The 57,671-nt window shown below is 50.7% G+C and carries 51 protein-coding genes and 1 tRNA gene (2 of these 52 running past the window's edge); 25 read left to right on the top strand and 27 right to left on the bottom strand.

All coding sequences use genetic code 11. From position 1 onward, the window contains the following. Both EOE67_RS01965 and EOE67_RS01970 read right to left on the bottom strand, forming a co-directional pair. Positions 1-148, bottom strand: partial view of a TonB-dependent siderophore receptor gene (locus EOE67_RS01965; RefSeq protein WP_240652674.1) — the beginning only. Its footprint begins 1,988 nt before the window's first position; only the first 148 of its 2,136 coding nucleotides appear in the window; it begins with the start codon at positions 146-148; its stop codon lies off the left edge, out of view. Positions 149-287: 139 nt separating this feature from the next. After that, a complete protein-coding gene (locus EOE67_RS01970; RefSeq protein WP_127697356.1) occupies positions 288-1,478 on the bottom strand; it encodes a BaiN/RdsA family NAD(P)/FAD-dependent oxidoreductase in 1,191 nt (396 codons plus the stop codon). Positions 1,479-1,913: 435 nt separating this feature from the next. Here EOE67_RS01970 and EOE67_RS01975 point away from each other — a divergent pair, with 435 nt between their 5' ends. Continuing rightward, positions 1,914-3,695 (top strand): S8 family peptidase, encoded by a 1,782-nt coding sequence (locus tag EOE67_RS01975; RefSeq protein WP_127697357.1) that lies wholly within the window; start codon positions 1,914-1,916, stop codon positions 3,693-3,695. Positions 3,696-3,778: 83 nt separating this feature from the next. Here EOE67_RS01975 and waaA read toward each other — a convergent pair whose 3' ends face one another. Further along, positions 3,779-5,857, bottom strand: coding sequence for a lipid IV(A) 3-deoxy-D-manno-octulosonic acid transferase (gene waaA / locus EOE67_RS01980; protein ID WP_127697358.1), 2,079 nt, complete (start codon positions 5,855-5,857; stop codon positions 3,779-3,781). Positions 5,858-5,965: 108 nt separating this feature from the next. Here waaA and EOE67_RS01985 point away from each other — a divergent pair, with 108 nt between their 5' ends. The 6 genes from EOE67_RS01985 to EOE67_RS02010 are packed head-to-tail and all read left to right on the top strand — an operon-like array spanning position 5,966 to position 11,331. Continuing rightward, positions 5,966-7,012: a hypothetical protein gene (locus EOE67_RS01985; protein WP_127697359.1), complete on the top strand. Its 1,047-nt coding sequence runs from the start codon at positions 5,966-5,968 to the stop codon at positions 7,010-7,012. Positions 7,013-7,024: 12 nt separating this feature from the next. Further along, a complete protein-coding gene (locus EOE67_RS01990; protein ID WP_127697360.1) occupies positions 7,025-7,597 on the top strand; it encodes a D-sedoheptulose-7-phosphate isomerase in 573 nt (190 codons plus the stop codon). Next, positions 7,594-9,039 carry a bifunctional D-glycero-beta-D-manno-heptose-7-phosphate kinase/D-glycero-beta-D-manno-heptose 1-phosphate adenylyltransferase HldE gene (hldE, locus tag EOE67_RS01995; protein ID WP_206099396.1) on the top strand — a complete coding sequence of 482 codons (1,446 nt, stop codon included), beginning with the start codon at positions 7,594-7,596 and terminating at the stop codon, positions 9,037-9,039. The genes EOE67_RS01990 and hldE overlap by 4 nt, the downstream gene beginning before the upstream one ends. 6 nt (positions 9,040-9,045) lie before the next feature. Beyond that, positions 9,046-10,155: a glycosyltransferase family 9 protein gene (locus EOE67_RS02000; RefSeq protein WP_240652675.1), complete on the top strand. Its 1,110-nt coding sequence runs from the start codon at positions 9,046-9,048 to the stop codon at positions 10,153-10,155. A gap of 29 nt (positions 10,156-10,184) precedes the next feature. Then, positions 10,185-10,793, top strand: coding sequence for a D-glycero-beta-D-manno-heptose 1,7-bisphosphate 7-phosphatase (gene gmhB, locus EOE67_RS02005; protein ID WP_206099397.1), 609 nt, complete (start codon positions 10,185-10,187; stop codon positions 10,791-10,793). 16 nt (positions 10,794-10,809) lie between these two features. After that, positions 10,810-11,331, top strand: a complete 522-nt coding sequence (locus EOE67_RS02010; protein WP_127697361.1) for a DUF1569 domain-containing protein — start codon at positions 10,810-10,812, stop codon at positions 11,329-11,331. A gap of 191 nt (positions 11,332-11,522) precedes the next feature. Here the strand turns inward: EOE67_RS02010 and EOE67_RS02015 are convergent, their stop codons facing one another. From EOE67_RS02015 to EOE67_RS02025, 3 genes are all read right to left on the bottom strand, one after another. Further along, entirely contained in the window at positions 11,523-12,245 is a 723-nt protein-coding gene (locus EOE67_RS02015) for an outer membrane protein OmpK (protein ID WP_127697362.1), read from the bottom strand. Positions 12,246-12,345: 100 nt separating this feature from the next. Further along, positions 12,346-13,029 carry a DUF599 domain-containing protein gene (locus EOE67_RS02020; protein ID WP_127697469.1) on the bottom strand — a complete coding sequence of 228 codons (684 nt, stop codon included), beginning with the start codon at positions 13,027-13,029 and terminating at the stop codon, positions 12,346-12,348. A gap of 47 nt (positions 13,030-13,076) precedes the next feature. After that, positions 13,077-14,966 carry an ATP-binding protein gene (locus EOE67_RS02025; protein WP_127697363.1) on the bottom strand — a complete coding sequence of 630 codons (1,890 nt, stop codon included), beginning with the start codon at positions 14,964-14,966 and terminating at the stop codon, positions 13,077-13,079. Positions 14,967-15,099: 133 nt separating this feature from the next. Between EOE67_RS02025 and pyrC the strand changes: the two genes are divergently transcribed. The 5 genes from pyrC to EOE67_RS02050 all read left to right on the top strand — a co-directional run bounded on the left by pyrC (position 15,100) and on the right by EOE67_RS02050 (position 21,728). Then, positions 15,100-16,134, top strand: a complete 1,035-nt coding sequence (gene pyrC / locus EOE67_RS02030) for a dihydroorotase (RefSeq protein WP_127697364.1) — start codon at positions 15,100-15,102, stop codon at positions 16,132-16,134. 155 nt (positions 16,135-16,289) lie between these two features. Then, positions 16,290-18,317: a tetratricopeptide repeat-containing sensor histidine kinase gene (locus EOE67_RS02035; RefSeq protein ID WP_127697365.1), complete on the top strand. Its 2,028-nt coding sequence runs from the start codon at positions 16,290-16,292 to the stop codon at positions 18,315-18,317. 114 nt (positions 18,318-18,431) lie between these two features. After that, positions 18,432-18,508 (top strand) — tRNA-Arg (locus tag EOE67_RS02040). A gap of 137 nt (positions 18,509-18,645) precedes the next feature. Further along, the gene (locus EOE67_RS02045; RefSeq protein WP_127697366.1) at positions 18,646-20,796 is read left to right on the top strand and encodes a TnsA endonuclease N-terminal domain-containing protein; all 2,151 of its coding nucleotides are present in this window, start codon (positions 18,646-18,648) and stop codon (positions 20,794-20,796) included. A 185-nt stretch (positions 20,797-20,981) separates the two neighbouring features. After that, positions 20,982-21,728: a hypothetical protein gene (locus EOE67_RS02050; RefSeq protein WP_127697367.1), complete on the top strand. Its 747-nt coding sequence runs from the start codon at positions 20,982-20,984 to the stop codon at positions 21,726-21,728. Between the two features lie 32 nt (positions 21,729-21,760). On the opposite strand, the gene EOE67_RS02055 is transcribed toward EOE67_RS02050, so the two are convergent. Further along, entirely contained in the window at positions 21,761-23,362 is a 1,602-nt protein-coding gene (locus tag EOE67_RS02055) for an FAD-binding domain-containing protein (RefSeq protein WP_127697368.1), read from the bottom strand. A gap of 148 nt (positions 23,363-23,510) precedes the next feature. Beyond that, positions 23,511-25,688: a catalase/peroxidase HPI gene (katG, locus tag EOE67_RS02060; protein WP_127697369.1), complete on the bottom strand. Its 2,178-nt coding sequence runs from the start codon at positions 25,686-25,688 to the stop codon at positions 23,511-23,513. A gap of 464 nt (positions 25,689-26,152) precedes the next feature. On the opposite strand from katG, the gene EOE67_RS02065 reads away from it, so the two are divergent. Continuing rightward, positions 26,153-27,805: a hypothetical protein gene (locus EOE67_RS02065; protein ID WP_127697370.1), complete on the top strand. Its 1,653-nt coding sequence runs from the start codon at positions 26,153-26,155 to the stop codon at positions 27,803-27,805. 201 nt (positions 27,806-28,006) lie between these two features. Beyond that, a complete protein-coding gene (locus EOE67_RS02070) occupies positions 28,007-28,795 on the top strand; it encodes a type 2 periplasmic-binding domain-containing protein (protein ID WP_127697371.1) in 789 nt (262 codons plus the stop codon). A 60-nt stretch (positions 28,796-28,855) separates the two neighbouring features. On the opposite strand, the gene bfr (EOE67_RS02075) is transcribed toward EOE67_RS02070, so the two are convergent. The 6 genes from bfr (EOE67_RS02075) to EOE67_RS02100 all read right to left on the bottom strand — a co-directional run bounded on the left by bfr (EOE67_RS02075) (position 28,856) and on the right by EOE67_RS02100 (position 34,908). Beyond that, entirely contained in the window at positions 28,856-29,323 is a 468-nt protein-coding gene (gene bfr / locus EOE67_RS02075; RefSeq protein WP_127697372.1) for a bacterioferritin, read from the bottom strand. Positions 29,324-29,326: 3 nt separating this feature from the next. Further along, on the bottom strand, positions 29,327-29,797 hold the full coding sequence (bfr, locus tag EOE67_RS02080; protein ID WP_127697373.1) for a bacterioferritin: 471 nt from the start codon (positions 29,795-29,797) through the stop codon (positions 29,327-29,329). A 318-nt stretch (positions 29,798-30,115) separates the two neighbouring features. Continuing rightward, entirely contained in the window at positions 30,116-31,069 is a 954-nt protein-coding gene (locus EOE67_RS02085; protein ID WP_127697374.1) for a hypothetical protein, read from the bottom strand. Beyond that, positions 31,069-31,401, bottom strand: a complete 333-nt coding sequence (locus EOE67_RS02090; protein WP_127697375.1) for a PadR family transcriptional regulator — start codon at positions 31,399-31,401, stop codon at positions 31,069-31,071. The genes EOE67_RS02085 and EOE67_RS02090 overlap by 1 nt, the downstream gene beginning before the upstream one ends. Before the next feature lie 209 nt (positions 31,402-31,610). Beyond that, positions 31,611-32,963, bottom strand: coding sequence for a DUF1501 domain-containing protein (locus tag EOE67_RS02095; protein ID WP_127697376.1), 1,353 nt, complete (start codon positions 32,961-32,963; stop codon positions 31,611-31,613). Between the two features lie 13 nt (positions 32,964-32,976). After that, complete coding sequence (locus EOE67_RS02100) at positions 32,977-34,908, bottom strand: DUF1800 domain-containing protein (RefSeq protein WP_206099398.1); 1,932 nt, start codon at positions 34,906-34,908, stop codon at positions 32,977-32,979. 251 nt (positions 34,909-35,159) lie between these two features. Here EOE67_RS02100 and EOE67_RS02105 point away from each other — a divergent pair, with 251 nt between their 5' ends. Both EOE67_RS02105 and aqpZ read left to right on the top strand, forming a co-directional pair. Further along, positions 35,160-35,873: a VC0807 family protein gene (locus EOE67_RS02105; RefSeq protein WP_127697377.1), complete on the top strand. Its 714-nt coding sequence runs from the start codon at positions 35,160-35,162 to the stop codon at positions 35,871-35,873. Between the two features lie 136 nt (positions 35,874-36,009). Continuing rightward, positions 36,010-36,705, top strand: coding sequence for an aquaporin Z (aqpZ, locus tag EOE67_RS02110; protein ID WP_127697378.1), 696 nt, complete (start codon positions 36,010-36,012; stop codon positions 36,703-36,705). A 49-nt stretch (positions 36,706-36,754) separates the two neighbouring features. Here the strand turns inward: aqpZ and EOE67_RS02115 are convergent, their stop codons facing one another. Together EOE67_RS02115 and EOE67_RS02120 are read right to left on the bottom strand one after the other, a co-directional pair. Continuing rightward, positions 36,755-37,570 (bottom strand): substrate-binding periplasmic protein, encoded by an 816-nt coding sequence (locus tag EOE67_RS02115; protein ID WP_127697379.1) that lies wholly within the window; start codon positions 37,568-37,570, stop codon positions 36,755-36,757. Between the two features lie 65 nt (positions 37,571-37,635). Further along, entirely contained in the window at positions 37,636-38,817 is a 1,182-nt protein-coding gene (locus tag EOE67_RS02120; RefSeq protein ID WP_127697380.1) for a cystathionine beta-lyase, read from the bottom strand. A 191-nt stretch (positions 38,818-39,008) separates the two neighbouring features. Here EOE67_RS02120 and EOE67_RS02125 point away from each other — a divergent pair, with 191 nt between their 5' ends. The 4 genes from EOE67_RS02125 (at position 39,009) to EOE67_RS02140 (ending at position 42,951) form a co-directional block, all read left to right on the top strand. Continuing rightward, entirely contained in the window at positions 39,009-39,764 is a 756-nt protein-coding gene (locus EOE67_RS02125) for a class I SAM-dependent DNA methyltransferase (RefSeq protein ID WP_127697381.1), read from the top strand. A 253-nt stretch (positions 39,765-40,017) separates the two neighbouring features. Beyond that, a complete protein-coding gene (locus EOE67_RS02130; protein ID WP_164852192.1) occupies positions 40,018-40,530 on the top strand; it encodes a YgjV family protein in 513 nt (170 codons plus the stop codon). Positions 40,531-40,636: 106 nt separating this feature from the next. Continuing rightward, complete coding sequence (locus EOE67_RS02135) at positions 40,637-41,953, top strand: sphingomyelin phosphodiesterase (RefSeq protein WP_127697383.1); 1,317 nt, start codon at positions 40,637-40,639, stop codon at positions 41,951-41,953. 8 nt (positions 41,954-41,961) lie between these two features. Then, positions 41,962-42,951 carry a lipase secretion chaperone gene (locus EOE67_RS02140; RefSeq protein ID WP_127697384.1) on the top strand — a complete coding sequence of 330 codons (990 nt, stop codon included), beginning with the start codon at positions 41,962-41,964 and terminating at the stop codon, positions 42,949-42,951. A gap of 50 nt (positions 42,952-43,001) precedes the next feature. Here EOE67_RS02140 and EOE67_RS02145 read toward each other — a convergent pair whose 3' ends face one another. Further along, entirely contained in the window at positions 43,002-43,643 is a 642-nt protein-coding gene (locus EOE67_RS02145) for an outer membrane beta-barrel protein (protein WP_127697385.1), read from the bottom strand. 345 nt (positions 43,644-43,988) lie between these two features. Then, complete coding sequence (locus EOE67_RS02150) at positions 43,989-44,429, bottom strand: hypothetical protein (RefSeq protein WP_127697386.1); 441 nt, start codon at positions 44,427-44,429, stop codon at positions 43,989-43,991. Positions 44,430-44,920: 491 nt separating this feature from the next. Between EOE67_RS02150 and ubiD the strand changes: the two genes are divergently transcribed. The 4 genes from ubiD (at position 44,921) to EOE67_RS02170 (ending at position 47,953) form a co-directional block, all read left to right on the top strand. After that, positions 44,921-46,417: a 4-hydroxy-3-polyprenylbenzoate decarboxylase gene (gene ubiD, locus EOE67_RS02155; RefSeq protein ID WP_127697387.1), complete on the top strand. Its 1,497-nt coding sequence runs from the start codon at positions 44,921-44,923 to the stop codon at positions 46,415-46,417. After that, positions 46,414-46,695 (top strand): 2Fe-2S iron-sulfur cluster-binding protein, encoded by a 282-nt coding sequence (locus EOE67_RS02160; protein ID WP_127697388.1) that lies wholly within the window; start codon positions 46,414-46,416, stop codon positions 46,693-46,695. The genes ubiD and EOE67_RS02160 overlap by 4 nt, the downstream gene beginning before the upstream one ends. Before the next feature lie 25 nt (positions 46,696-46,720). Further along, positions 46,721-47,470, top strand: a complete 750-nt coding sequence (gene fre, locus EOE67_RS02165; protein ID WP_127697389.1) for an NAD(P)H-flavin reductase — start codon at positions 46,721-46,723, stop codon at positions 47,468-47,470. 75 nt (positions 47,471-47,545) lie between these two features. Then, a complete protein-coding gene (locus EOE67_RS02170; protein ID WP_127697390.1) occupies positions 47,546-47,953 on the top strand; it encodes an acyl-CoA thioesterase in 408 nt (135 codons plus the stop codon). 61 nt (positions 47,954-48,014) lie between these two features. Here the strand turns inward: EOE67_RS02170 and EOE67_RS02175 are convergent, their stop codons facing one another. Both EOE67_RS02175 and EOE67_RS02180 read right to left on the bottom strand, forming a co-directional pair. Further along, positions 48,015-48,410 carry a DUF1761 domain-containing protein gene (locus tag EOE67_RS02175; protein WP_127697391.1) on the bottom strand — a complete coding sequence of 132 codons (396 nt, stop codon included), beginning with the start codon at positions 48,408-48,410 and terminating at the stop codon, positions 48,015-48,017. A 127-nt stretch (positions 48,411-48,537) separates the two neighbouring features. Beyond that, positions 48,538-49,938 carry a pre-peptidase C-terminal domain-containing protein gene (locus EOE67_RS02180; RefSeq protein ID WP_127697392.1) on the bottom strand — a complete coding sequence of 467 codons (1,401 nt, stop codon included), beginning with the start codon at positions 49,936-49,938 and terminating at the stop codon, positions 48,538-48,540. A gap of 582 nt (positions 49,939-50,520) precedes the next feature. On the opposite strand from EOE67_RS02180, the gene EOE67_RS02185 reads away from it, so the two are divergent. Further along, positions 50,521-51,831, top strand: a complete 1,311-nt coding sequence (locus EOE67_RS02185) for an energy transducer TonB (RefSeq protein WP_164852193.1) — start codon at positions 50,521-50,523, stop codon at positions 51,829-51,831. Positions 51,832-51,917: 86 nt separating this feature from the next. Here the strand turns inward: EOE67_RS02185 and EOE67_RS02190 are convergent, their stop codons facing one another. The 7 genes from EOE67_RS02190 to EOE67_RS02220 form a co-directional block, all read right to left on the bottom strand. Next, entirely contained in the window at positions 51,918-52,469 is a 552-nt protein-coding gene (locus EOE67_RS02190) for a DNA-deoxyinosine glycosylase (RefSeq protein WP_240652676.1), read from the bottom strand. Between the two features lie 2 nt (positions 52,470-52,471). Continuing rightward, on the bottom strand, positions 52,472-53,575 hold the full coding sequence (locus EOE67_RS02195) for a heme biosynthesis HemY N-terminal domain-containing protein (RefSeq protein WP_127697394.1): 1,104 nt from the start codon (positions 53,573-53,575) through the stop codon (positions 52,472-52,474). After that, positions 53,572-54,693, bottom strand: coding sequence for a uroporphyrinogen-III C-methyltransferase (locus EOE67_RS02200; protein ID WP_127697395.1), 1,122 nt, complete (start codon positions 54,691-54,693; stop codon positions 53,572-53,574). Before EOE67_RS02200 ends, EOE67_RS02195 begins: the two co-directional genes overlap by 4 nt. Further along, complete coding sequence (locus EOE67_RS02205; RefSeq protein ID WP_127697396.1) at positions 54,665-55,450, bottom strand: uroporphyrinogen-III synthase; 786 nt, start codon at positions 55,448-55,450, stop codon at positions 54,665-54,667. The genes EOE67_RS02200 and EOE67_RS02205 overlap by 29 nt, the downstream gene beginning before the upstream one ends. 3 nt (positions 55,451-55,453) lie before the next feature. Beyond that, on the bottom strand, positions 55,454-56,386 hold the full coding sequence (gene hemC / locus EOE67_RS02210) for a hydroxymethylbilane synthase (protein ID WP_127697397.1): 933 nt from the start codon (positions 56,384-56,386) through the stop codon (positions 55,454-55,456). Between the two features lie 245 nt (positions 56,387-56,631). Then, a complete protein-coding gene (locus tag EOE67_RS02215) occupies positions 56,632-57,405 on the bottom strand; it encodes a DUF2914 domain-containing protein (protein WP_127697398.1) in 774 nt (257 codons plus the stop codon). A 122-nt stretch (positions 57,406-57,527) separates the two neighbouring features. Beyond that, positions 57,528-57,671, bottom strand: the final stretch of a protein-coding gene (locus tag EOE67_RS02220) for an alpha/beta hydrolase (RefSeq protein ID WP_127697399.1). It continues 537 nt past the right edge of the window; only the last 144 of its 681 coding nucleotides appear in the window; its start codon lies beyond the right edge, outside the window; its stop codon occupies positions 57,528-57,530.

Raw genomic sequence — 57,671 nt, forward strand, 5'->3', positions numbered from 1 at the left:
ATGAAACACTAATTTTCTCAATAGGTTCGCCCTGTCCTTCTGTTGCAACGACAGGCAAGTCGGCGGTTTGCGCAAGAGAATTGGCGTTTACCATCAGCGGATAAAATAACGAAGCGGTTAACACCGCGCATGGGAAATTCAGCTTCACAACAACAGTCTCAGGATTATTTTGTGATACTATAACATATCTTTAATCCCGCTGACGACGACAAATCTTTGAGTCTATGATGCGGTCGCTTATACTTTTTAGCTGTTTGGGTATAGTAGAAAACGGCAGACAACCTAACTTAACAATATTGCCCCGCCACCCAACCCGAACTCCAGGCCCATTGGAAGTTGTAACCACCGAGCCAGCCGGTTACATCCACCACTTCGCCGATAAAATACAAACCGGGTTGGTTTTTTGCTTCCATGGTTTTTGACGACAATTCATTGGTGTCGACACCGCCTAATGTCACCTCGGCGGTGCGGTAACCTTCGGTGCCGTTTGGCTTAAATACAAACTGGTGCAACAAATCTGCGATCCGCTCGCGACTTTTTGGGTTCAGCGCTTTCAGCGGCTGATTGGTGAACAAATTCTGCTCCAGCAATTTTTCCACTAACCGCTTGGGCAACAAGCGAGTTAACGCCGTTTTTAGTTCCTGATCCGGATGTTTTTGCTGCATTTCTGCTAGAAATTCTGCCACATTCTGCTGCGGCGACAAATTCACGGTCACCGCGTCGCCTGGCAGCCAGAATGACGAGATTTGCAAAATGGCCGGCCCGCTTAAACCACGATGGGTGAACAACATATCTTCTGGAAACAGCGTACCGTTGGCTTCAGCAGTCACCGGCAAGGCCACGCCGCTGATTTCTTCATACAAGGCTTTATCATCCGGCTGCCAGGTCAGTGGCACTAAACCGGCGCGGATTGGCAAGACGTTCAGCCCAAACTGCTCCGCCAGCTGAAAACCAAAAGCCGTTGCACCTAAATTTGGCAGACTAAGACCACCGCTGGCAATCACCAGGCTGGCGCAAGTTCGGCTAATGCCATTGGTCTGCAACTGATAATGACCATCGGCGAATGCAACGGCACTAATATCTTGCTGCAGCGCAATTTTCACCCCGGCTTTGTCACACTCTTGCTGCAACATCTCGACAATATCTTTGGCGCTGTCATCACAAAACAGCTGGCCCAGCGTTTTTTCGTGGTATGGAATTTGGTATTGCTGCACCAGCGCGATAAAATCCCATTGCGTATAACGGCTTAAAGCAGATTTACAGAAGTGTTTGTTTTGCGACAGAAAATTCGCCGGGCTGGTATAGATATTGGTGAAATTACAACGCCCACCACCAGACATCAGAATTTTCCGGCCAATCCGCTTACCGTTATCGAGTACCAGCGTTTTGCGGCCGCGCTTCGCCGCTTCAATGGCACAAAATAACCCGGCAGCACCGGCGCCAATCACAATCACATCCCAACTTTGTTCTGTACTCAAGACCCATCACTCTACTTTTTTGCAAAGCACTATTGTCGGTGACTGGTCGGACAAAGGCAATTCAACCGCAGAAAAAGCTCACAACGGCGGTTTTTTCGGGCTAAAAATGACAAAAAGAGCAGTTTCAAAATAAATTTTAATTACTTTTTGGAATAACTTATATCAATAACCATGCAATTGACACCTGTAACTATTTGTAACACAACACAGCCGCCATCGGCGTTGCCATCCAATTCACCGATCTTCGCGGCGACCGCCCCATCCGATAAAGTTTAACTGTTTGTGAAACAACGTCCCTCTTATATGAATTTTTGTTAATTTAGCATGCTTTACATCACGCATACATTGATGAAATATTGCCCAACCTGCTGCAGAGACTAAAAAAGATAGCAGGATCCAATCCAGGCAAATAACCAACATGTAGTGAGAACATTAATGTCTAAAACTCCATCTAAACTGCACAAAATCGCCCTTTGTACGCTGTCGGTATTTTGTGTTGCGGCGCAGGCGAATACGCAACAACCAGCATTAGAAATCCCAAGTTTAACGCAAGCCAGTGCCACCACTTCCAACGAAGCCAATACCCAATTTATCGTCGTTTATAAAGAGCAGGGCATGGTCGGCGTTGAGCTGATGTCTGCTGACCATACTGACGGCGCTGCCAGTGTGATGAATTTCCGAGCCCATGCCACGCAAGAACTTTCTGCTTTAGCCGGCGTTGAATTGCAATATATTCGACCAATGGCGGTCGGTGGTCGTCACGTGGTGCGTGCAGATCGTCGTTTGTCAGCCAAAGAAACCAAAGAAATGCAAGCCAACCTGGCCAAAGATCCAAAGGTTGCAGTTGTCGAAGAAGATCGACTGTTACAAATTATGGCTACACCAAATGACACGCAATACAACAGCCAATGGCACTATTATGAAAGCACCGGTGGTTTGCGCGCACCAGCCGCCTGGGACAATGCCACTGGCACCGGTGTAGTCGTTGCCGTTCTGGATACCGGTTACCGTCCACATACCGACTTAAACGCCAATATCCTGCCTGGTTATGACATGATTTCCGACACCTTCATTGGCAATGATAGCAATGGACGTGACAACAACCCACAAGATCCGGGTGACTGGGTTGCCGTTGGCGCTTGTGGTGATGGTCAACCGACCCAAGCGCAAGACTCCAGCTGGCACGGCACCCACGTTGCCGGCACTATTGCCGCCCGCACCAATAACAATTTGGGTGTCGCTGGCGTGGCTTATGACTCCAAAGTCGTTCCGGTACGGGTGTTAGGCAAATGTGGTGGTTACACTTCAGATATCGCTGACGGTATTATCTGGGCTTCCGGCGGTACCGTCTCTGGTGTTCCGGCCAACGCCAATCCGGCAAAAGTGATCAATATGAGTCTGGGTGGTTCTGGTGCCTGTGATTCAACAACTCAAGCTGCGATCAACTCAGCCCGTTCCCGCGGCACCGTTATCGTTGTTGCTTCAGGCAATGACAACGCGAATGCCAACAACTTTAACCCTGGTAACTGTAGTGGTGTGGTCAACGTTGCGGCAACGAACCGCAGTGGCGGTCGTGCTTATTACTCGAACTACGGCACTTCAATTGACGTGGCAGCGCCTGGTGGCGCGATGAATTCGGCCAATGACGTGAATGGTGTATTGTCGACTTACAATACCGGTACCACCACGCCTGGTTCAGACAGCTACGGCTATTCTCAGGGTACCTCAATGGCAGCACCGCATGTGGCGGGCGTCGCTGCGTTAATCCTGCAGAAAAAACCAACGGCAACACCGGATGAAGTGGAGTCAATCTTAAAAACCACCACCCGCACTTTCCCGGCGACCTGCACCAACTGCGGTACCGGGATTGTTGATGCAGCAGCGGCTGTGGTGAAAGCATCTGGCACCACCACCACGCCAGTCACCAGCACCACCAGCAACATCAGTGTCGCTGCCAGTCAGTGGAAATATTACACCCTGGCGGTACCGGCCGGTAAAACCACTCTGACCATCAACATCGCAGGTGGAACCGGTGACGCTGACTTATACGTCCGTCGTGGCGCAAACCCAACCACCAGTACTTACGATTGCCGTCCTTACAAAACCGGCAGCACCGAAAGCTGTAGCTTCACCAACCCGGTGGCAGCGACTTACCATATCGGTATTCGTGCTTACTCCGCAGTCAGCGGTCTGACGCTCACCACGTCATATCAATAATTGATAGCTGCATAAGTAGCAAGTCATCAGGGCGTCATTGACGCCCTGATGTTTTACTAAAAACCGATTTTTATTGATGCCGACTATTCGCTATAGCCTTGTTTTAACAGTTGCCATTCAGCCGTAGTCACAAACCAGCTTTGGCCATTGTCCGCCGCTAAACCAGCCTCTTTATTCAATGAACGCTGTAACCGGGCCAACGTCTGCTCTTTCCAGATATCACCTTCTTGCTGCGCGCATTTATCAAAATCAATCAGCCAGAACTTGCCTAGTGGATCAAGCAAAATATTGTGGCAATTTAAATCCGAATGATAAATTTGCGCATCATGAAAGCGGCGGATCATCACGCCGATTTGTTGCCATTGTGCTGGTGTTAATGCCTGCTGACGCAGTAACTTCGACAGATCCAAACTACCGTCGACCAGCTCCAGCAAAATGTCGGCGCGATAGCTGATTTTTTGGGTTGAAAACAGCGCTGCGACTGGTCTTGGCACCGGCAACCCCAACTGATGCATTTGCTGTAGCAGCTGAAACTCGGCCATAGCCCGGCTTTGTGGCACCGGTACTTTCAGGAACCGGTCTTTGTTCAGTTTGCCAATCAGGCCACCGCGATAATAATGTCGCAGTACCCAGCGTTGTTGTTTCGCCTGCACAAACCAGACGGTGTTGCGGCCGGTCGATTGACCAATCACCGCATCAAACTGCAGCCAACTGTGTGGGTCGAAAAACGATTGGCTCGGTTTGCTAAAACCGCCCGCTTCCACCAACACCGGGTCGTACCAGATTTCATTCGCATCATCGCGTTTTACCCGGCGAATATCACCTTCGCTCGGTAGTAGTTGCAGCAGTTGTTGCAGGATGCGCGTGGTCGCGCCGCCATGTTGTTGATACAGCGCGAATCCACGTTCGGCTAATAATTGGCGCTGCGCTGGCGCCTGCAACAAGTCGATGGTGCTTTGGGCTAGTGTTTCCGCAGAATCCGCAAACACCACCGCCTGACGCTGACTCAGCCACTGAAAAACCTTCGCAAAATTGAACACATGCGGGCCGGATTGAATTGGCTTGGCCAGACTCATCGGCTCCAGTGGATTATGGCCGCCCCGTTCAATCAGCGAACCACCAATAAAAACGACATCTGCCAACTGATACCACAGCATCAGCTCGCCCATGGTATCGCCAAGCAGCACTTGCGTCTGCGCTGTGACGGGCTGTTCTAAACTACGCTGCGCCTGCGACAATCCGGCATCTGCCACCAATTTACTGACCACAGCAAACCTGTCCGGGTGGCGTGGCACTAAAATCAGCAAAGTATCAGGTTGCTGGATCAGTACTTGAGCAAAAGCCTGCAACAAAATTTCATCTTCACCGGCATGGGTGCTGCCAGCGACCCACACTGGCCGCGCGCCCCACTGGCTGTTGAGCGCTGCAGCTCGTTGTGTCAAATCGACGCTTTGTGTCATCTCAAATTTCAGATTACCGGTGTGTTGAATTTTCGCTCTTGAGGTGCCTGGGATCAGCGTCTGGGAAGAAGCGCCAATTAGCGCCAAAAAACGCCGCCGGCTGGCGTCATCCTGCGTCAAAATCTGTGACAGCTGCCGCAACATCGGTTGCACTAAAGCGCCAAAACGCCGGTAACCCCGCGCTGACTTTGCCGACAACCGCGCATTCACCAACACCACCGGCACATGTTGCGCATGAGCCTGCCGGACGAGGTTGGGCCAAAGTTCGGTTTCCAGCAGTAGGATCAGCTGCGGCACGAATTTGCGCAAAAAACGCCGGTTCGCACCAGGGGTATCAAAAGGTAAATAACAGTGATGGACTCTCGCGCCAAAAGCCGCCTGAATGCGCGCCGAGCCGGTTGGCGTGGTGCAAGTCACGGTGATCGGTAAATCCGGATATTGCAGCAATAACTTTTCAATTAATGGGGTCGCCGCCACCACTTCGCCCATCGATACCGCGTGCACTACAATGCCACCGACTGCCGTTGCCGGTACTTGTTGCCAGGCAAAACGCTCGGCAAAACGCTGGCGATAAGCCGGATCGGCTTTACTGCGCCATAAAAAAAATAGCAGCATCGGCAAACGCAGCAGGTAAATCAGCAGGGTATATAGCAGCAAACTCAGTCGGGACAAGGCAAAGGTACTTTTGAGAACAGAGACCATAGAATGATCATACTGGTGAAGTGCCTTGAATACCAGCCGCAGCCAATACTGTCAGCACCGAAAACCATTTGATATACTGCCGCCACCTGCTGTTACAAGTGCGATCCTATGCCCCAATCGAATGCAAAAATTCTGATGATCCCGGTTTCCAGCCCACAAGGCATCGGCGAATATATGCGCTCGTTAATTATTGCGCAGGCGCTGCAAGCCAAATGGCCGTCGCTCGACATTCAGTTTGTGCTGAATAAACATGCGCCTTCGGCCGCCAGTTGCCCATTTCCCACGCATTTATTAAACAATTCCGCCACCAAAGAAAAAGCGGCGGTGAATGCGTTACTGCAACAGCTGAAACCTGACTTGGTGATTTTTGATTGCTCCGGCCGCGCATCTCAAGCCAGACAAGCGAAAAAACTTGGCGCCAAAGTGGTGTTTATCAGCCAGCATCAGAAAAAACGCGCCAAAGGTTTTGCGCTTGGTCGGTTACCGGCACTGGACGCGCATTGGATCACCCAGTTTAAATTTGTCGATGGCGACTTATCGCCGCTGGAACGCTTTAAACTGCGATTATTCAAAAAAGACCCGCCACTTTTTACTGGCCCGGTGTTTAGTACGCCAAATCCTGAATTGCCTGCTGAATTTGCCATGCTGACCGGTAAAAACTACAGCGTCTGGGCCGCCGGTGGTGGTGGCCATCAGGTGCAGGGCAAAAGTGCGACGGAAGAGTTTTATCTGGCGGCGCTGGACGTGGCGACGCCTGAACAGCCGGCGGTTTTGGTGTCTGGAACCAATTTCACGAAGGAACTTCAAAGCACTGAGTCCGTGCTGGTGGTGAAATCACTGCCCAATGTGCAGTTGATGACGTTATTAAAGCAAGCCGCGTTGGTGGTTTCCGGTGGCGGCGATATGATGGGTCAGGCGATTGTGCTTGGCAAAAATATCGTGGCGGTGCCGGTGGCAAAAGACCAACCGGACCGGGTGCTGGCCTGCGCCGCGCAAGGTTTGATTTACCCTGCTACTTTAGCCAAAGCCGATATAGTGGCACAATGCCAAAAAGCTCAGCGCACGCCACTGGCGATACAATATCCGGCAGAACCCGGCTTGCAACTGGTGCTCGCCGATATCGCCCGATTGCTGGACCTGCCCACAGTCTCTTAAGGAAACAAATTGATGAATCAAACTGCCAGTTTTTTTGCCGCCCTTGAGCGTCACCGCGCGGTGTTTGCCGCGGTTGAACAATATGCTGAACAATCGCAACAGTTGCTGGATGCGGTACTGAATTGCCTGCAAGCCGGTGGCAAAGTGGTGTGGATGGGCAACGGTGGCTCCGCAGCCGACAGCCAGCATTTAGCGGCAGAATTTATGGTGCGCTACAAAGCCGAACGCGGTCCGCTGGCGTCTATTGCACTGACCACTGATACCTCAATTTTAACCGCGCACGCCAATGACTATCATTTTGACACGGTATTTTCGCGCCAGGTACAAGGTTTAGTCCGCCCGCAAGACGTGGTGATTGGCCTGACGACATCGGGTAAAAGCCCAAATATCAACCTGGCACTGCAAGCTGCCAACGACATTGGCGCTTTTACCGTGGCGCTGACCGGCCGTGATGGCGGCCTGGTAAAAGATATCGCCAAGTTACCGATCATTGTGAATTTCGACGAAACCGCCCGCATTCAGGAAGTGCATATGTTTATTGGCCATTGGCTCTGTGAAGCGCTGGATCTGGAAATAACCGCATGATTGATATCACCAAACTCAATCAACTCAGTGCTGCCCGCGTGCTGGTGGTCGGCGATGTGATGCTGGATCGCTATTATCAGGGCGATACGCAGCGGATTTCGCCGGAAGCGCCAGTGCCGGTGGTGAAAATCAGCAAAATTGAAGATAAAGCCGGTGGTGCCGCCAACGTCGCCCGTAATATCGCGCACTTAGATGCCAAAGTCGGTTTGCTCGGGCTGATTGGCGATGACGCCGAAGGTGACAGCCTGACCCATATTTTGGAGCAGGACGGCATTTATTCAGCGCTATTAAAACAACCCGACTTGCCGACGATTGCCAAAATGCGGGTGATTTCGCGCCATCAACAAGTGGTGCGGCTGGATGTCGAGCAAAACTTCAGCCTGGCACACAGCGAAGCTTTAGCCGATAAAGTAGAAGCTTTGCTCCCGGATTACGATTTTGTGCTGGTCAGCGACTACAACAAAGGTTCCTTAGCCGCAGTGGGCCGGATCATTCAAAGCGCGAAAGCTGCCGGTAAATACGTGTTGGTCGACCCGAAACAAGCCGATCTAAGCGTGTATCGCGGCGCTGATATTCTGACACCGAACTTATCCGAATTCCGTCTGGCCGGTGGCGATACCAGTAGCGATGAAGCGATGTTTAGCTCTGCCCGCGCTATGCTGACACGCTGCGGTATTGCGGCCATGCTGCTGACCCGCTCTGAGCAAGGCATGACGCTCATCACGCAAAACGATCACCACCATTTCCCGGCACAAGTGCTGGAAGTTAGTGATGTGACCGGCGCTGGTGATACCGTGATTGCGACATTAGCGGTGATGTTAGGCGCTGGGATGGCGCTGCCACAAGCGGTGGAAATGGCCAATTTAGCCGCTGGTATTGTGGTTGGTAAACTGGGCGCGGCCACGGTATCCCCAACTGAACTTGCCAGCAAACTCAATAAACACTTGTTTTCACAAGGCGATGTTTATCAGACGCCTTTTGACAAAGTGCTGCAGCATATTGAATTTGCAAAGCAAAATGGCGAGCGCATTGTATTCACTAACGGCTGTTTTGATATTTTACACGCCGGTCATGTGCGCTATCTGGCACAGGCCAAGGCGCTCGGCGACCGCTTGGTGGTGGGCCTCAATAGCGACGCTTCAATTAAACGCCTCAAAGGCGAAACCCGGCCAGTCAACCCGCTGAATGAACGTGCCATTGTACTGGCAAGTCTGGCAAGTGTCGATTGGGTGCTGCCGTTTGGTGACACTGACGCCGAGCACGACACGCCGTTGCAACTGATTTTGCAAGTGAAACCGGACGTATTAGTTAAAGGTGGTGATTACAGCATCGAGACCATCGTTGGTGCGCCAGAAGTGCTGGCTGCTGGCGGTGAAGTGAAAGTGCTGCAGTTTGTTGATGGTTGTTCGACCAGCGCCATTATTAAAAAAATTCAGGGATAACGGATTTTGACCGAAGCTTTTGTAACCGCTGTTTCCCCTGCAATCACGCAGCCGCTGCAGTCGATTTGTATTTTACGGCTGTCCGCCATCGGCGATGTGTGCCATGCGGTCGCGGCGGTGCAAGCCATTCAACAACATTACCCCAAGGCGCAGCTGACCTGGATTGTCGGCAAAGTCGAAGCCATGTTACTGAAAGACCTGCCCGGTGTGGAGTTGGTGGTATTTGATAAAAAACTCGGTTTTAAAGCTTATGCCGATTTAAAGCAAAAGTTACAAGGCAGGCAGTTTGATGTGCTGCTGCATATGCAGGTCGCGCTGCGGGCCAATCTGGCGTCTTTGGTGATCAATGCCAAACGTAAAATTGGCTTTGACTGGTCACGCGCCAAAGAGCTGCATGCGCTCTTTATGCGGGAACGCATTGCACCGCAAGCGACACCGCATGTGCTGGACGGTTTTGCTGGTTTTGCTAGGCATCTGGGCGTGCCGTTTCTGCAAAACCCGACAGATAAACCGCAGTGGCAAATGCCGCTCAGCCAAGCCGATGTCGATTTCGCCACCGCGCAATTACAGCCATTTCGCGACCAGGGCACCAGTCGGTTTTTAGTGATTTGCCCGGCCGCTTCCAAAGCCGAACGTAACTGGTTGCCGATGCGTTATGCCGCGATCGCCGATTATGCCGCCAATTTAGGCTTTGTGGTGTTACTCTGTGGTGGCCCAACGGCCATGGAATATCAGCTGCGGGATGATATTTTGCAGCAAACGCAAAGCAATGTTGTTGATTTGGTTGGTAAAACCACGCTGAAACAATTGCTGGCACTGTTACAACAAGCCTCGGTGGTGATAGCCCCCGATACCGGTCCTGCGCATATGGCGGTGACAGTAGGCACGCCGGTGATTGGGCTGTACGCGCATAGCAATCCGGATCGCACCGGACCTTATTTGTACCGCCATTATGTGGTCGAGGTTTATCACGACGAGTTATTGCGTCAGACCGGCAAAACCGCGGCGCAGCAGAAATTCGGTAAGCGGGTCAAAGGAAGTCAGCTAATGGCACAAATTGAAGTGGAACAGGTAAAAACCATGCTGAATACCCTGATAACGCAGGAAAAATTGTAATGACAATGGACAGCAATGAGGTGCGCAATATGGATATTACGCAAACTGATACTGCAAGTACGCCGGAAGCTTCGGCAGCAAAAGAGCCGCTGCGTAAAGCGGCCTTTCTCGACCGTGACGGCGTGATCAATATCGACCACGGTTATTTACATCAGCCAGAACAATTCGATTTTATCGACGGCGTGTTTGATGCCTGTCGTCATCTGCAAAACCTCGGTTATTTACTGATCGTGGTCACCAATCAATCCGGTATCGCCCGTGGTTATTACACTGAACATCAGTTCGCACTGCTGACCAGCTGGATGAAACAACAATTCGCCGCCCATGGGGTGAAAATTGATGGCGTGTATTATTGCCCGCATCATCTGGAAAAAGGCCACAACCCTTACAATATCGACTGTGATTGTCGTAAACCTCGCCCGGGAATGCTGACGCAGGCGATCCGCGAATACGGCATCGATCCTGCGCAAAGCCTGATGCTGGGCGATAAAGCCGCCGATATGCAAGCCGCCGCTGCCGCCGGGGTGGCGCGTAAGGTGTTGGTATTGTCCGGACAAGCGCTCAGTGAAGAAGACAAGCAGCAGGCTGATGAAGTTTGGCCTTCGATTTATACCGCGCTGACGGCGGTGCAAGCCTGACAAAACGGAGGCAGTGATGCAGCGCAGAACATTTTTACTGGGTAGTACCGCGCTTATCGCAGTGTCCGGGTTGGGACTTGCCGCTGGCAAAGCGCTGCATACCTATGATTTAGCGACGTTATTACAGCAACTGCAAGCTTTTCGCGGCAAAGAAATCAAGCACAGCGGCGCCTGGTCTGCCTCTGAAGTCTTCCAACATTGTGCACAAAGTATTGCCGGTTCGCTGGATGGTTACCCAGAGCAAAAGTCGCCGTTGTTTCAACTCAGCATCGGCAAGTTGGCACTGAGTACCTTTCAGGCCGCCGGTGCCATGCGACATCCGCTGGCTGAACCAATTCCGGGTATGGCGGTATTAAATTCACAACTGCCGACCGCTCAGGCACTGGAACTGCTGATCAGCCAGTTAGAACGGTTTTTGCAAAACACAGATGAAATGCTGCAACCCCATTTTGCGTATGGCACCCTCAGTAAATCAAATTACCAAGCCGCCCACTGGCTGCACATCAGCCAACATTTGTCAGAGTTAACAGTCACTTAAAACCCAATTTATTGACGACTTGCCGAAGGCGATTTGATGTGACTCTGCACGGCGGCGTACTGCCTTCGGCGAGTACGCCCTACGCTCAAGACACCTAAAAGTAGGGCGTACTCACCGCGTCAGCGGTAGTACGCCGAAGGTGTCATTCACCGTGAAAAATCAACCGCGTGCGACTTCAACAAACAGCGAGGCTAAAACAACCATTTCAGCAGAAAATTCACATTCACTTCGTTGCTTTTAACCGCGGCGCTATTTGGGATATGGTATTTATTGCGCCACAAATTGATTTCGGTGCCTAAGTAAACCTGATCCTGCACGCCCAGCCAATGCTGGATTGGGAATTTCAGCTGCGAGGTGAAATTCACGCTGGTGGCTTTTTCACCATGCGCGCTGCTGTAATCAATAAAACCGTCGTATAACGCCGCTTGCGCGCCGAATTGCAGCGGCAAAGCCCAGGCTAAAGTCGCCTGATAATTGTTGGCGCCAATATCATTCTGCCGCCGGTACACATTCAGCTGGGTGAATTTCATCCCCGGAATAGCTAAATCCAGCCCAACACCATACAAAAAATTGGTAAAACGCTCGCCTTGTTCGATGGTGCCCGCTAACAACACATCTTTAAACAAACCACCAGCAAGCTGCCACGAGGTATTTTTACCCAGACTCAACCGCGGCGACCATTCGCCATAAGACAAATGATCTTTTCGGCTGCTGACGCTGTGATCGATAAACAAAAAACTATCGCCCCAACTGGTATTGGCGGCGTGTTCCAGCGTTAGCACATGGCGTTTGGGGTCGCCAATCCGATATTCAGTACCGTATAAATAAGTCAGGCTGGCTTGTTGCCAATTGACGGCGGCATGACTGTTGAAACAACAGCCTGCCAATAAAGACCACAGCATCGTCGTTTTCATCGCGGACACCTACCAGTGAGCAGAAACTCAGTGTGGCTGATGCACGCCAATAGCGCGAATCTGAATGATGAAAATACCCGCTTTGAAAACGAAGCTGAACTCAGACTTCCTGCAATGCTTTCAACGCTTTGGAGTGAAACTCACGGTGTTTCATCACCAGCAGCACAATAACGGTGGCTAACATAAACAGCCAAACATTGATAAACCACGCCAGCGCCGCCAGTGAAAAATAGATAGCGCGCAGGCCATAGTTAAAAGAATGCGCGGCTTGATCAATCACTTTCGCAGCGCGGTTGGCGTACAGTTGCAACTCGTCTTCCGACAAATTATGACCTTCAGGCGCAGCGCCAATCAGCACCCCTCCAAAGCCATACTGACGCAACGACCAGGTAAACTGGAAAAAGGTGAAGACGTAAATCAAGCCTAAAAACAGCAACTTAAACTGCATCAAGCCATCCACATGATCAAGCCACGGCATCACTTGCATCAATACCTGGGCAATTTTGTCGCTGGAGGCGATGGCGGTTAATAAACCGGCGAGGATCAACATTGAACTGGAGGCGAAAAAACTGACGTTGCGCTCCAGCGTCGAAATCAGCGCTACATCGGCCATTTTGTTATCGCGGGTCAACATTTGGCGCATCCAATCGGTACGTTTACGGCGCAGCTCAAATGACAAACAACTGACAGTGCGCGCTTTGCGTTTGGCGAACAAGGTATAGCCCACCCAAAGTGCAATAAACCACAGCACCGCCACCACATCTATCCACGGAAAATCTTGCATCACTCGGGTTGACTCCACGCTACGAAGAAAAAAATCAGTTCAGGCCGTTATTGCACCGGTAAATCAATATAAAAACAAGCACCTGTTGGTGAATTTGGCTGATAGCCAATTTCGCCGTTCATCCGCTCCATCAGCTCTTTGCTGATCGCCAGACCCAGCCCAGTGCCGCTCAGCCGTCGGGTGGTAGAACTGTCGGCTTGTGAGAATTTTTGAAACAAGCGTGGCACAAAATCAGCGGGTACACCGGGGCCGCGATCGGTCACCGACACCCGCACTTTCAGACCAATCAACCGCACTTCAAGCAGCACCAGGCCTTGCTCCGGCGAAAAACGAATGGCATTTGCCAGTAGATTGGCAAACACCTGCTGCAGACGGTGTTCATCCACCAGCACCTGGATGTTGTCGGTCAGATCGGACTGAATTTTAAGCTGCACGCCAGACTGCTGCGCCAGCGGTAAGTTACGGTTTTTCGCCTGTAATACCAACGGCATGATGTCGAGCAGTTGCATATAGAGCTGCATTTTACCGGCGGCCAGTTTTTCAATATCCAGAATATCGTTAATTAACAATGACAATTGCTGCCCATTTTGCTGGGCGATATCCAAAAGTTGCTGCTGCGCTGGCGCCACTTCACCCACGACACCGGCGGCAAGTAACCCCAAAGCGCCGTTAATTGCCGTTAACGGCGTGCGCAATTCGTGGCTGACGGTGGACACAAACTCATCTTTTAACTGCTCAATCCGTTTGCGCTCGGTAATATCGCGGATCAGAAACACCGTCAGGCCTTGCTGCTGGTGATCGATATAGGTTTGATTCAGTTCGATTAAAATGGCTTGGCCGCCCTGATGCAGCGCCGTCAGTTCCAGCATGGCATCCTGCGGTATTAGTTGCGGCGCCTCCACAAACAGCTGCTGATAATTTTTACCGCGCAACTGCTCCTGTTGGTAACCAAACAAGATCAGTGCTGCCGGATTGACCTGCTCAATCAGCCCGGCTTTATTCACCACCACAATGGCGTCGGCCACGCTATTGAGCACGGTCCGAAAATAAGCTTCACTTTGTTGCCAGGCATCGGCGGTTTGCGCCAGCCGCCGATTCGCGACAAACACCGACAACACCAACAACCACAACATCAGGCAAATGCCCCAGCAAATCAGCCGCACCAGCCAGCCCTGCAACAAGACCGGCGACTCCAGTGCTTGCGCCGTCAGCTGCCAGCGGGCATCAGCTACTTTTAAATCCAGTAATATGGCGTCAGCATTAAACAACGCCGGATCGCCAAGCAGCATGGTGCTAATCGCTTGTTCATCGTTCCGGCGCAGTGCCACCTGTACGTCCAGTTCACTGGCGCGGTTTTGCAGCACCTGCCAAATTGACTGAATATTCAATACCGTACTGACAATGCCCCAATAACGATCATCGGGCAAATACACCGGAATCCGGTGAATAAAGCCAACGCCGCCCTGGACTAAATTCACCGGTCCGGCCATTTGGGGTGTGCGCTGTTGAATGATCCGGGCGATATCCGGCCACTGATCGGCAATGTCCGGATAATAAACCCCCAGCACACTTTCATTGCCAAGTAACGGATAGACATAAGAAATTCGGTTGTCAGGCGCAATCGACATATTGCGGATATGCCGGCCTTGCCGGACCAGATTTGGCAGTAAAATGTCGAATTCGCTGTCCCGCACCTGGCCTTGGGATGCCTGAATGTAAGCGGCCAGACCAAAACTTAAGTTCAGCGGGCCGTTCATTTCCGATTCGATCATCGCCCTTAACTGACCTGCGGCAGCGGCCACCTGGCGCATACTTTGGTTATGCTGCTTGGCGCGCTCCTGAAACACCAGATATTCGGTGATACCCGCCAGACCGAAAAATAATAAAACCAGCACCGTCCATTGCCAGCGAAACAGAGGTCTGGATTGTACTTTCATGCAGTTTCCTGATGATCGAGAGATGACCGCAGGCGTGTGCGCTGCGACAAGCTACTGAACAGGCTTGCAGGTTAATGATACACTTAGCCGGATTTTCCGGCAGATAAAATTTAGCAAGCGCGAGGAGCCTTCTGTGACCACACTGACCATCCAAACCCCTGACGACTGGCACTTACATTTTCGTGACGGCGATATGCTCAAAGAAACCGTCGCCGCCACCGCCCGCTGCTTCCACCGCGCTGTGGTGATGCCAAATTTAGTACCGCCAATCACCACCGGCGCACTGGCCACCAGCTACCGCGAACGCATTCTCGCCGCCCGGCCGCAAGGCAGCAATTTTCAGCCGATCATGACCATTTATCTGACCGACCAAACCACACAGCAAGACATCGCCGACGCCAAAGCCGCCGGTGTCTTAGCCGCTAAAATGTACCCGGCCGGTGCCACCACTAATTCACATTCGGGTGTTTCCAGCTTAAGCAGCCTGTATCCGGTGTTAGAAGCCTTGCAACAACACGATATGTTATTGCTGGTACACGGCGAAGTCACCGAAGCGCACGTCGATATTTTCGACCGCGAAAAAGTGTTTATCGACCAGCATTTGTCGCAAATTGTCGCGAACTTCCCGGAACTGAAAGTGGTGCTGGAACATATCACCACCGCCGATGCAGTGGAATTTGTCAGCAACAGCTCAGCCAAAGTCGCCGCGACTATCACGCCGCAGCATTTATTGCTGAACCGCAACGACATGCTGGTCGGCGGTATTCGCGTCCACAATTATTGCTTGCCGGTTCTCAAACGCAGCACCCACCAACAAGCGCTGCGTGCAGCTGTAAAAAGTGGCAACCCGAAGTTTTTCTTAGGCACCGATTCCGCGCCACACGCCAAACACCGCAAAGAAACCGCCTGCGGCTGCGCCGGTTGTTACAGTGCCTGGAGCGCGATTGAGTTATACGCGCAAGTGTTTGAAGAGCTGGACGCGCTGGATAAATTCGAAGCCTTCGCCAGCCACCATGGCGCCGACTTCTACGGTTTACCACGCAACAGCGGCAGCATCACCCTAGTGAAAGAACAGTGGCAAGTACCAGACGAAATCACCTTGCCCGATGGCTTGCCAATTGTGCCGTTTTTTGCAGGTCAGACGTTGCGCTGGAAGTTAAAAAGCTAAGTAGAAACCAACACCGCCTGCAGCGCAGCAGGCGGTATCAGACTGGCAACTGCCCGTATCAAAGCTATACTGCAAAAATCTGCTTTTTCTGAATCTCCATCGTGAAAAGACTCAGCTACGGATTGCTGGCATTATATTGCAGCGCCGTAGTTGCCATGCCAGAACCAGAATTTAATCAATTACGCCAGACGGTATTTGCAGCCGCCCGCCAAGACTATCTGAGCGGTATTCAGCGGATTGATGAAATTTTGCAGCAGCAATCGAAGCTGCAACTGACGCTGGAACAACAAATCCGCCTGCTGTACAGCAAAGCCGAATACACCTATAGACGCAGTGAAACCAACGCCGCTATCACCATTTTGGCACTGGCAAAAGAGCGTAGCCTGGCTTCAACAGACCCGTCCATTTTGTATAGTTACCACAATATCCTGGCCAGTATTTTCGCAAATCTGGGGGTCTATCAACCGGCGCTGCAACACTACCGGCAGGCGCTGGAAAAAGCCCGGTTTTTACCGGACAGCTACTATGCCCGGCAAACTGAAAACAATCTGGCATTAATCCTGACCAAACAGCGCCAATTTGCCGAAGCCAGGCGTTATTTCGAGCATTTTTATCAGCACGGGATTCAGACCAATGATCCATCCATTCAGGGCGTCGCATTAAATAATTTAGGCGAAGTGGCACTGGATGAAGGCAATATCAAACTCGCCCGCGATTTACATCAACAAGCCCTGGCGCTGCGTCAACAGCATCAATTACAGCATCATTATTCCTGGTCGTTTTTAAATCTGGCCAAGGTGGCAAAAGCAGAGCAGCAATGGCCCACTGTCATTGAACTGGCGCGCAACAGCCTGCAACTGCGCGAAGGCAAGCTGGATCTGGACTTGCTGGAGCCCGGTTTGTTACTGGCGGAAGCCCTGGCAAAAACCGGCCAGCTGGCACAAGCGCAGCAGCAACTGACCCAAAGCCTGGCCATCGCCAGCCAGCGGCAACATGCCGAATGGTTATTGCGGGGCTGGCAAATGCAGGCCGAATTGTACCGGCAACAACAGCCGGAATTAGCATTGCAGGCCATGCAACAAGCACTGACGGCCCAACAAAAATTAGCCGAACAACGGTATGCGCTGTCGATTGCGCAAAGTGCGGCCGAACTGGGCTTAGTCAGCCGGGAAGCGGAGTTACAACAAAGCCAGCGGCAGCACGAATTAGCGCAGCTGGCCGCGACGGCGCAACAACAAAAGTTGTGGCTGGGCATCGCAGCCGCAGTGCTGATTTTATGTATGACACTGTTCTTTGTATTGAAAATCCGCCGCCAAAACCGGGCACTGCAACAAAGCCTGGATCATTTGCAAAGCACCAGACGCCAGTTGGTCGAAGCCGAAAAAATGGCAGCCTTAACCAGCCTGGTGTCCGGGATGGCGCATCAGCTGAACACGCCGTTGGGCATTATTTTAACGGCGGTCAGCGGCTGCCATGAGCACATAAAACGGCTGCAGCAGAAGTTCGACGCCAAAACTTTGTCCGCCACCGATCTGCAACAAGGTTTGCAGGAAAACCACGATATGCTGCAACTGGCAGAGCGCAGCACCATCCGCGCCGCCGAATTGGTACAACGTTTTAAACAAATTTCCGCCCAGTTTGAACAAGCTGAACCCGAACCCATTACGCTGCAACAGCATCTGCCGGATCTGATGCACAGCCTGTTGCAGAGTTTTAACCCAGTACGCCCGGTGAAACTGCTGCTCGATGGCCCGGAATTAACCTGGATCGGTTATCCGGCGCAGCTGAACAAAGTGCTGACCGCACTGACCGAAAACGCCTTGTACCACGGCCTGCCCGACATCGAGCAGCCGCAAATCTCCTTAAGCTGGCAACTACAGCAGGCGGAAACGCCGACTGGACCAGAAGCGCAACAATTGCTCCTGCAGTTTGCCGACAATGGCCACGGGATCCCACCAGAGCTCGCCGCAAAAGTTTTCGACCCCTTCTTCAGCACCAAACTGGGCCAGGGCAGCCTGGGACTTGGTCTGAACATCGTGTTTAACACCCTGCAAAACCTGCACGGCCACATCAAACTCGCCCCCACCACCGCAGCACAACCCGGTTGCACCTTCGTGCTAACCCTACCACTGGACATCCGGCACAGCCGCAAACCAAAATCCGCAGCTGCTTTAGTCGGATAACTCACCCCGCCAACCAAACTGCTCAAATTTTGACTCATCAATCACGAAACTACGCAAAGCCAGATTTTGCGGCTGGACAACCACCCCAAGGCACAATACAATGCCCACCGTCGCGCACGCATAGCTCAGCTGGATAGAGCGCTGCCCTCCGGAGGCAGAGGTCTCAGGTTCGAATCCTGATGTGTGCGCCATAAATGTCAAAACCACCCTTGCGGTGGTTTTTGCATTTATTGTCGTTTTAAGCATAAGTTGAACTTTTTTAACCATAACTTGAACTTCTGTAGTTTTATGCCACGCTTATGTAACTTTGTTACGAGAGTGACTGGACGTGCAGAAGCGGAAAATAACTAAGTCTGCAGTTACCAATATTTTCAGGTTTGTCTCCTGCCACAAGCCCGACTCTGTCACCGTCGAAGGTTACAACGAATTCATCGCTTGCCACTATTTTGAATTCTCTCCTCTGGTTGTCGATTTTGAAGCTCAACCTCAAAAGTTTGCATTTCCAATAGAAGGCACAAATCGCCCTCTCATCTACACCCCTGATTTTTTGGTTAGATTACATAATCAGCAGGAAGTCTATTTCGAGATTAAACCCCATGACATAACCCTCACAGACAAGTTTAGTCAACGGTGGGCGTTGTTACAAAAGACATTTGCTGATAGAGATCTTCGTTTAGAGCTGGTGACTGACAGACAGCTAAAACGTGGTGAGATGGCCGAAAACCTCAAACTAGCTCATAGATATATGAACTGTGCCCCCAATACAGCTGAACAAGAAAACATCCTGAAACTCATATCGAAATCCCCGATATCAGTAAGTAGCTTATCCCAACAACTTCAGCTGCAGGAAAGTGTGACAATTTCATACTTACTCAATCTGGTCACCAAAAAGCAGCTGTCTTTCCCACTATATGCACCGTTAGATTCCAATACCGTATTTCATCGACCACCGCCTGTGATTGAGTGCAATATGGATAAAGTCTTTGAACAAATATTTCCTGTGCCGGATCATATTATTCACGACGAACTTAAAGAAGTTTTTCGTAAGGAGGTGAAGCAGCATTTAGATGACGCTGATTCCTATGAGCATTTAGATGCATTACCAGAAAGAGAGCGTGAACAAGCTATATTCCGCTGGAAAGTACTCAGTAAAGTAAGCGGATTATGCAACGGAGTACTTTCAAACCAACGCCTTGCTTCGATCTATAACGAACTCGAAACAGAATTTGCCGAGAAAACACCATCCATATCTTCAATTAAACGTTGGGCCAAAATTTACGACGCGTCAGGCCGTTCGATAAAGGCATTGTCACCGAATATCAGTGAACGTGGTAACAAAACGCATAGGTTATCCATAGAAATGGAGGAGCTCATTCAACAAGCTCTGGATCGAATTAAAGACACCAAGTCAGGCGCAATATCCAGCGCTTACAGTTATCTCCAGCACCTAGTTTTCCAGTTTAATCAAAGGTCTGGTTTGAAACTCAAAGCCCCCTCAATTCAGACTTTTTGGGTACGCTTCAATAAAATTTCGCCTTATGAAATGGCGGTAAAATGCAACGGCAAGTTCAAGGCGGCTAAGGAATTCAAAAATATTGCTGAGATGGTAAAAACCAATCGCCTGCTGGAAAGAGTCGAAATTGACCATACCCAACTCGATTTTTTTGTTGTCGAAAAAGAAAGTTTTATCCCGCTTGGAAGGCCTTGGGTGACAACGCTGTGTGATGTACATTCGCGCTCTGTACTTGGTTTCTATATCGGGTTCACACCTCCTAGCTTTGTGTCTGTGGCGAGAGCTTTGAAGCATGCTCTTTTACCCAAAGACTATGTATTAAGTAGATACCCTGACATTAAGAACTCTTGGTTATGCTTCGGTAAACCGGAGCTAATAGTATCTGATAATGGCAAGGAATTTGATGATAGAGACTTCAAGTTAGCACTGAGCAAGCTTTTAATTAATTCAGGCAAGAATCCAACTGCAACCCCCTACCTGAAGCCAGTCGTCGAGCGGTACTTTGGAAAGCTAAATTCAGAGTTACTCCGCGCACATCCAGGACATACCTTAGCAACATTGAAACGTTCTAAGGACTATAACCCGGCGAAGAACGCTGTAGTTGATATGGACAGGCTACTGCATATTGTGCACATTTGGATTTGTGATATTCACCAAGCAGGCCCCAACTCTAGACGTGACCGTATCCCTAATCTTACATGGGTCAAAGCTTTAGATAAATTTGCCCCAGTTCAGCATAATTATGATGCTGAAGAGTTAAATCTGATCTTCTGCCGGACCCTTACCGGTAAGTTGAGACAAAATGGAGTGGAGTTCAAGCGCCTCCAATACTCCTGTGATGCATCGGCCGAACTCCGAGGTCGCGTTGGTGATCATCAAGTAACATACAAAAAAGTACCTTGGGGGTCAGGTCTTGCTTTTTGCCATGCACTTAGCAAAAGTACCTTGGGGTCACAAAAGACCTGACCCTCGACGCACTGTAAAAAAAGCGTGACGCTTTCTTTCTAATAAATGACCAATCAGAGTGCGACCCTGAAAGACTTTTAGCTCTCTCACGAGCGCTTCTCCCGTTTACTGAAAAACCAACATTGCCCAACCACCGCCATTTTAGCTAACATGCGCTCCCGACTCTGGAAACGCCTGCACCCCTTATGAAATGGATTTTTCTGTCCCTGTTTATTCTGACACACAGCCCGCTATGGGCTGCAGAACAATATACTAAAACGAAATGTGACCAATTAAAGCAGCAAAAAGAGCAGGTTCGCAAACGCCTGAATGCTGGTTATGGCTTTGCTGAAGGCGAGCGGTTGGATAAGCAAGACCGTGAGTTATTTCAGAAAATTGCAGCGCATTGCACCTCGCCGGTTACCGATACTTCATTAGATGAAGCGCCGAGCGATGGAGCAGGCGATGAACAAGAAACGTCTCAAAACCGTCGTCCAACGCCATCAAAATATGCGGATGTCTCACTGCAACAGATGCCAGCCTGGTCTGGCCGCAATGCTATTTTTAAAGGAGATAAAGCCGCCGCCTGGACCGAGTTTTATCAGGTGCCGCGCCACTGCCGTCAGAAAGAGTTGTCTGAAGTGGAATTTGTGCGATGCGCCGATCACAAATCGCAGCAACGGCAACTGTTTGAGCAGAAGTGGCAACGGCTGAAGTTTAGCCCGCTGAACATTAATTCAGCCCAAGCGATGCCGTCGCAAGCGCAGCGCCAGCCGATACAAAATGTCGTGACGGCTTATACAGTGGAACCCAAAACCTCTGCCAAGGCTCCGGCAGCGCAACCATCGGCCAGCCGTTATGTCGAAAATATCCAACAACAATTCAACTGGGTCGGCATGGCAATTATTGGCATATTGGCGGCCTTGAGTTGGCTGATTTGGCGCAAGCTGTAGCTTCAATTGGAACGCAGGCATACGCCAGGCGACTAATCAAACAGACTCAGTTGCCCGAAATCATCATGGCCCGCTGCTGTTGGGTTTTGCGCTGGCTTTACCACCACTGCGCGGGATGAGGTTTTTTGAGCAGTGCCTTTCGCTACTTTCCCCGCTACGCCGCTGCGTAACAACGAAATTTCGTCTTTGGCTTCACGGTGACTACTGACAAAATCAACCAGCGGCAGCGGATAACCGTGCGCGCCAGTGCGAAGTTTCATCTGAGCTGGCATCCGCCAGGGTTCAAAAATCCACACATTCGACACCTGCCCCAATTCCGGCAGCCAACGCCGGACAAAGATGCCTTCCGGATCCAGGTCTTGCGCTTGCTTTACCGGATTGTAAATACGCAGCACCTGTTGGCCGGTGGTGCCGCTTTGCATCTGAATTTGCGGGTAATGAATGCCGGGTTCAAAGTCGACAAACAACGTTGCCAGATAGTCGGACACCGGCTGCCATGGCAGTTTTAAGGTGTAACAAGCGACGGACACCAACATGGCGCGCATCCGGAAATTCAGCCAGCCGTGGTAAATCAGATAACGCATACAGGCATCAACCAGCGGCCAGCCGGTTTTGCCTTGGCTCCAGGCGATAAATCTACTTTCATCCCAAGGCCGCTGTAGCGCGTCGTATTTGCGGTTGAGGTTCACCAGTCCGGCGTCCGGGTTACTTTCGAGCTTCTGGATAAAATAGCAATGCCAAACCAGCCGCGAGCGAAACGCCGACAGGTTGCGACACCAGAGCCGATCGGGGTGATGTTGCAGCGTATAATCCAGCCGCGTCAACACCTCACGCAGGCCAACAGTGCCGTAAGCCAGATGTGCACTGAGCCTTGAGCAACCACTTTCGGCGGTCAGTGGCGAGCTAATTGACGACTGATAACGTTGACTGCGCTGCGCCAAAAAACTATCCAACAACGCCAAACCCACTTGCCGTCCACCTGGCTGCCGACCGGGACAGGTATATTCGTCATTACAGATTTGCAGTGGCAACTCGTTGATGGCCATTACCTTTGCGGTAATACCATTGTTAACAAGCTCTTGTGCGACTATTTCGTCGGTATTCGCAAACTGCACCGCAGCCGGAACCGGCAATAGCGGTTGTTGCGACCATTGCTCCCAGTGCAGGTGCCAGGCGTCGGCATTTTTGTCTGTTGTTTTAGTTTTGCTTTTTGCTGATTTGTTTTTGCGGGAAGGCCTGCGCACGCCATTTTGCGCCGATTGATGCCAGGCAATTGCCTGCTGTTTACACCAAACCGCCACCTGAATATCCCGTTGATAAGTCCACAGATTGCCGGTTTCTTCATGACTGTACAGCTTAAAAGTCCCCACCTTTTGCTGCAGCAGCGTTAACGCTTCACCAACCGAACTGCGTAAGATCAGCAAACTGCCACCAATTGCAGCGAGTTGTTGCTGCAGATCCAACAACGAATCCCGCACAAACAACCACTGCCGATTGCTGGTTTCGGCCAATTGCCAATAATCGTCTTCCAGCACATACAGACAAAGCACAGACCCGTGCTGACTGGCCTCCAGCAATGGCCGGTGATCCGCTATACGAAGATCACGTTTAAACCAAACCACCTGCACTGTCATGCTTTTTCCTGGGATCTAGCCGTATGGGGGTGAACGAAGTTGTATCGCTGATGGCGGTTAAACGGCTTGATGGCGGAAAAAGATCAGCAAAAAAGAACGCCAGTCTTCGGGACTGGCGTTGTTGGTTAATGCTTTTAGTAGGTTTTAATCAAAAGCGGTCAGCGTTCATCACTTTGGTCCAGGCTTTGACGAAGTCGCGGACGAACTTCTCTTTGGCGTCGTCCTGGGCATAAACTTCTGCATAAGAGCGCAGTACCGAGTTCGAACCAAACACTAAGTCGACGCGGGTGGCGGTATACTTCACCGCACCAGTTTGCCGGTCGACAATCTGGTACAGGTTTTTACCGGCCGGTTTCCAGCTGTAAGCCATATCAGTCAGGGTGGTGAAAAAGTCGGTGCTAAGCACGCCAACTTTATCAGTGAATACACCATGTTTGCTGCTGCCGTGATTGGCGCCGAGCACGCGCAAACCGCCAACCAGCACGGTCATTTCCTGCGCGGTTAAGCCCATCAGTTGCGCCCGATCCAGCATCAGCTCTTCCGGTACAGCGGCGTAATCTTGTTTTAACCAGTTACGGAACGCATCGTGAATTGGCTCCAGTACCGCAAAAGACGCGGCATCAGTTTGCTCGGCCGTAGCATCACCACGACCCGGCATAAAGGGCACTGTGATCGCAAAACCAGCTGCGCGGGCGGCTTGTTCTACTGCCGCGGTTCCACCCAACACAATTAAATCAGCGATACTGACTTTTTTACTCAGACCCGCCTGCAACTGAGCCAACGTCAGCAACACTTTATGTAACCGTGCCGGCTCATTGCCTGCCCAATCTTTTTGCGGTGCTAACCGGATACGGGCACCGTTGGCACCACCACGGAAATCAGAACCGCGGAAGGTCCGTGCACTGTCCCAGGCTGTTGCTACTAACTCAGCTAACGGTAAGCCAGTAGCCAGAATTTTCGCTTTGAGCTCAGTCACTTCAGCATCTGATAACTGATAATCCACGGCTGGGATCGGGTCTTGCCAAATCAAGTCTTCAGACGGTACATCCGGCCCCAGATAACGGGCTTTTGGCCCTAAATCACGATGCGTTAACTTAAACCAGGCGCGGGCGAAAACTTCGTCAAAATAGGCTGGATTGGCGTAAAACTTCTCCGAAATCTGGCGATACGCCGGATCCATTTTCAGCGCCATATCGGCGTCGGTCATCATTGGGTTACAACGAATGGACGGGTCTTCCACATCCACCGGTTTGTCTTCTTCGCGAATACTGACCGGCTCCCACTGCCAGGCTCCGGCCGGGCTTTTGGTCAGTTGCCAGTCATAAGTGAACAACAGATAAAAATAACCGTTGTCCCATTTGGTTGGATGAGTGGTCCAGGCGCCTTCGACACCGCTGGTGACGGTATTGCGGCCAATACCACGGCTTTGATGGTTCATCCAGCCAAAACCCTGTTCATGAATGTCCGCACCTTCCGGCGCCGGGCCTAAGTTGGCAGGGCTACCGTTGCCGTGCGCTTTACCCACGGTGTGACCACCGGCAGTTAACGCCACCGTTTCTTCATCATCCATCGCCATCCGCGCAAAAGTTTCGCGCATATCGGCGGCGGTTTTCAGTGGATCCGGATTGCCATCCACCCCTTCCGGATTAACATAAATCAGTCCCATCATCACTGCGGCGAGTGGGTTTTCCAGCTTGCGATCGTCGCTGTAACGGCTGTTCTCGTTGGCAGTTGGCGCCAGCCATTCTTTTTCTGAGCCCCAGTAAATATCTTTTTCCGGATGCCAGATATCAGCACGGCCACCGGCAAAACCAAAGGTTTTTAAACCCATTGATTCATAAGCCATATTACCGGCCAGGATCATCAAATCGGCCCAGGATAATTTGTTGCCATATTTGCGTTTGATTGGCCACAACAAACGGCGGGCTTTATCCAGGTTGCCATTGTCTGGCCAGCTGTTCAGCGGCGAAAAACGTTGATTACCGGTACCGGCCCCACCACGGCCATCAGCGATGCGGTAAGTTCCGGCTGAGTGCCAGGCCATCCGGATCATCAGGCCACCGTAATGGCCCCAATCCGCCGGCCACCAGGCCTGGCTTTGGGTCATCAGTGCTTTTAAATCGGTTTTAACAGCGGCCAGATCAAGAGATTTAAAGGCTTCGGCGTAGTTAAAGTCAGGGTCCATCGGATTGGTTTTATGATCATGCTGGTGCAGAATGTCGAGATTCAAAGCGTTCGGCCACCAATTCTGGGTCGAAGTCGTGGCTGAGGTGTTGGCCCCGTGCATCACCGGGCATTTACCTTTGCTAGCTTGTGGATTATCCATGGTGTAGATCCTTTAGTTATGATTTGAAGCAATTTATTGATTGCTTAGAGCGGTACACGTCATTAAAGGTAGTCGTAAAATAGAATGAGCTAAATCAATTTTTATCAGTGAATTCAATCGTTTTTATCGATGAATTTTTAAAAGAAACAGCGTTAATACCGCAGATATAACGTCTGGCGACTGACATTGGATCATGGCGTACTACCGCTAGCGCGGTGAGTGCCATTCGGCGTACTACCGCTTACGCGGTGAGTACGCCCTACGATATTTTTTATTCTAAAACAATATGTTAAGTGTGTTTTTGGCGTAGGGCGCGACTCGCCGCAGGCAATCCGCCGCACAGCCGACACTTTGCCAGCGATTTATGTTGACAAAACAGAGACAAAAACGTTTTCATATCACAGGATATTTACAAGGATGCGACTGAGTACGTCTCAGGCTTTTATCCAAACATAAGGATTTTCATGAAGTTAGTGATCAAAATTGGCGTGGCTTTGGTCGTGGTATTGCTCGGCTGGGCTTATTGGCCAGGTTCAGAGAGCGCCGCTGTCGGAACCAACAACAACCCGATTGAGCAACCACAACAACCAAGCCCAGCAGTCCTACCGCCACAATCGGCGAGTTCAGCGCCAAACAACCAGCCTTCTTTGACCGGCAACACTAGGGCCGAAGTGCAAACTTGCCCGTCTGCAGAACAGCTCGGGACATCTTTCCAGAAATTGCAGCAACAGCGGGTCAGTCTGACCAATCAACTGATTGATTTACATATTAAAATTGGTATTAAAAAGCCGGTCACCTTGCAAGCTTTACAGGCAGTTGGTGGCGATTTAGAGGTGTTTCAGTTTCGGCAATCGGCGAGAAAAGAGAACTTTGCCCATTTCGAACAACGGATTCGGCACATCAACATCAACGTCGATAAAGACACGTTCTTCAATGTGCAGGCTGCCATCGGCAAGCAGGATTATGATCAACTGTTGCAACTGATTCAACAACATGACACCGCTGACCGCCCGTATTTATTCACGCATATGGAATTGAGTTTGCTCGGTCGTGTTGTTATCGCTAATCCACAGATCCCGTTTTCAACTATCCAGCAATTTATCGATGCCGGTCTCCAGCCCTTTCTTGGCGATCTGGCAGCGTTTACCGCGCTGGATTTGCCACTGCCGCTGATTGATATGGTACAGCAACACTATAAAGGCGATTTGCAGCAGCAGTGGCAAGACAACTTTCGTCCTTACAATCTCACCTTATTAGCGGCAGAAAACTCCAGTGCTGAGCTATTTGATTATTGGCGTGCTTTAGGTATCCCGGCCAGCATACATCCACAAGCCCCCAATGCTTTTGATCTCATTCCATTGCCCACTTCAGAGCAACAGCTGACGCGACAAATCAGCAAGGTGCGCACTTTATTGGCTGCAGGGATTTTGCCGCGGTCTGCTGACGTGCGAAGCAAGTGGCTGCTGCTCTTGCCTGAGCAAGAATCGCAGCAACTGAGTGAATTACTGCAGCAACAACCAGCATTGCCAATTGAAAAAGACGGACCAGACGCGACGCCATTGCTGGCGCTGCAGCAATTGCAGACTGAATTTAACCAGCTATTACAGCAAGTTGCGGCTTGTCCAAAAGCGGAGCAATGGCCCATTGGTATTGCCACAGTCCGGGATTTACCTGAAAGGTATTATCTAACCAACTTAAAAATGCAGCAGCAGTCATCGCAGCGGATGAAAGATTTATCTGCTGAGAATCTCGACAATACGAAGCAAATGACTGCATTACTTCAGAAAAAAGATTGGCTAGGACTTCAGGATCTAATGCGACAACAGCAAGAAATACCTGCAGAAGAAGTCGATGTGACTGTGATGATGTTTATGATGATGTTTAATGCAAGCTCAGAAGATGTGCAGCAGTTCTTAGGCAACTTCAAGCAATTAAGCAGTGAACATACCAAACGATTGTCAGGAGTCGCGTCGCCGGCACATCGAGAACTGTTTAAAGCAGCTGGTTTTATACTACCTTACAATGCCGAAGCTGAAAAATTGCATCAAATTTTCCGGGAAAGCGAGCAATACAAGAAAAAAGCCGAGCAGCGGCGATCAAACTTACAACAGCAGTAAAAGCTGAAATAAATCCAGGAGATCTATAGATTTTTCCATAGATCTCCCGATTCTACCCTCGGCGTTTTCAGAGGAATTAACAGCAAACAGCAGAAGTTTTTACTATGCTGAAATAAAGTCGGCTAGGGAGAAGCTTTTCAGATGAAATTTGCTTCCTTATGGTTGTTGTACGGTGTTTTCTGCTGTTGCCAGAGCAACGCAATGGAAGTAACGTTTTACAGTAAAATGCCCCCTAACTGGTTAACGTTGCCAGCGCAACCGAATGAATCTATTGATAAAAAACTTATCCGGGAAATTCTGACCCATACAAAAAACCTGCAATATCAGTTTCATCTGGTGAACCATACCAAAGCGATGCAATTAACATTGGAAAATCCACAAGGCTGCATGGCCGGTGTGCTCAGCACACCGCAACGGCGGCAACTTTTCCATTATAGTGAACCATTTACCCTGGTACTTAGCCTGCGCTTGTATGTTTTAAAAAATAGCCGTATGCAGCGAAAATTGCAGTTCCTACGAGATCAGTCTGGTAAAGTCAGTTTAGATTCCGCTTGGGCAAAAAATGCCAGGGTGCTGCTTGGACTTGATGCCGATCGTTCTTATGGTGTTGAATTGGATCCACTGCTTCGCGCTCCGGAAAAATCGAAATACTTATATCTCAGACAAAGTGGCGTCGGTATTGGGGAATTATGGCCAATGCTGGTGCAGGAGCGGGTGGATTTAATCCTTGAATATCCGTTTATGTTGCCAGAAGCTTTTAAACAACAGGTTCATTCTTTTCCGGTGGCGGAAGCAACTGCCACCACAGCAGCTTACTTTGCTTGTAATAAGGGCAGTGCCGGTGCAGAAATTATCACTCGCTTAAATACATCAATCCAAAGTCTGGTCTTGACTGAAGGCTACCTGCAGTTGCAACTCTCTGAAGTCGAATTATCAGCACAAACCGAATATAAAAAACAATATATGGCGCTGATGTTAGCAGCCAACTGAAATAAAAAAGGTGCGGGTTTTCACCAGCACCTCACACTACTCCCTGCCAAGGATCTAGTGTTAAATTTGCGACTGTAAGTAGTTCTGTAAACCAAACATTTTGATCTGACGCAGTTGCTGCTCCAGCCATTTGGCGTGGTCGTTTTCGGTATCGTCCAGCAGTTGCTGCAACATTGCGCGGGTCACAAAATCCTGCTGTGCTTCACATAACGCCATGGTTTTTTTCAGTAAAACACCTACAGCGTATTCAACATTCAGGTCGTTTTGCAGCATGGCCGGTACATCTTTGCCAATTTGCAGCCCATCACGGGTCACCATATCCGGCGTGCCTTCGAGGAATAAAATCCGCTCGATAATCAAGGAAGCATGGCCTTTTTCATCTTCCACTTCGTGGTCGATGCGCTCAAATAACTTGTGCAGACCCCAGTCTTTATACATCCGTGAATGGATAAAATACTGGTCCATCGCGCTCAGCTCGTTGGCGAGCAATAAATTCAGCGCGTCGATAATCTGTTGTTGACCGTGCATGTGTTATTCCCCTACTTTCGATTGCAGGTAATTCGGCAGACCCATCACGCCAATCTGATACTGCTGCGCGTTGATCCAATCGATATGTTCTTCTTCGTGTTCCAGAATTTCCACCAGGATTTCCCGGCTGACATAATCCTGATGCTGCTCACAAAGGGCGATGGCTTGTTTGAGCAGCGGTAATTGCTCTTGCTGAAAATCTAAGTCGCACTGCAGCATTTCTTCGGTGTCTTCGCCAATGCGTAACCGGCCCAATGCTTGTAAATTCGGTAATCCTTCCAAAAACAATACCCGTTCGATCAGCTCGTCGGCTTGTTTCATATCGCGGATGGATTTTTTATAACAGGTATTGTTCAGCTCAGCCAAACCCCAGTTTTTGTAGATGCGGGCGTGTAAAAAATACTGATTAATGGAAGTGAGTTCTGAGGTCAGCACTTCATTCAGCACGGTGATGATAGCGGGATGGCCTTGCATGGCTTGGCTCCTGATTTGGGCGGGTGAAAGCGACGGCTGTATAGAAAGGCGTCGCAGCAATTGTTGAGTATTTTAGTCAACTGACGCCGGATGTCGAGGATTAAAGCTAAAAAACTTGAATAAAATCATACGCATGCAATTGAGAACGCTTCGCTTTAACACCAGAATTCTTGTTAGGTTTTGTATCTAAATTTATGACAGAAAAAACTTCCTGCAAATCAACTGACTAGCGGACAGAGATTTTTAGGACAAGTGCGGGCGGCTAGGTTAGTTATTTTTTGCTGCCCGCATTTAGATGCAGAGGTTTGGTTGGCGGTGTTATCTGGATAACTGCCGTAACCGGTACAGATCCCTGCCCACTTCATAGAGGCAAAATAACCCAGCCAGCAGGAAAATATTCCGCAGTACCCGATCTAACTCGGCAATGGTCAGCAGTCTTGGTAATGGATTTTCGGTACCTACCAATAACATCGGTGATAGCCACAACAGTAGAAAACTCAGGCTGAACACCAGGTTTAACGCGACATTGATGCTCAAGGTAAGTTTGGTCCAGTACGGCCGCCACACCCAGCATAAATTGGCCAGCACTGACACCACTAACAATGCCGAAAGCCATGGCACCCATTGCTGAATTTCCGGATTCAGCGCCACCCGGATACCGGCCAACGTCTCCGCCGACATCCACAGCGGATACCATAAAATAATGAGTAGAAAAATTGAAGTCGCCAAATCGGTCAGTAAATCAGTGGCGCTCATGTGTTGCCAGGGGCGACTGACCGGCGGTAAATCCTGTACCCGCCATTGCTTCGACAGTAACCAGCTATTGTCAGCCCCGCCAGCGCTATAAGCGTAAAACAGCAGCGTCACCACCATAAAAGCAGTCGCTGCCGTATCAAAAAAACCAAAGAGCAACTGCATTAAAAACTGCAACGTTTTGAAATAATCCGTCTGTAAAAAATGAATGCTGCTCCCCAGACACTGCAGCAAAAAGATCAGGCCAAACACGTAAATCAGCGTTTGTTTGTACACCGGCATCAGCTCCGAGCTGACCAAAGGAGTCGGTGGTATATAGCTCGCCGCCACTTGCCGCGGATGTCCCCACTGTTGCAGGGTTGCAGCCACTTCGTCGTCGCTGAGTTTGCGACCCAGTTCGTCCTGCTGATTTTCAAGCTGATCCAGCAAATGCGAACTCAGCTCGCGGCCGATGTCGCTACGTTTGTCTTCGGGTAAATAACGCTGTACTGCGCTGATATAACGATCCACCAGTTCCATTATTGTTTCTCCAGTAAGTTGCCAAGCGCACCGTTGAGTTGTTGCCATTCTTCGGAAAGTTGCTGCAATAATTCACTGCCCAGCGCTGAAAGTTGGTAATAACGCCGTTCCCGGCCTTCGGCTTGTTGCCATTCGCTATCCAGCAGGCCTTGCTCGGCCAAGCGCCGGACCAGTGGATATAAAGTGCCTTCATCAATGTCGATGCCGGCGTCCTGCAATTGTTTACGCAGTGAATAGCCGTAATGCGGTTGCTTTAGCGATGCCAGAACCGCCAGCACCAGCACCCCACGGCGTAGCTCGCCACGCATTTTGTCTAATCGGTTTTCGGTCATGGTTGATCCCTATAGCCTGCCGCTTTGACGCTGCTGAATCCTTTTAAAATCAGCCTGGCAAAATCACTTTGGCATATACTGTATGACGCACACTGTGTGATACCCAGTAAATACTATGCGACATACAGTAAGAAGGCAAGAGCTGAGCAAAAAAAACCAGTGATGCTGCCTCATCCGCAGCACCACTGGTTTTTTTACAGGTAAAAAAGTTATCTGAAAAGCGGCATTACCGATGCATCAAAAGCCGACAATGCCGGAAAAATTTGCCGACGTTGGCTGTCTGACAAGCCAAACCAGCTGGCTAAACTGGCAAACAGCTGCACATTGGCGGTGGTGGGGATCATCCGGCCACCTCCAACATCCAAATCGGAGCCGAGCCGCTGTTGCAGAAGCTGACCGTAGATATCGCCGCCTTGTACTGCACCACCCAGCACCAGCTGATTGCCAGCCCAGCCGTGATCGGTACCATCGCCATTTGACGATAAAGTGCGGCCAAAATCGGACATGGTAAAGGTAGTCACTTGATTGGCAACACCAAGTTCAGTGGTGGCTGCGGCAAAGCTGGCCAATGCAGCACTGAGCTGACTAAGCAGCGCCGGATGCACGGTATTTTGATCATCATGCGTATCAAAACCACCCATACCAACAAAAAACACCTGTCGGCCGACGCCAAGTGTCGCCTGCACACTGATCAGCCTCGCCACCATCTGTAGCTGCTGCGCCAGATGGTTGTCGGGGGCAAATACCGTTTGCAGTGTCGGCGCCTGCGTCAGTGCGTCTGCGACAATCAAACTACGTGCTTGCGCCGCACTATTCGACTGCGCATACAGGTTCGCCAGCGGCTGCGTTTGTGGTGCCATTAACGCTGCTTGCAGATTTTTCATCAGCGTGGCCCGGTTGCCGGCGCCATTGTGCGCAGTTAAACCAGACACACCTTTGGCCGACATGCCAAAGGGCTGCAGCAGCTGGCCACGTTGCCATAAGTTAGTGCCGGATAAACTGATACAGCTACTGAATTCAGCATTGGTTTGTAACAGTTCCAGCATCTGCGCGCCCCAGCCACGCTCCAGACTCAGTGGCTCCTGTCCGCGCATCCAGGTGGCTTGTTGATCATTATGTGAATACAGATTTTTCGGCAACAACGCCTTGCCTTGCTGCACCTCCAACTTACTGGTGGGTTGTTGCAGCGTGCCAACGCCACTGATCAACGCCAAGTGCTGCGCCGAAAAAAGTGGCTGCAACGGCGCCAGTGCCGGATGAAAACCAATGCCATCGGCCACAGCTATCCGCGGACTGATCGGCAAAGCCCCGGACACAGCCAGACTTTGCCGCGCCTGTACATAAGCCGTCAGGCTATCGCCAGCCAGTGGCACCAGCATATTGGCCGAATCATTACCGCCAAACAAAAATACACAAACCAAGGCTTTATAACCGCTCACGGGGGCCGACTGCGCCGCCAGCGCTTTGCTCATCGCCGTCAGCTGCAAAGATGACAGCGCCGCTAGTCCGAGGCCGCCCGTCAACGCCCGTTTTAATAAGTCGCGTCTTGAGAGTTGATCCATGTCAGGTTCCGCCTTAACGCTGCACCGCGTACTGCGGCGAAATCAGGATGAAATACAACAGAGCAGCCGCTTGTTGCTCAGCACTTTGGTTGCTGAGCCCGGCCGCCAGTTCGGTCAGGATGTGCCGTAATTGCAATGGCATCTCACCCGCCAGTAACAACAAAGCATAATGGTCTAGCAGCGCCGTCAGCCCTTGCTGGCGCAGCAGATCGGCATAAGATTTAAACCGACCCAGCATTTGATATTGCCCCGGATTATTCACCACTTCAAAAATGCTCTGGTAGCTTTGGGTATACAGATGGTTTTGCAGATTCAGCGCGTTGCTGTCGGTAACAATTTGCTGCTCTGGCGCCACAAGCCCCAGCTGCTGTAATTCGGTGGTCGGCGCATAGTCCGGGCGGAAAAAGTTAAAGACCGACGGCGATTGCAGTGGTGCCTGCGCATGGCTGTCGGCCAGATTAAAGGTAAGAATACGACCACTTGGCGCTGCAGATTGCAACAATCGCCAAAGGTGGGTGGTTTTGAGTAGCGGCTCGCGTAATTTGCCAAAACGGCTGTTTTGTAACGAATCGCCGCTACGCGCTTCTTCGTCCAGCAAAATGGCAGTTACCACCGCCGTTAAATCGCCACGCTGGCCCTGGCCATTGTCGGCAAACACAGCGCTGACCCGCCCGACATAAGCTGGTGTAGGGTTGGAAGTGACCAGCCGCTGGATCAACTGTTTACTGATAAAAGGCCCGACATTGGCATGCCCGGCCAGATTATCCAGCGCCTGGGTTAAATCTTGCTGCGCGCTTTGTCCTGCCGGTAAAACCGTATTATTCAGCAGTTTTTTTTCACCGCTGGCATGAAAGTCGGCAAAGGCGATCATTGGGTTGATGTAATCCGGCCGCGGCCGGTCAAACCGCACCGTACCAGCGCTGGTCCAGCCGGTAAACACATGGGCAAAACCTTCAATAATACTTTGATCATAACTTGGGATAGTTTGGCCATGACTATCAAGTCTGGGTTTACCATCGGGTTCCAGTTGCACTAAGCCGATAGTAAATAACTGCATCACTTCGCGGGCATAGTTTTCATCGGGTCTGATATTACGCGCCACGTCTGGTTTTTCGTTGCCAAGGTGGCTTAGATACACCCCCATCACCGGCGATAACGTGACTTGCTCCAATAACTGCCGATAGCTACTGTTGGCGCCGCTGCCATATCGCAGTAATAAGTCGTAATAATTTGCCAGCCCAACCGGCTGATTATTCAGGCCATTGCCTTGATCCGACACCACCATTATTTCCGACCAGGCAAACGCCAAGCGCTGCCGTAATTGGTCCGGTGCCGTTAAGGCAATCCGCCACCAGGTCTCCAGCCGAGAGACTGGTGCTGGCCGGTCTTGAGTTGGCGGGTTTTGTAGTTTGTCGGCGTGGGTGGTCACCGGCAAGGCAAGCTGTTGTGCGACCCACTGCTCGGCGCTCATGGTAGTGGCCTGAATGATATCGGCCGCTGTTGGTCCGAAGCTGGCTTGTTGCAGCAATCTGGCCGCTTCAGATGCAGTCATCGGCAAGGGCTTTATTGTGATCTGCACCGTATCCCGGGCGCTCAGGCCTGCTGCATCAGTGACTTCCAGCTGAAAACTAAATGTCGTACTGCGATAAAGCTCGGGCGCAGTAAACTCAGCGCTGGCCTGTGTGCTATTGCTGATACTGACCACAGGCCCGCTTTGTTGGCTCCAGCGATATTGCAAAACGCCGCTGTCCGTGGCACTGCCCAAAAGTGCGACTTTGGCTTTAGCACTGGCTTGCAGATCGGCACCGGCCGAAACCAGCGGCGGTTGATTGACAGCAACTGCCACCGGCGCCGGTGCGGCTTCGCCACCACCACAAGCAGTTAAAGCCAACAACAATGGCCAGCCACGGCTGAGCTTTGGCAAGGTATTCATATGCATCGACATAGTCACTCCACTGTGATTGGCAACTGCTGCTCTAAACCACCTTCATCACTAAACATAGTGAAGATCGTGCTTCATCTCCAAACATTGCGGGTAAAGGTTAGGTAAAGGTGCCGTCAGCGAACATTGACCAGCCACATGTCGGACAGACGTTTTTCATCGTCTTTCTGGCAACTCGCCAGCGCAATATGGTAAAACTAGCGTTATCAACAAGGGCGAATCGTCAGCTGTTATTGGCCTGACCCAGGAATATCATGAATACCTCCACACCATCTGCGACACCACCTGTCGAAAAAAAGTCCAACGGTTTACTTGGCAATCTACTTTTTAACATTGTGCTGCCGGTCATTATTCTGAGTAAATTCAGTACGGAAGAGTACCTAGGCCCAGTTTGGGGCCTGGTGATCGCTTTGGCATTTCCGGTCGGTTTTGGTCTGTGGGAACTGCTCAAATCCGGCAAAGTGAATTTCTTTTCGGTGGTCGGTATTATCAGCGTGCTGCTAACTGGCGGTATGAGTTTGCTGCAACTCGACCCCAAATACATCGCGATTAAAGAAGCTGCCGTGCCTGGCATTATTGGTTTGTTGGTGTGGTTTAGTCAGCACAGTAAATTTCATCTGATTAAAACCTTGCTGGAAAACGCCCAGCTGCTGAATATGGCAAAACTGCAGCAAGTGCTGGAAAGCAAACAGCTGGTGCCGCAGTTTGAACACAAGTTAGATGTCACCAACCAAATGTTAGCCGGTTCGTTTTTCCTGTCTTCGGTGCTGAATTATTTACTGGCAAAATGGATTTTAGTTAGCCCGCCCGGTACTCCAGCCTATAACGAAGAACTGGGCACCATGACGGCATTGAGTTATCCGGTGATCGCCCTGCCCAGCATGGTGCTGATGATGGCAGCCATGTGGTACTTATTTACCCAAATCAGCAAACTCACCGGCGAAGATATCGACAACTTCCTGCAATAACCATAAAAAGGGGGCGGCGCTAATTGTTGAAAAAGCCAACAATTAGCGCCGCCCCCTTTTTTATTCATAATTTTCTGCTTCACTGAAATTGCACACAACCTTGCTGTGCTTCATAAAAAAGCTGAAGGGATCAACAATGAATAAATATGGCGCTGAATTTTTTGGGACTTTCTGGTTAGTGTTAGGGGGTTGCGGTAGTGCGGTGTTAGCGGCGGCCTTTCCGGAACTTGGTATTGGTTTACTTGGAGTGTCGCTGGCGTTTGGTCTGACAGTCCTCACCATGGCGTATGCGATTGGCCACATTTCTGGTTGTCATTTAAATCCGGCTGTTTCAATTGGCTTATGGGCCGGTGGCCGGTTTGAAGCCAAAGAATTACTGCCCTATATCGTGGCGCAGGTACTGGGCGGTTTGGCCGCCGGTGCCGTGCTATACCTGATTGCCAGCGGCAAAGCTGGTTTTGAGGTCAGTGCCGGTTTTGCGTCCAATGGTTTTGGTGAACATTCGCCTGGTGGTTACAGCATGCAGGCAGCGCTGATTTGTGAAGTGGTGATGACGATGATGTTTTTGGTGGTGATTTTAGGGGCCACCGATAAACGCGCCCCACAAGGCATGGCGCCCGTTGCCATTGGTTTATGTTTAACCCTGATCCACCTGATCAGCATTCCGGTGACCAACACTTCCGTGAACCCGGCGCGCAGTACCGGTGTGGCGATGTTTGTTGGTGACTGGGCCGTGGCGCAACTGTGGTTGTTCTGGGTGGCACCGATTGTTGGTGCCGTGCTTGGTGCTGTGGTTTATCGGGTGATTGGCAAAGAAACCACGACTTCGTAGCTGATCAATTGAAAAAGGGGGAGGAGCTAATTGTTTGTATAGTAAACAATTAGCTCCGCCCCCTTATTTTATTCAGGCTTTGATTGATCTGTTCAACACAGGTTGCATCTATGGTTTTTTTGCTCAACATCAGGTGAATATCAGCGCGGTACAGCTCAAATGGCAAAATCTGCAACTGCTGATACATTGGCTGTTCGTCAAAGCTTAGCCGGATGGATGCCTCGTCGACCAGGGTAAAATCGGCTCTTTGGCTTAACACCAGCGCCATGCGCTGCTCAGCGTCAAAAATGGCCACCGACCGATGTTGTACCACTTCAAGCTGTTTTAATTGCTCAAACTGTGCACCGTAAAAGCCTTTGGGATTAAAGGTGCCGATCAATTTGCGACGCGCCAAATCGAAAAATGCGGTTTTGCTGGTCAGTTCTGGATAACGCTGCAGCACCATTGGATGCACGATGACTACATCGACTTCGTGGCGGTAGGGTTTGCTGAACCAGGCAAACTGTGCCCTGGCGTCGGTGTAAGAGGCTCCAAACAATAAATCAACTTTGCCACTTTCTAAATCGTTTAATGCCCGTGATTCCGGCATCGATAACAACACCAGCTCGCTGCCAACATCCTGCATCACCTGGCGGATCAGCTCGATATCGCTGCCGGTGATGGTCTCGTCGGTCACTTTGATATAGGGTAACCAGTTGCTGTTGTAGGGCAACCGGATCTGCACCGGGCACTTTTTTACGACAGACTTAACAACAGACTGAGCGACGCCTTCAACGACGGACTGAGCAACCGCCTCAGCCGCCGTAAAACTGCCGCAGATCCCGCACAGCAATAAGCCTAACCACCGCTTGCCACCTGACTGCATCTTGACTCACCTGTTGGAGCGCATGCGAATCACTATAGCTGAAGCGCTTGCGCGTTGCAGCCGGGTTATTGAGTCACTAAAGCTTGATTAAACCGGTTGAACGCCCGCTCTAAATCAGCAATCAAATCGGCCGGGTCTTCCAGCCCAATATGCAAGCGGAGCAACGGCCCTTGATAAGGCCAGACCGTGGCGGTGCGTAGCGCCTGCACATTTAAATTGGCAATGATCAGACTCTCATACCCGCCCCAGGAAAAACCCATCTTAAAATGCTGCATGCCTTCGATAAACGCCGCTATCGCCTTGGCATCGCCCTGATGTAACACAACGGAAAACAAACCATTGCTACCGGAAAAATCGCGCATAAATTCAGCATGCCCCGGGTTTTCCGGCAGCGCCGGATGACGGATATGCGCCACCTCCGGTCGCTGTTGCAACCATTTCACCACTTCAAGCGCATTTTGCTGATGTTGCTTGAGCCGCACACCAAGGGTACGCAGACCGCGAGCCGCCAGATAAACATCGTCTGCCGAAGCGCAATAACCCATCAGATAACCGGCTTCGCGAAGCGTAGGCCAATGTTTGGCATTGGCACTGGCGGTGCCGAGCATCGCATCTGAGTGACCAACGATATATTTGGTCGCCGCCTGAATCGAAATATCGACGCCATGCTCAAAAGGTCGGAACAACAATGGCGACGCCCAGGTGTTATCGAGCATCACCACGATGTCGTGCTGTTTAGCCACAGCGCAAATGGCCGGTACATCCTGCACTTCCATCGTCAGTGAACCCGGTGATTCGAGGAAAATCACTTTGGTGTTGGGCTTAATCAGCGTGGCAATTCCAGCACCGATGAGCGGGTCGTAATAAGTGGTTTCAATGCCGAGGTTTTTCAGAAGCTTATCGCAGAGGCCGCGGGTTGGTTCATAAGCATTGTCGACCATTAACAAGTGGTCGCCGGTTTTCAGAAAGGCCAGCAAAGCGCCGCTGATCGCCGCCGCGCCACAAGGGTACAAAGCACAACCGCTGCCGCCTTCAAGCTCACAAATCGCATCGCTAAAGGCAAAATGGGTCTGAGTACCACGCCGGCCATAATAAGGCACCTGATCGCCCCGATGGACGGTGGCATGTTTCAGCTCGGCCATGGTATCAAACACAATGGTCGAAGCCCGCACCACCGGCACGTTGACACTGTAACCAGTCCATTTTTTACTGCGACCGGCATGGATAATTTTACTTGCGATTTTCATAGGCAAACCTCAGACATCCAGATGGCTTCATTCTAACCAGACTCGACCGCGTTGTCGCCTGTTAAAACAGCACTCAAACATAACATGAAGCTGCTTTTGCGGCTATAACTCGCGTCAGGCTTCGCTTGTGCGCCAGCCTCAGCTAAAATGCCTACCCGGCGTCAGCCCCACCACCCCAAAGAGCGGCACTCATGTCCTTTAATGCCCTGTACACCGATTTATCCGGTTATTACGATTTGATGTGTGCCGACATCGATTATCAAACCCAAAGCCATGGCGTGATCAGACTACAGCAATTCTTTGGCAACGGCGGCCGGCAGCATCTGGATTTAGCCTGTGGCACCGGCCCGCATATCGAACATTTTCTGACGGCTGGTTTTCAGTGTACCGGCCTTGATCTGAACCAGCCGATGCTCGATTTAGCCCGGCAACGTTGCCCGCAAGCGCAATTTTTACAACAAAACATCTGCGATTTTCAGCTCGAACAGCCAGTTGACCTTATCACCTGCTTTTTATATTCATTGCATTATGCTGCTGATACGCAAGGTTTAACTGCCTGTATTCGGCAAGTGCTGGCGGCATTAAAACCTGGTGGGGTATTTTGTTTTAATGCGGTGGATAAAGACCTGATTGATAACAATACCAAAGTACGTCATAGCGCCAGCCAGATTGCTAACAATGAGCAACAGGACTTTATCTTTGAATCGGGTTGGTTTTATACAGGCCTAGGCGACAAGCAAAGCCTGAACCTGAGGATTGCCAAAACCAGCCAAGGGGTCACCCAACAATGGCAGGATCAACATCCGATGGTCGCCGTCAATTTTGCACAGCTGCGTGCGCTGCTGGAACCTGCGTTTGAAGTGATTTTGCTGGAACATGATTATGAAAAAATCGTGCCCTGGAACCAGAGCTCTGGTAACGCGCTGTTTATCTGTATTAAAAAATGAGCTGTGCTGACATGTCCTCGCATATCCTCAGCACATCCACCCGGGTTCCTGCCGCCGGTTGCGTACATTCCGCGCCTGATTCAGTCGACCATGATTTAGCAACATGCCAGAACTGACTTTCCCATTTATACCCGTCATCCTTGAAGTTGCGGGGTTGTTGGCCGCCTTCGCTCACCCCAGTCACTTAGAACTGCTAAGCTCCTGGGGATTCGTTCAGTTGCCGCCTACCCGCATCTTCAATGATTTTGGGTATATGCTATCGCAACTGCTGGCATTATTCGCCTTTGTTGCCGGTATCAGCGCTTTTCAGCTGCAACAACGTCAGCCAATATTGTTGTGCTGGTTTTTATCCGCCGCACTGAACGCCAGCCATTTTATGGTGTTAGGACAACTTGCCGCTGCGCTGTTTGTTGGTTTCACTGCCATTCGTTTTCTGGTGGCGGCTTATTATCCAAAACCCATATTGATGTGGTTGTTTATCGTGTTGTCGACCTTGCTGTTGTGGTTGACCTACCAAAGCCCGCTGCAACTACTGCCCTTTCTGGCTGCCATCGTCGGCACCATCGGTAGTTTTCAGCAAAAAGTACTGCTGGTGCGAACCTGTATGGCCATCGGCGCCTGCGCCTGGATTTATCATAATATTCTGGTGGGATCGCCAGTTGCAGTCATGATGGAATTGGCGTTTTTAGCCAGCAATTTAGTCGGATTTTTGCGCCAACGGCGAAAGGAGCAAGCGCAGCAACCCGCTCCGCAAAAACCAAAGTAGTCGTCGGCACAGCATAAACATCCGCTAAAAGTTCATCTTAAACCAATAAATCTGAAACAAAATAAACCCATAAATAACAAGCATTTTCTGGCTGATGGTGTTTGTGATGAAAAAAATAATTTTCGGGATGGTCGCGTTGCTGCTGGTATCGAAGGCGGCTCAGGCAGACAGTTATGTCTATATAACCAACTCAACCGCCGAACATGTGGCTGTTGATGTGAACCATTTCAGCAGTGGCTCATTGTTAACGATGGGCAGTCAATGGCGGCAAGAAGCGACCGCGATTCCACCTTATGCGACGCGCCGGGTGCTGGCGTTTAACCGCAATCAGGGCGTGAAACGCAATCAAAGTTATCTCTTCGAAACAGTGCTCACGGCCAATGGTTCGACTGTGATCGCAATGCAAAAAATGGTCGGCAGCTGGGTGGGCAGCAATATTGATCATAGTGCGCGTGCTGACGATTTTCAGGCACCATGGCGCAACGATCGGCAAATTTCCCGCCACCAGACCCGTTATCAGTTAAAGCCCACAACTGTTGGTTTTAAAGCCAACTTCACCGGTGGTTATGACGATTTTTACTACACCATCAGTCACAACACCCAATCGGAAACTCTGGCCAGCGCCAATACGCTGAAAGTACTGTCCTACAACATTTATGCGCTGCCACTGGTGGCTTCGGATATCGAAGCACGACTGCAGGAATTACCAACACATCTGCGCGGTTATGATGTGATCCTGTTGCAAGAAGCTTTTTCGGCCGATTCTCCGGCGATGCTGCGTGCGCTGCTAAGCGAATACCCTTATCAGACGACTATTTTGCGCAAACCACTGGATGGCGTGAATGTTTACAATGGTGGTGTTGCCATTGTCAGCCGTTATCCAATTGGCCGTACTGAGCAGGTGGTATTCCCGGATTGTACCGGCACCGACTGTTTTGCCGACAAAGGTTTTGTCTATGCCGAAGTGATTAAACAAGGCCGCGCTTATCAGGTGCTGGCAACGCATGCCGCCAGTTTTGATTCCGACGAAGCCCGGCAAATGCGCCAGTCGCAGTTCCGGCTGATGCGGCAGTTTGTGGAGCAGAAGAACTTTTCAATTGCCGATACCGTACTTTATGGTGGCGATTTTAACGTGAATAAGCTGAAATTTGCCGACGATTATCAGGCGATGCAGCAAAACCTCAATGCCACAGTACCTGCTGCCACTGGTTATACCGCCTCAACTTTTGATCCCAGAGTTAATTACTACGCAGCGAAATATGACACGGTGGAATATCTCGATTATGTGGTCTTCAGCAAAGCGCACCGGCAACCTTCATTCAGCCGGAACGAGGTCAGAGTACCCAGAACCACCGCTGACGCGCTGTGGCAACGCTGGGATTTATCCGACCATTTTCCGGTGCTAGCTGAGTTTCGCGAGTAATTGCTTTGATGAAAAACAAACTTGGGGTGGCCGGACTGACGCTGCTGGCGGTGAGCGCGATGTTCTGGTGGCAACCGCCAGCCGCCGATGACCTGACAATGGACGATCCGTCGCCGGTACCGGCCACGCAGCATCAACCGGCCACAACGGTTACCCCTGCCGATCCGATGCAGAGCGCCACCACCATGGCGTTAGTACCGGAAGAGGAATCTTTGGTTTCAACCCGGGAACGCAAGGCGGAACAGCTGCGGCAGCAAGTCAGTGAATACCGCCGCCTGCATCAGGCACAACCTGGTAATCTGCAGGCATGGCTCGACCGGTTGTGGCAACAATGTCGGGACATCGAAGCCAGCAAATGTCAGCCACTGGCCGATTTGGCCAGCGAACTAAGTAGCGCAGAACTCGCGGAATTACAGCGATTGCTGAAAAACTATCAGCAGTATCAACAACAGCTAAGCCAGTTGACGATGTCGACCGATTTAACCTCATTACAACGTTTTGAGCAGGTAAAAACCTTACGTCAACAGCTGTTCGGCGCCTTGACGGAAACCCTGTTTGGCCAGGAACATCAATACGCTGCTTATCAGTTTGCGGTGCAAGATCTGCAAGACAACGAAGCGCCACACTTATCGGTTTCGCAGCGTCTGGACAAATTGGCACAGCTGCAACAACAACTTCGCAGCGCAGAACCAGGCTTGATCAGTCCGGATTCAGCCTATCAGCAAGCGCTGCTGTTACTGGGTGACTTACCTCCAGCCGAGCGCGCTGACTGGCAGCAACAATTACGCGCCCGTTACTTTGGCAAAGATGCCGCAGCTGTGGAGGCTTTTGAAACTCTGCAACATCAGCAGCAAGTCCGGATGCAGGCCTACCAGACGGAACTGCTGCAGCTGGAACAACATTTCGCTACGCTCAAAAGCCAACAAGCCGACGCCAGTTGGCAGCACCAGTATGCACAGGCTCTAACCGCATTGCGCCTGAAACACTTTCCTGATTGATGATGACCCGTACAAGCGTAGCAGGAACTTGATTTTACAAAGCAAACATGTCAGATCCGGATCAGCAACGACAACCCAATATTCTGCGTATGAATACCGGCTATTTTGGTTTTTTCAACATCCAGCGTGATCGCCACTTTGCTATTCAAGCCATAACCAACACCCAACCCGGCTATAGCCGAGACGCCGTTATCACTGGTTTTTTTGGGTTCAGGCGTCGCCACACTTCCAGCCAATGTTGTCAATTCATTGTTCCAAAGCAGCGCCCCAAGATTGGCTTTTAAATAGAAACTGTCACTGATGGGGTAAGTACCGACCACCCGTAGATCACCGGCCGAGGTCTCAAAACCACCACTTTGTACCGTCTTGTAACTTGGTTTGCCATCGGCACCGGTGGTTTCCTGCGTCACACGAAAGTCGGCTTTGCCATAAAAGTTAACACCAGCTTCCAGGGCAACATAATGATTAAACTGATGACCAATAAAACCACGGAACCCGGTACCGGAGAGGGTCTCTTTGTAGGTTAAGGGTGCCAATGCGACGGGGTTGATTTGCGGTAAAAACTGGATATTCTGGTAGCTGCTTTTTTGAATGTTCAGCCCAAAATAATCAAATTGATTGTGATCATTTGCCAGTGCCGGTAACGAGCACAAGCCCAGCACGCCGAACATGGTTTTACGGAAGAATTGCATCAGGTTTTTACATCCTTATGAGAGTTTTCCAGCAGCATCCGCTGCTGAGGTCACGACTTACTGCGCGTCAGATAACATGGTTCTGCTCGCTTGCGACGGCGAATAGCCACCACCAGCATTGCCATCATCATTTTTGTGGCAAGGGTGTATTTTGGCATTATTGGAAACTAATACAATCGTGCTGCGGAGTGTGGTTGTTGTTACGCTTACTGTTTAAACCTCTTGAAATAAAAGAAGCCCACTTTGCTGAGAGCACGCTATGGACTATCTTATTTAGACAAAATATCTAATACCCTCATCTAAGCTTAAAGGGTAGCTTAGTCATCTATTTTGATGACCCGTTATTTAGAATGATAAACCACCATTTATCGAGATGCTGAATGCTTGGGTTTGTACACTGTTTGTATAATATCCATGAGCAACTAAAAATACCTGACCTGCATCAGAATCAACTGCTTGGCTTTCAATTACACCATAACCTGGAGCGCTGCTGCCGCCAGTGGTCATACAAAAGGACGCTGTTGTTTTTGGTTCTAGTGTAAAAGGAACACCTAGTTGATTAATAATATGTTTTGAAGCTACAGTGCCATTAAATGGTACGCCTGCGCGATCGTACATTTTAACATTAACTTGGGCACTTGCGGGGGATATATTCGAAATTTTAAAACACGATTTCCCTCCACCATCCCATATATTATATGACGGGATTATCGCAGTTCCGGCAAACACCTTTGGTAAGAATATTGAACTTGCACAGAACAAAACAGTAGCTATACTTTTTTTCATATGTACCTCTCTAGGTTAGGGGAATTTTAATTTTCAGTGATTATTTAATAATATGATTGATTGATATAATTGCTCGCAAAAACAAATTTAACAGATAAGAAACGGATAAAGCAAGGAGTTGCCGATTTTTACTGTTCAAAAATAAACCACATAATACCGAAAGCACATTATAGCTACTTGCTAAATAAGTGATCGTAACTCTGATACATACGCATGATCTTTAGGATTTGCGGAACGAATGGGGTCGGGGAACGAATGGGGTCGCGTCTTGCCTTTTCTGTTAAAAGCTAAAACTAACCGCTGGTGGCATCATCTGGGCTTACTATGCCTCGTTAGCGCTGGTCGCTTTGGAACAACCAAAGTTTTCTGCCACAAGGGCTTTTATCTCCCGCTGAAACTCGCATCTTTAGACTGTTTGGGTATAATGCCAGCATTCTCTCCAAATCAAGTTTTCTGCTGGCACTCAGCAGTCAAAAAACCTGTGGAAGCTCATGAAATATAAAGATTTGCGTGACTTTATCGCCCAGCTGGAGCAACGGGGTTTACTCACCCGTATCAAGCAGGAAATCGACCCGATGCTGGAAATGACCGAAATTGCCGATCGCACGCTGCGTGCCGGTGGCCCTGCCTTATTATTCGAAAATCCAAAAGGTTATGATATTCCGGTGCTGGCCAATTTATTTGGCACCCCAGAGCGGGTGGCGCTTGGTATGGGTCAACCCGATGTCAGTGCTTTGCGCGAAGTCGGTAAATTGCTGGCGTTTTTAAAAGAGCCGGAGCCACCAAAAGGCTTAAAAGACGCCTGGGACAAACTGCCGATTTTTAAGCAAGTGCTGAATATGGCAGCCAAGGTGGTGAAAAAAGCCCCTTGCCAGCAAATCGTATTACAGGGCGACCAGGTCGATTTAACCAAATTACCGGTGATGACGTGTTGGCCTGGCGACGCCGCGCCGCTGATCACCTGGGGTTTAACTGTGACCCGGGGTCCACACAAAGAGCGGCAGAACCTGGGCATTTACCGCCAGCAGGTGCTGGGTAAAAACAAAGTCATTATGCGTTGGTTGTCGCATCGCGGCGGTGCTTTAGATTTTCTGGAATGGCAAAAAGCCCATCCGGGCGAGCGTTTCCCGGTGGCAGTGGCTTTAGGTGCTGACCCGGCGACGATTTTGGGCGCCGTCACACCAGTGCCGGATACTTTGTCTGAATACGCCTTTGCCGGTCTGCTGCGCGGTGACAACACCGAAGTAGTGAAATGTCTGAGCAACGACTTACAAGTACCGGCCAGCGCTGAATTTGTGCTGGAAGGTTATCTGGAACCGGGCGAAATGGCACCGGAAGGCCCTTACGGTGACCACACCGGCTATTACAATGAAGTCGATTCCTTCCCGGTATTGACGGTGACCCATATCACCCATCGCGAAAACCCAATTTATCACAGCACTTACACCGGAAGGCCGCCAGATGAACCGGCCATTTTAGGCGTGGCGCTGAATGAAGTCTTTGTGCCGATTTTGCAAAAACAATTTCCGGAAATTGTCGACTTTTATCTGCCGCCTGAAGGTTGTTCCTATCGCCTGGCAGTCGTCACCATGAAAAAACAATATCCGGGCCATGCCAAGCGCGTGATGATGGGTGTTTGGTCATTCTTGCGCCAGTTTATGTACACCAAGTTTGTGATTGTCTGCGACGATGACGTCAATGCCCGCGACTGGCAGGACGTGATTTGGGCCATCACCACGCGGATGGATCCGGCGCGCGACACCACTTTGATTGAAAACACGCCGATTGATTATCTGGACTTTGCTTCGCCGGTATCAGGTTTAGGCTCAAAAATGGGCATGGACGCGACCAATAAATGGCCGGGCGAAACCAGCCGCGAATGGGGCGTGCCGATTGAAATGACCCCTGCGGTGAAGCAAAAAATTGATGATATCTGGGATGAACTGGGGATCGATTTACCGGCAACCAGCAAAGGTTTATTAAGATGAGCAACCATCGGGTGACAGTGTTGCCAAGTGGCGTTACTTTTGAGGTAACAGCCGGGCAAACTATCCTCGATGCAGCCCTGGCGCATGGCATCGATTTTCCATTTCGCTGTCGTCAGGGCGTCTGTACGTCCTGCGTCTGCCGGCTAAAAAGCGGCACTGTGCACTACCTGCCACCGGAACCAGTCGCTGATATCGACAAAACCATGAATTTTACCTACTGTTGTCTGGCTTATCCGGACAGCGATCTGGTATTACAGCATCCATTTATTCGCGGTTGATACCGCCAGCACAAGAACTGAACTTATGACTGAAGCTCAACAAAAAGCCGCCTCCAACAAAGTGTTATGCACCGTTAGTCGCATTAGCCCGCTGACGCCAACGGTGCAGCAAGTCATTTTGACCCCAAAAGCGCCGGTGGAATTTAAAGCCGGCCAATATCTGCAAATTTACTTATCCGACACCGATAAACGCCCTTTTTCCATCGCCTGTGCACCGGGTTTTAGCTGTGACGGTCAGCCAGCATTGGAATTACAAATTGGCGGCGCGGTCACTGACGCTTACGCCAGTCAGGCGTTGGCGCATTTAACCGAGCATTTAAATGCCGGCAGCGAAGTGCTGGTGCAAGTGGGTTTAGGTGAAGCCTTTTGGCGCGAAGAAAGCCCAAGACCAATTATTTTACTGGCCGGTGGCACCGGCTTTTCTTATGTACACAGTATCGCCAGCGCCATCGCCAATGCCGATATCAAACGACCGGTACAGCTGTACTGGGGTTTACGCCATTCACAGGCTGGTTATGCCGAAGCTGAACTCGCTGCCTGGCAAGCCGCCCACCCGGAATATCAGCTGCATATGGTGGTACAGGAACCTGGCGCTGACTGGCAAGGCCGCACCGGATTTGTCCATCAGGCGGTGCTGGACGACCATGCCAACCTGGCTGGTTTTGATATTTACATCGCTGGTCCTTTTGCCATGGTTGGTGTGGTGCGGGACGCTTTTCTGGCGCAAGGTGCGGTGCGGGAGCAGATGTATGCCGACGCTTTTGCCTGGCTCTAAAATGCCCGTCATCCTTGCTGCTGTCGCTGATTTCGGTCACAATCGGCGAAACAGGTCTTACCAGAGGGAGCAAAGATGCCGCATCTGACCCAGATTAAAGTTCGTGGTTACCATTTAGATATTTACCAACACGTCAACAACGCCCGTTATCTGGAGTTTCTGGAAGAAGCGCGCTGGAGCTATCTGGAAGATGGCGGTGATGTCGAGTTTTTCGCTCAAATGCGGCTGGCCTGGGTGATAGTGAACATCAATATCAATTATCGCCACGCCGCCACCAATGGCCAAACACTACAAATTGCTACCCAGTTCAGCAAAGTCGGCGGTAAAAGCGCAGTGATCCATCAGGTGATCAGCGTGGCAGGCAGCGACACAGTGGTCGCTGATGCCGATATTACCTTTGTCTGCCTCGACCAAAAAACCGGTAAAGCAGTGCCGATTGAAGGTGAACTGCTGCAGCGGTTGGCCAAACATCTGACGGATTAACAACAATTGACCTGAAAGCTTTGGATCAGCAAACGGCTGATCCAAATCGGAATGTGTTCACTCAGTGCCAAAGCCCGAAGATCAGGCCATACAGGGTAAATTGCACCGTGCAATAACCGCCGTTGATCAAAAATAACGCGATGGAGCGGCGCTCAAACAGATAACAGACGCCAAAACTGGCAGCGACCCAACAAAATCCAGCAGCAAAACCGGCGCCAACTCCCAGCATTAAACTCGGCGCCGGGCCTAAAAACAGTGCAAACATCGCCGCGCTCAGCAAATTGAACAACAGCGCACCACCAAAAATCACTTTCATATTGCCATGCTGTAATTGTTGCTCAGTAAGCCCCACTTCCTGCATCCAACGCTTGCCAAACAACACCGGGCTATACCACAAACCACCGAGCATAAAAGCCGAAATTGCCGCAACCACCACCGCTAAATAATTGATGTCCATCTGGTTATCCTTCGAGTTATGTCAAATGACCCAAAGACTATAGCTAAGGATTTATCGAAATAAAACTGCCGCTAAATTCAGCAGCAAGCCAATCTCGGCCTACTGCTGCGTTCAACTAAAACGGTGTTCAGTACGGCGAAGCCGGAATATAAAAACTAGTACTGCGGCCATCAATACTTAAGCGGGTCGGAGCGATGCTGGTGCTATTGGTCGACAGATTGTAACTATCGCCAGGCATCAGCTTGTAACGCAGTAAATCGGTGATCCGCACCGGTTGGCCGCACACAATTTGGGTGTACTGGGTTTGGGCATCAGCGCGTAATACATAAACTTCACTGGCCCCGTCAACCACACCAACGCCGTTTGCTGTGACAAACAACGAAGTCGCTTCCGAGACTGCAATCACCCGGGCACTGGCACCCGCTGTACCATAAAGTTTAGCCTGAAACACCGCAGAGCGTCCCATCCGGTCACGTTGCCGGAAATGGGTGTCGGTGATGGTATTGGCCAACAGCGGGAAGTTGAGGAAATTAGTGCTGATATTGATGGTGTTATGGCAATAGTTGGTCACCACTTCGCTACTAACAGCGCCAGCTACGCCATCCGGATCATATACAAACTTACCCAGCACATGGTTACCGGCCGAGGTTCCACCGACCACCCCACCTTTACTGTAAACATGTTCCAGCGCGGTGGCCACTTTGGTGCCTTGCCAGGCGTTTAAATACGCAGACTGGTCACCACCGGCAATAAATACCGCTTCCGCCGCTTTGATCGCCCATTCCACATAAGCAGAATTGGCTTTCGTGACGGTGTCGATAATCAAGGTTTCCACGGAAGCGGCATTGGTCAGCCCCTGCAGATAGCTATTGTAAGCATTGGTGCCGGAAGTACGCAGCACCACCACATTACCGCCTTTCATTTGTGGGCTGACGCGCAGACTAAAAGCCGCGTCCACATCAGCGCCACCGCCCATCAGCAGCAACGAGCCTTGCCCTGCCGTTAATGCCGGGCAATTGTCTGCACTGGCGCCGGTTAAATAAGTGGTTAAACCAGAAGGTTTGGCTGGCCTGCTGCCATAGGTGCAACTGGTGGTTGGCGGCGGTTCAGTGCCACCGGTCGCGCCCTGAAAAGTCACGGTCAGCTGGTAGCTACCCGTGCCGCTGTAACGACTGACTTTCACAAAGTGCTTACCGGCTGCCGCCGCATTGTAGGTGGCTGTTTCAGGGTTACTGCTGCTTTGACCGGACAAAATATAACTGCCGCTGCTGCGATAGAGATAAAAATCAAAATCGGCATTGCTGCCATGGCTTAATTGCACCGAAATATTACCGGTGCTGGTACTGTCAAAACTGTACCAATCGACATCACTGCTATTGCCAATGGCGCCAGCGACTTGCTGGTTGCTGCATAAACCGCTGTCAGCAGTCGCTTCTGCATTGTTGCTCTCGGATTCTTGTAACAGACAGGCCTGCGCATTGCTTGATAGCAATAACGCAACAGCGCCTAAAAGGACGTGTGCTTTCATTTTTGTGATCCTGCTTTATTGTAGTTTTAAAAGTTTTTTAAATGTTGATGGCATTCATCCGTCAGCCTTGAAACCTGGTTTCAGGGATATGGGTTATCGCCAGTGGGGTCACATCACGTCCGGGTGATTAACAATGCATCCTGCAAGTTTTTTAGCAGTCAGACCCGCAAAAGCCTGAACACCAAAAATTGGGGGATGTCGAAGGGAGATCTACTCGTCGAACCACTCAGAGAGGTGGTAATCGGCCGCAACACAATGCAGATTGGCAGGCTTGGGTGCCTGCACTAATGATTTGTCGATGTGCTGATTGCTCAGAATCGTCATTTCAAACCTGCATAAAATTGCTGAATTAGTGAACATTAATATGATGCGGCGGCGGTGCGCTGTCAATCTGCCAAATTCGGAAAAAATGTAAACATAAAAATAATTATTTGCAATAAAATGGCAATCTATTTAGGCTATTCATCTCATCACGCTAATAGAACCCGCGTTTTTGATACGCAGGTTCGATCACCGCAAACGTCAAACCATGGCTTCGAGACCCAAATATCGTTGAGTTGTCAGCTGTCTAAAGGGATTTTTATGTTTCGCAAACTACTACTTACGGTATTGGTACTCCACCACACCGCCGCTTACGCTAACTTTCTGACCGGATTGCAGGCGTATGAGAAAAAAGACTACGCCACAGCGCAATATGAGTTCTCAGCACTCCTGCCCATTGCCAATGAACAGGCAGCTTTTAACCTCGCCGCAATGGCAATTAATGGTGAGGGTCAAGCTACAGATAAAGTCAAAGCGCTGGCATATTTTGAACTGGCCGTTGCCCTCGGGCACCCGGAAGCAGCAACGATGGTGACCAAAATTAAACCCAAGCTGAGCGCAGCCCAATCTGCCGCTGCGACCGCCTTACTGGCAAAATTAACCCAAGGCGTGATGATCAACAAAAACTTGCCTGACGAAAATCCGGTTGAACTGGAAGCGATAAAACGGGTGTCGCCGGAATATCCGGAGGATGCTGCTCGGAATGGCTGGTTTGGCTACGTCACCATTCGTTATATGGTTGATGAGCAAGGTGCGGTGATTGCCGTTGATACACTGGATTCATTTCCGGAAAAAGTGTTTGAGCGAGCGGCGATGAAAGCCGTCAAGCGCTGGCGTTATCAGCCAACCGGCAAAAAACAACTTGGCACCGTAAAAATGACCTTCACTATGGGTCCATTGCAACAGCATGCAATGCAAAAATGGCTGAAACAATACAACGTCTGGTCTTATGCCATTGCCGGCTCGCCACAACATCAGGAAGCGCTTGGTAGCTTGTTGCACCTCGTCAACAACAATTCCGGATTAATCCTGGAGGAAAATGAAGCCGCCACCTTCAATGCTGAAGCATTGCCAGTTGAGTTGTTCAGGGAAAAAGCCGGCATCCGTTCACAAGTCATCGAACACTTTCATGGCTATGCCAAAGTTGAAGTAAACGATCAGGGCGTGGTGACTAAAATCCTCGAAGCAAAACATCAACAGGCCCGGTCGGCGAAAGATATTTTACTCAATAAGCCACTGCCCAAGGCCGACACTGCCGGTATTTACAGTCTGACATCCCAGCTCGACAACAAAGTCGTCATTAACAAAGTGTTGGCGATAAACCCGCTGTATTCCTATTACTATTGGTGGAAGACCGCGGCCAAAAACGGCGATCTCAGAGCACAACGCTTTCTTGCCGCACATGATAAAGAGTGGGAAAACTACCTGTTAACGAAAGATGATCCACAGGTGCAAACCTGGGTTGGCGCCCGGATGATACTGGATGGCGACACGGCCAACGGCAAAGCGCTGCTGGCCAAAGCGCGCGAGCAGAATTATGCTTTGGCTCAGGAATTAACCGACACCTTGTAATATACCCTTCATCGTTGAAGATGCGGGGTTGTTGCCTTCGCTCGTTCGCCTACCCGAATCTTCAATGATTTTGGGTATATGCAAAGTCAGGCGTTACTTGATACCAACGCCTGACGCCACAACTCCAGCTTTGCAGCAAAAGTTAAACTGGCGTGCGCCGGGCTGGTGGAAGGTAGTTCATGCACGGTAATGGTGCTATCTGGCCAGGAAGTTGATTGTTGCCGCTGATACTGCCGGAAGCTTTGCACTGCTTTGCCACCATTTAGCCAAATCTTTTGTAAATCAGGAAGCTGCTGACAAAGTTCAACCAGCGGATTAAAACGAATACTACTGCCAACAATGGCACTGTCGAGGCTGCCCTGACGCTGGCAGTTGCCAATCACATCCCACAACGCCACCTTGGCCGCCAGCGCCTGCTGACACCGGCTCGGGTAATCCAGACTGGCATCAACGCCAAACAGCTGCTGCAACAAAGGCCACAACTGATTGCGCGGGTGACCATAATATTGCTGACTATCTAAGGACGCCTGACCCGGCATACTGCCGAGGATCAGGACCTTGGCATTGGGCTGATACAAAGGCGCCAAGCCCTGTAACAAAGGTAGCTCAGGTAGCACCGGCAACATCATCGCCGCCATGCTCAGGCCTTCGCTTGACTGCCGATGGCCACTAATTCCGGTTGATACTGCAAGGCTTTTTGCCAGCTGGCAGCGGCTTGTTCGGCCTCGCCTTCTTGCGCCGCGCAATAACTTAACATCGCATATAAATAAGCATTGTTGCTGTGATCGCGTAACCAGTGCTGAATTTGTTTGCGCAGTTGCAACACGGAACGGCCGAGCGGGATCTGCTGGATCACATTCCAAGCCAGCGGTAAATCGGCCAGCGCCAAAGTTTCTAACAGCAATTTTTCGGCTTGCTCGACCTGGCCACTCACCGCCATCGCCCAGACTTTACCCAAAGTTGCCGCGACCGATTTACGCTCTTTGGCGCTTAAGTTTTGCCAGTAACTGGCTTGTTCATCAAACAAACCTTGTTGCGCCAGCGCACTAATTGCTTGCGGGTAAACCTGATAACGATGCTGTGCCCATAGAACTTTGCTAAACCACTGATATTTCAGCGCTTGTGGCACTTGTTCCAACAAAGTTTGCCACTGTCCGGCTTGCTGCAGCGCGGCCAGATAACTGCGGCCTAACGGCTGATTTTTAGGCTCCGCCGCAATTTTTGGTGTTAACACCGCAACTGCTTTGAGCGCATCCCCTTGCGCCAGCCATAAATCAGCCAGCAACAAACTGGTGTCCGGATCATCGGGATCTAATTCAGCCGCACGCTGATTCGCTTTGGCAAATTCACCGGCGCGCAGGGCGCTGTAACTGGCCATGGTTAAACGGGCTTTGTCCCACAAGGGTTCGGATTTAGCAATTTCAAATAGCTGATGCGCGTTTTGCCAATCCTGCCGGGCAAAGGCCAACACACCTTGCTGTAAGGCTTGACGGGCACGCCGCTCTTTACGCGAGCGTAAAAAACTAAAGCTGATGCGTGGGAAATGGAATAAGCGTTTTAATAACCACCACAATCCCCACCACGCCAGACCACCCCCAAGGATCACCAAAATGAGGCCGACAAAAGTGGCTTCGATGGTGACACCGGCCACCACAATCATCACATAACCGGGGTGATTGGCCAGCACCGGCCCGAGCAGCATCGCCAGCCCGAGCACAATGACAAATAAGGCCAGCCGGATCATAACGCCAGCTCCGCAGCAGCAGTACCCTGACGATAAGCTTCAAACAGCTGCGGGCTTTTCAGTGGTGCCAATAACGGCAAGCTGACCTGTAACGCGGATAATGCAATTAAATCATCGGCCATCAGCTGCACCGCAGGCTCAGTCGCGGCAAAATAACGTTGCAGGCTGTCCGCACTTTGCTGAATAGCCGCGGCATACACCGCCTGGTTGTGCTGCATTGCTGCCAGCTCTGCCAGCAGCAGTTGTTGGGTTAAGGTATTGCGCACGCTGATTTGCTGCTCAGCAGTCAGACTCACCCCATCTTCCGGCAAACTGGCGCGCACCTGCACCAACCCACGCCAGAAATTGCCCCAATACAGCTGTAAATTTGACTGCCAGTCGGCAGCATCGTCAGTGACTTCTTCTTCCGACTGATTATCCATCGCCCGCTCGGATTGACGCAGCGGCAATGTCTGGCTTTGCTGGCGTAAATTCGACAACGTCAGGTGCAGCTGATGCATATCCGGGGTATTGAGTTCTGACAACATATGCTTGTCCTGGCTGATGGCTTCGCGCACTGCCACCAAGCTGGCATCCTGCATTTGTTTCAGACGTTGGTCGGCTAAATCCAGCACCTGCGCTACGCCGCTGACATTCTGCTCCAGAAACAGTTTTTGCTCGGCTAACCGCAGGAAATATTCAACTTCTAATAGCTGCCAGCCTTTGACGTTGCCACTTTGCTGCTCCAGCTGCAGCTGTAATTTATTCAGCTCCAGCTGGTTTTGTTCTGCCTGCTGCTGCGCTTTGCTGTCCCAGTTCGCGACCACATCCACCAGTTGTTGCTGCATTTCCTGCTGCAATTCCAGCTGTTTACTCTGAAACAAGGTGGTTTGGGTTTGTTGTTGATTGGATAAGGTTTGCTGTTGCTGTTGCAGCGCTGCTAATTGCGGTTGCCAGATATAGAAAAACCAACCGACCAGTACCGCACTACCAAGGGCTACCAATAACGAAATCACCGCTAATACGGTCGAGCCAGAGGCGCGTGGCCGTATTGCTGGCGACGGTGTCACCGGTGGAACCTTAGCTTCATTGGCCGGACGAATAACCTCGTTATTCAGCGCTGGACTGAGCTCGCTCATGGAATTTCCTTCTTAACTGGCAAATGGCGTCCAACAACGCCTGGTCATTGGCACTGGCGGCCAGAACAATGTTGGTCGCCGGGATCCCCATCGCGACGGCAGTTTCTGCCATACGCTGGCTGACCATAATCCATTGCCGTTGTTGCAACCAGGGCAAGGCAACATCAGGCAACGAGGTCAACAGCAGGGATAAAATTTCATTACTGGTCACTACGATACATTGAATTTGCTGCGCACGCCACTGGTCAGACAAGCGCTGACCATCAAGCGGCAGTGGTACTCTTTTGTAACTTTGCACATAAGTAACTTTAGCCCCACGCGCCAGCAAACCTTGTTTAATCAGTTCACGTCCGCCGTTACCGCGAATAATCACGATGTCGCGATTTGCCACGTCCTGTAATTGCGGTAATGCCAGCACCCCTTCGCTGCGCTGATCAACAGGTGCCACCACCGAATGGCCACAACTGCGTTCCAGCGCCGAGGCCGTAGTCGCACCAACGGCCAATAACGGCTGGGTCAGGCTTTTTAAATCAAATTGTTGTTCCAGACAAGTGACAGCCGACACGCTGACAAAAATAATCAGTTCGGCGTTTTGAATGTGCTGAATGTCGCGAGCACGCAGCGGCATCAACTGGGTGGTGATCAGCGGCTGATAGGTATAACTCATTGCCAGTTCATCCAGCCCGGCCAGCAAATTATCGGCTTTGCCGGCTGGTCGGGTGATCAGTACACCAAATTCATTGGCTGGCAAGTTCATAGGCTACTCAGCTGCCTGATAAACAGCGGCCAAAATCTGATCAGCGCCCATCGACAGCAATTGCTCTGCGAGCTGCACACCGAGTGCTTCACCATCAATTGCACTGCCCCGCACTTCGGCTTGTAAAATCTGTTTGCCGTCAAGTTGACCGACCAAGCCACGCAACCATAATTGATCGCCCTGATGAATAGCAAAAGCGCCAATCGGCACCTGACAACCCCCTTGCAAACGGCGGTTCATCGCACGCTCGGCTAACACCGCCTGCCTTGTTGGCAGATGTTCCAGCGGTGCTAACCATTGCTGAACTTGCACATCGTCACTACGACATTCAATGCCGACTGCGCCCTGGCCATTGGCTGGCAGGCTTTGACCGACGTCGATAAAAGTGGCAATACGTGCTTCAAAGCCTAACCGGATCAAACCAGCCGCCGCCAGAATAATGGCATCGTATTCGCCTTGATCCAGCTTGGTTAAACGGGTGTTGACGTTGCCACGCAAATCGCGGATTTGGAGATCGGGACGCAGCGCTTTGAGCTGACACTGGCGGCGTAAACTGGAGGTTCCGACCACGGCGCCATGCGGTAAAGCTTCGATGGAAACATATTGATTGGAGACAAAAGCATCACGCGGATCTTCGCGCTCGCAGATAGTTTGCAGCTGTAAACCTTCAGGAAATTCGACCGGCACATCTTTCATACTGTGCACGGCGATATCGGCGCGACCTTCCAGAATGGCAGTTTCGAGCTCTTTAACAAACAAACCTTTGCCGCCGATTTTGGCTAACGGGGTATCAAGAATTTTATCGCCCTGAGTCGACATCGGGACTAATTCAACTTCGAGTTGGGGAAAAAAATGTTGTAAGCGGGCTTTGACATACTCCGCTTGCCACAAAGCGAGAGCGCTTTTGCGGGTGGCAATCCGAATTCGTTGCGTCATGATAAGAACCTGTTTTTGAAGACCGGACCGGTCGCGGCCTGTCACGCCCACCGGTTAAAAACTGGCGCTATTATACCCAAACCTCCTGAAGAAGCGAGTTTCAAGTAGATTGGGTGTATACCCAAAATCATTGAAGATTCGGGTAGGCGGCAACTGAACGAATCCCCAGGAGCATAGCTGTTCTATGTGACTGGGGTGAGTGAAGGCGGCCAACAACCCCGAATCTTCAAGGATGAAGGGTATTGCTATTGATATTGAAAGTCGTGCTGATACAACACATTTTGCTGCTGATCAACAATTTCGACCCGCCAGCTACCGAGCTGATCTGGTAGTAACCACTTCTCGCTGTAGGTTCGCCACGGCGAATCTTCAATCGTCAGCAGTGCTTCGGTTTGCACTTGTCCGGCAAAAGACCAACGATGAATAAGCTGCTGACCGGCATAGCCCTGCAGTTCAGTAAATAAATACAAACGTTGGATCTGTTGTTGTGCCACAAGTGTATCAATTGCAGCACCGGGCTCCAGTTGCTCCATGGTGGCGGCTAGTACAATCCGGCTAAAGCCTTTGGGCAAGCTGCGACCGGTCTTTGGTATTGCGGCCTGAGTTTGTGTTTGCCCGGTGGTCGCGACTTCGGCCTGGGCAGTCGTTCCTATTGTGTCTTCTACTGTCTTTTCGGTCACAATATTTTGCTGCGCTGCGGCTGGGGCGGATGCTTGTTCCCCGTCCGTAGCCGGATTTTGCACCAGCTCATCAGGTGTAGGAATAACGACCATCTCTTCGGTCGCTACCGCTGAAACCTCGATAGCCTGAAGATGATCAGCGGCAACAGCACTCGGTACTTTACCGACAAATTGTTGCCACAATAGATAACCAGCCGCCGTCAGCAGCACCAGCAGCAATAAACCCAAAGTCACTTTCATTTTGGAAAGCCTTGCCGGTGCCGCAGCGGTGGGTAATACCACCGGTTGCGCCGCATGCAGCTTAACTTTTACAGTGAGTTTGGCAGCTTGTTCCGTCACAGCACACTCTCTTTCAAATAACGTTCTGCAAAAATAGCGTTAAAAGCAGCCATTACATTTAGCTGCAGTCAGTCCGTTCAATCCATTGCCCGAAAACTTCTGTCACTGTGGTACGGGTTTCACTAAACGCTGGTTTCTACTAACAGTTGCTGTTGAATAAACCGGCTGAGATCCGCCACTTCCTGCGCGCAAACACTATGTTCCATCCGGTAATCCTGCCAGCGCACATTAAAACCGGCATATTTTAGAGCGTTAAAAGCCAGCTG

Source organism: Rheinheimera riviphila, assembly GCF_004005945.1.
In the GTDB taxonomy this organism is placed as follows: Bacteria; Pseudomonadota; Gammaproteobacteria; order Enterobacterales; family Alteromonadaceae; genus Pararheinheimera; species Pararheinheimera riviphila.

What these genes read in the sequence shown, in the direction of transcription:
- EOE67_RS01975 (WP_127697357.1), top strand. Translation starts at nt 1,914, where the DNA reads ATGTCTAAAACTCCATCTAAACTGCACAAAATCGCCCTTTGTACGCTG.
- waaA (WP_127697358.1), bottom strand. Translation starts at nt 5,857, where the DNA reads ATGGTCTCTGTTCTCAAAAGTACCTTTGCCTTGTCCCGACTGAGTTTG.
- EOE67_RS01985 (WP_127697359.1), top strand. Translation starts at nt 5,966, where the DNA reads ATGCCCCAATCGAATGCAAAAATTCTGATGATCCCGGTTTCCAGCCCA.
- EOE67_RS01990 (WP_127697360.1), top strand. Translation starts at nt 7,025, where the DNA reads ATGAATCAAACTGCCAGTTTTTTTGCCGCCCTTGAGCGTCACCGCGCG.
- hldE (WP_206099396.1), top strand. Translation starts at nt 7,594, where the DNA reads ATGATTGATATCACCAAACTCAATCAACTCAGTGCTGCCCGCGTGCTG.
- gmhB (WP_206099397.1), top strand. Translation starts at nt 10,185, where the DNA reads ATGGATATTACGCAAACTGATACTGCAAGTACGCCGGAAGCTTCGGCA.
- EOE67_RS02010 (WP_127697361.1), top strand. Translation starts at nt 10,810, where the DNA reads ATGCAGCGCAGAACATTTTTACTGGGTAGTACCGCGCTTATCGCAGTG.
- EOE67_RS02015 (WP_127697362.1), bottom strand. Translation starts at nt 12,245, where the DNA reads ATGAAAACGACGATGCTGTGGTCTTTATTGGCAGGCTGTTGTTTCAAC.
- EOE67_RS02020 (WP_127697469.1), bottom strand. Translation starts at nt 13,029, where the DNA reads ATGCAAGATTTTCCGTGGATAGATGTGGTGGCGGTGCTGTGGTTTATT.
- EOE67_RS02025 (WP_127697363.1), bottom strand. Translation starts at nt 14,966, where the DNA reads ATGAAAGTACAATCCAGACCTCTGTTTCGCTGGCAATGGACGGTGCTG.
- EOE67_RS02035 (WP_127697365.1), top strand. Translation starts at nt 16,290, where the DNA reads ATGCCAGAACCAGAATTTAATCAATTACGCCAGACGGTATTTGCAGCC.
- EOE67_RS02050 (WP_127697367.1), top strand. Translation starts at nt 20,982, where the DNA reads ATGAAATGGATTTTTCTGTCCCTGTTTATTCTGACACACAGCCCGCTA.
- EOE67_RS02055 (WP_127697368.1), bottom strand. Translation starts at nt 23,362, where the DNA reads ATGACAGTGCAGGTGGTTTGGTTTAAACGTGATCTTCGTATAGCGGAT.
- katG (WP_127697369.1), bottom strand. Translation starts at nt 25,688, where the DNA reads ATGGATAATCCACAAGCTAGCAAAGGTAAATGCCCGGTGATGCACGGG.
- EOE67_RS02065 (WP_127697370.1), top strand. Translation starts at nt 26,153, where the DNA reads ATGAAGTTAGTGATCAAAATTGGCGTGGCTTTGGTCGTGGTATTGCTC.
- EOE67_RS02070 (WP_127697371.1), top strand. Translation starts at nt 28,007, where the DNA reads ATGGAAGTAACGTTTTACAGTAAAATGCCCCCTAACTGGTTAACGTTG.
- bfr (WP_127697372.1), bottom strand. Translation starts at nt 29,323, where the DNA reads ATGCACGGTCAACAACAGATTATCGACGCGCTGAATTTATTGCTCGCC.
- bfr (WP_127697373.1), bottom strand. Translation starts at nt 29,797, where the DNA reads ATGCAAGGCCATCCCGCTATCATCACCGTGCTGAATGAAGTGCTGACC.
- EOE67_RS02085 (WP_127697374.1), bottom strand. Translation starts at nt 31,069, where the DNA reads ATGGAACTGGTGGATCGTTATATCAGCGCAGTACAGCGTTATTTACCC.
- EOE67_RS02090 (WP_127697375.1), bottom strand. Translation starts at nt 31,401, where the DNA reads ATGACCGAAAACCGATTAGACAAAATGCGTGGCGAGCTACGCCGTGGG.
- EOE67_RS02095 (WP_127697376.1), bottom strand. Translation starts at nt 32,963, where the DNA reads ATGGATCAACTCTCAAGACGCGACTTATTAAAACGGGCGTTGACGGGC.
- EOE67_RS02100 (WP_206099398.1), bottom strand. Translation starts at nt 34,908, where the DNA reads ATGTCGATGCATATGAATACCTTGCCAAAGCTCAGCCGTGGCTGGCCA.
- EOE67_RS02105 (WP_127697377.1), top strand. Translation starts at nt 35,160, where the DNA reads ATGAATACCTCCACACCATCTGCGACACCACCTGTCGAAAAAAAGTCC.
- aqpZ (WP_127697378.1), top strand. Translation starts at nt 36,010, where the DNA reads ATGAATAAATATGGCGCTGAATTTTTTGGGACTTTCTGGTTAGTGTTA.
- EOE67_RS02115 (WP_127697379.1), bottom strand. Translation starts at nt 37,570, where the DNA reads ATGCAGTCAGGTGGCAAGCGGTGGTTAGGCTTATTGCTGTGCGGGATC.
- EOE67_RS02120 (WP_127697380.1), bottom strand. Translation starts at nt 38,817, where the DNA reads ATGAAAATCGCAAGTAAAATTATCCATGCCGGTCGCAGTAAAAAATGG.
- EOE67_RS02125 (WP_127697381.1), top strand. Translation starts at nt 39,009, where the DNA reads ATGTCCTTTAATGCCCTGTACACCGATTTATCCGGTTATTACGATTTG.
- EOE67_RS02130 (WP_164852192.1), top strand. Translation starts at nt 40,018, where the DNA reads ATGCTATCGCAACTGCTGGCATTATTCGCCTTTGTTGCCGGTATCAGC.
- EOE67_RS02135 (WP_127697383.1), top strand. Translation starts at nt 40,637, where the DNA reads ATGAAAAAAATAATTTTCGGGATGGTCGCGTTGCTGCTGGTATCGAAG.
- EOE67_RS02140 (WP_127697384.1), top strand. Translation starts at nt 41,962, where the DNA reads ATGAAAAACAAACTTGGGGTGGCCGGACTGACGCTGCTGGCGGTGAGC.
- EOE67_RS02145 (WP_127697385.1), bottom strand. Translation starts at nt 43,643, where the DNA reads ATGCAATTCTTCCGTAAAACCATGTTCGGCGTGCTGGGCTTGTGCTCG.
- EOE67_RS02150 (WP_127697386.1), bottom strand. Translation starts at nt 44,429, where the DNA reads ATGAAAAAAAGTATAGCTACTGTTTTGTTCTGTGCAAGTTCAATATTC.
- ubiD (WP_127697387.1), top strand. Translation starts at nt 44,921, where the DNA reads ATGAAATATAAAGATTTGCGTGACTTTATCGCCCAGCTGGAGCAACGG.
- EOE67_RS02160 (WP_127697388.1), top strand. Translation starts at nt 46,414, where the DNA reads ATGAGCAACCATCGGGTGACAGTGTTGCCAAGTGGCGTTACTTTTGAG.
- fre (WP_127697389.1), top strand. Translation starts at nt 46,721, where the DNA reads ATGACTGAAGCTCAACAAAAAGCCGCCTCCAACAAAGTGTTATGCACC.
- EOE67_RS02170 (WP_127697390.1), top strand. Translation starts at nt 47,546, where the DNA reads ATGCCGCATCTGACCCAGATTAAAGTTCGTGGTTACCATTTAGATATT.
- EOE67_RS02175 (WP_127697391.1), bottom strand. Translation starts at nt 48,410, where the DNA reads ATGGACATCAATTATTTAGCGGTGGTGGTTGCGGCAATTTCGGCTTTT.
- EOE67_RS02180 (WP_127697392.1), bottom strand. Translation starts at nt 49,938, where the DNA reads ATGAAAGCACACGTCCTTTTAGGCGCTGTTGCGTTATTGCTATCAAGC.
- EOE67_RS02185 (WP_164852193.1), top strand. Translation starts at nt 50,521, where the DNA reads ATGTTTCGCAAACTACTACTTACGGTATTGGTACTCCACCACACCGCC.
- EOE67_RS02190 (WP_240652676.1), bottom strand. Translation starts at nt 52,469, where the DNA reads ATGGCGGCGATGATGTTGCCGGTGCTACCTGAGCTACCTTTGTTACAG.
- EOE67_RS02195 (WP_127697394.1), bottom strand. Translation starts at nt 53,575, where the DNA reads ATGATCCGGCTGGCCTTATTTGTCATTGTGCTCGGGCTGGCGATGCTG.
- EOE67_RS02200 (WP_127697395.1), bottom strand. Translation starts at nt 54,693, where the DNA reads ATGAGCGAGCTCAGTCCAGCGCTGAATAACGAGGTTATTCGTCCGGCC.
- EOE67_RS02205 (WP_127697396.1), bottom strand. Translation starts at nt 55,450, where the DNA reads ATGAACTTGCCAGCCAATGAATTTGGTGTACTGATCACCCGACCAGCC.
- hemC (WP_127697397.1), bottom strand. Translation starts at nt 56,386, where the DNA reads ATGACGCAACGAATTCGGATTGCCACCCGCAAAAGCGCTCTCGCTTTG.